The 57,671-nt window shown below is 45.0% G+C and carries 56 protein-coding genes; 20 read left to right on the forward strand and 36 right to left on the reverse strand.

What is annotated here, in order from left to right; translation table 11 throughout:
- Window positions 1-177: 177 nt before the first annotated feature.
- From H735_RS28415 to H735_RS28425, 3 genes are all read right to left on the reverse strand, one after another.
- Window positions 178-1,206 carry a methionine synthase gene (locus H735_RS28415; RefSeq protein ID WP_020197215.1) on the reverse strand — a complete coding sequence of 343 codons (1,029 nt, stop codon included), beginning with the start codon at window positions 1,204-1,206 and terminating at the stop codon, window positions 178-180.
- A 30-nt stretch (window positions 1,207-1,236) separates the two neighbouring features.
- Window positions 1,237-2,211: a DUF1852 domain-containing protein gene (locus H735_RS28420; RefSeq protein WP_020197214.1), complete on the reverse strand. Its 975-nt coding sequence runs from the start codon at window positions 2,209-2,211 to the stop codon at window positions 1,237-1,239.
- A 255-nt stretch (window positions 2,212-2,466) separates the two neighbouring features.
- Complete coding sequence (locus tag H735_RS28425; protein WP_020197213.1) at window positions 2,467-3,342, reverse strand: LysR family transcriptional regulator; 876 nt, start codon at window positions 3,340-3,342, stop codon at window positions 2,467-2,469.
- Between the two features lie 112 nt (window positions 3,343-3,454).
- On the opposite strand from H735_RS28425, the gene eamB reads away from it, so the two are divergent.
- Window positions 3,455-4,039: a cysteine/O-acetylserine transporter gene (gene eamB, locus H735_RS28430; protein WP_020197212.1), complete on the forward strand. Its 585-nt coding sequence runs from the start codon at window positions 3,455-3,457 to the stop codon at window positions 4,037-4,039.
- Between the two features lie 208 nt (window positions 4,040-4,247).
- On the opposite strand, the gene H735_RS28435 is transcribed toward eamB, so the two are convergent.
- The gene (locus H735_RS28435; RefSeq protein ID WP_020197211.1) at window positions 4,248-6,020 is read right to left on the reverse strand and encodes a hypothetical protein; all 1,773 of its coding nucleotides are present in this window, start codon (window positions 6,018-6,020) and stop codon (window positions 4,248-4,250) included.
- A 358-nt stretch (window positions 6,021-6,378) separates the two neighbouring features.
- On the opposite strand from H735_RS28435, the gene H735_RS28440 reads away from it, so the two are divergent.
- On the forward strand, window positions 6,379-6,993 hold the full coding sequence (locus H735_RS28440; protein ID WP_010447410.1) for a 3'-5' exonuclease: 615 nt from the start codon (window positions 6,379-6,381) through the stop codon (window positions 6,991-6,993).
- Between the two features lie 55 nt (window positions 6,994-7,048).
- On the opposite strand, the gene H735_RS28445 is transcribed toward H735_RS28440, so the two are convergent.
- The 11 genes from H735_RS28445 to H735_RS28495 form a co-directional block, all read right to left on the reverse strand.
- Window positions 7,049-7,741 carry an ABC transporter ATP-binding protein gene (locus H735_RS28445; RefSeq protein ID WP_020197210.1) on the reverse strand — a complete coding sequence of 231 codons (693 nt, stop codon included), beginning with the start codon at window positions 7,739-7,741 and terminating at the stop codon, window positions 7,049-7,051.
- 22 nt (window positions 7,742-7,763) lie between these two features.
- Complete coding sequence (locus tag H735_RS28450; protein WP_020197209.1) at window positions 7,764-9,047, reverse strand: ABC transporter permease; 1,284 nt, start codon at window positions 9,045-9,047, stop codon at window positions 7,764-7,766.
- A gap of 2 nt (window positions 9,048-9,049) precedes the next feature.
- On the reverse strand, window positions 9,050-10,264 hold the full coding sequence (locus tag H735_RS28455) for an ABC transporter permease (protein ID WP_020197208.1): 1,215 nt from the start codon (window positions 10,262-10,264) through the stop codon (window positions 9,050-9,052).
- Window positions 10,261-11,532 carry a TolC family protein gene (locus tag H735_RS28460; protein ID WP_020197207.1) on the reverse strand — a complete coding sequence of 424 codons (1,272 nt, stop codon included), beginning with the start codon at window positions 11,530-11,532 and terminating at the stop codon, window positions 10,261-10,263. The genes H735_RS28455 and H735_RS28460 overlap by 4 nt, the downstream gene beginning before the upstream one ends.
- Complete coding sequence (locus H735_RS28465; RefSeq protein WP_020197206.1) at window positions 11,525-12,661, reverse strand: efflux RND transporter periplasmic adaptor subunit; 1,137 nt, start codon at window positions 12,659-12,661, stop codon at window positions 11,525-11,527. The genes H735_RS28460 and H735_RS28465 overlap by 8 nt, the downstream gene beginning before the upstream one ends.
- Window positions 12,662-12,967: 306 nt before the next feature.
- Window positions 12,968-14,149 carry an alpha/beta hydrolase gene (locus tag H735_RS28470; protein WP_020197205.1) on the reverse strand — a complete coding sequence of 394 codons (1,182 nt, stop codon included), beginning with the start codon at window positions 14,147-14,149 and terminating at the stop codon, window positions 12,968-12,970.
- A gap of 148 nt (window positions 14,150-14,297) precedes the next feature.
- The gene (locus tag H735_RS28475; protein WP_020197204.1) at window positions 14,298-14,753 is read right to left on the reverse strand and encodes a GNAT family N-acetyltransferase; all 456 of its coding nucleotides are present in this window, start codon (window positions 14,751-14,753) and stop codon (window positions 14,298-14,300) included.
- A gap of 75 nt (window positions 14,754-14,828) precedes the next feature.
- Window positions 14,829-15,284 (reverse strand): GNAT family N-acetyltransferase, encoded by a 456-nt coding sequence (locus tag H735_RS28480; protein ID WP_020197203.1) that lies wholly within the window; start codon window positions 15,282-15,284, stop codon window positions 14,829-14,831.
- A 50-nt stretch (window positions 15,285-15,334) separates the two neighbouring features.
- Complete coding sequence (locus H735_RS28485; protein ID WP_020197202.1) at window positions 15,335-15,805, reverse strand: GNAT family N-acetyltransferase; 471 nt, start codon at window positions 15,803-15,805, stop codon at window positions 15,335-15,337.
- 39 nt (window positions 15,806-15,844) lie between these two features.
- Entirely contained in the window at window positions 15,845-16,309 is a 465-nt protein-coding gene (locus H735_RS28490; RefSeq protein WP_020197201.1) for an acyltransferase, read from the reverse strand.
- 30 nt (window positions 16,310-16,339) lie between these two features.
- Window positions 16,340-17,188, reverse strand: coding sequence for an MBL fold metallo-hydrolase (locus tag H735_RS28495; RefSeq protein WP_020197200.1), 849 nt, complete (start codon window positions 17,186-17,188; stop codon window positions 16,340-16,342).
- A gap of 257 nt (window positions 17,189-17,445) precedes the next feature.
- Here H735_RS28495 and H735_RS28500 point away from each other — a divergent pair, with 257 nt between their 5' ends.
- Both H735_RS28500 and H735_RS28505 read left to right on the forward strand, forming a co-directional pair.
- Entirely contained in the window at window positions 17,446-17,985 is a 540-nt protein-coding gene (locus H735_RS28500) for a TetR/AcrR family transcriptional regulator (protein WP_020197199.1), read from the forward strand.
- Between the two features lie 107 nt (window positions 17,986-18,092).
- On the forward strand, window positions 18,093-18,602 hold the full coding sequence (locus H735_RS28505; RefSeq protein WP_005438896.1) for a GNAT family N-acetyltransferase: 510 nt from the start codon (window positions 18,093-18,095) through the stop codon (window positions 18,600-18,602).
- Between the two features lie 54 nt (window positions 18,603-18,656).
- On the opposite strand, the gene H735_RS28510 is transcribed toward H735_RS28505, so the two are convergent.
- From H735_RS28510 to H735_RS28540, 7 genes are all read right to left on the reverse strand, one after another.
- Entirely contained in the window at window positions 18,657-19,091 is a 435-nt protein-coding gene (locus H735_RS28510) for a hypothetical protein (RefSeq protein WP_020197198.1), read from the reverse strand.
- A 2-nt stretch (window positions 19,092-19,093) separates the two neighbouring features.
- A complete protein-coding gene (locus H735_RS28515) occupies window positions 19,094-19,906 on the reverse strand; it encodes a TIGR02594 family protein (RefSeq protein ID WP_020197197.1) in 813 nt (270 codons plus the stop codon).
- A 296-nt stretch (window positions 19,907-20,202) separates the two neighbouring features.
- A complete protein-coding gene (locus tag H735_RS28520; RefSeq protein WP_020197196.1) occupies window positions 20,203-20,958 on the reverse strand; it encodes a class I SAM-dependent methyltransferase in 756 nt (251 codons plus the stop codon).
- A gap of 25 nt (window positions 20,959-20,983) precedes the next feature.
- Complete coding sequence (locus H735_RS28525; protein ID WP_020197195.1) at window positions 20,984-21,613, reverse strand: class I SAM-dependent DNA methyltransferase; 630 nt, start codon at window positions 21,611-21,613, stop codon at window positions 20,984-20,986.
- Window positions 21,614-21,719: 106 nt separating this feature from the next.
- Entirely contained in the window at window positions 21,720-22,232 is a 513-nt protein-coding gene (locus H735_RS28530; RefSeq protein ID WP_020197194.1) for a protein disulfide oxidoreductase, read from the reverse strand.
- Window positions 22,229-24,340 carry a protein-disulfide reductase DsbD family protein gene (locus H735_RS28535; RefSeq protein WP_020197193.1) on the reverse strand — a complete coding sequence of 704 codons (2,112 nt, stop codon included), beginning with the start codon at window positions 24,338-24,340 and terminating at the stop codon, window positions 22,229-22,231. Before H735_RS28535 ends, H735_RS28530 begins: the two co-directional genes overlap by 4 nt.
- A gap of 66 nt (window positions 24,341-24,406) precedes the next feature.
- Window positions 24,407-24,805, reverse strand: coding sequence for a hypothetical protein (locus tag H735_RS28540; protein ID WP_027726792.1), 399 nt, complete (start codon window positions 24,803-24,805; stop codon window positions 24,407-24,409).
- Between the two features lie 139 nt (window positions 24,806-24,944).
- Between H735_RS28540 and H735_RS28545 the strand changes: the two genes are divergently transcribed.
- Window positions 24,945-25,850: a LysR family transcriptional regulator gene (locus H735_RS28545; protein WP_020197191.1), complete on the forward strand. Its 906-nt coding sequence runs from the start codon at window positions 24,945-24,947 to the stop codon at window positions 25,848-25,850.
- Between the two features lie 66 nt (window positions 25,851-25,916).
- Here the strand turns inward: H735_RS28545 and H735_RS28550 are convergent, their stop codons facing one another.
- Window positions 25,917-29,051: an HD domain-containing phosphohydrolase gene (locus H735_RS28550; protein WP_020197190.1), complete on the reverse strand. Its 3,135-nt coding sequence runs from the start codon at window positions 29,049-29,051 to the stop codon at window positions 25,917-25,919.
- Window positions 29,052-29,398: 347 nt separating this feature from the next.
- Here H735_RS28550 and H735_RS28555 point away from each other — a divergent pair, with 347 nt between their 5' ends.
- The 4 genes from H735_RS28555 to H735_RS28570 all read left to right on the forward strand — a co-directional run bounded on the left by H735_RS28555 (window position 29,399) and on the right by H735_RS28570 (window position 33,606).
- On the forward strand, window positions 29,399-30,730 hold the full coding sequence (locus H735_RS28555; RefSeq protein ID WP_027726791.1) for a paraquat-inducible protein A: 1,332 nt from the start codon (window positions 29,399-29,401) through the stop codon (window positions 30,728-30,730).
- Window positions 30,723-32,369 (forward strand): intermembrane transport protein PqiB, encoded by a 1,647-nt coding sequence (gene pqiB, locus H735_RS28560; protein ID WP_020197188.1) that lies wholly within the window; start codon window positions 30,723-30,725, stop codon window positions 32,367-32,369. Before H735_RS28555 ends, pqiB begins: the two co-directional genes overlap by 8 nt.
- Entirely contained in the window at window positions 32,369-32,938 is a 570-nt protein-coding gene (locus H735_RS28565; RefSeq protein WP_009707000.1) for a PqiC family protein, read from the forward strand. Before pqiB ends, H735_RS28565 begins: the two co-directional genes overlap by 1 nt.
- 95 nt (window positions 32,939-33,033) lie before the next feature.
- A complete protein-coding gene (locus H735_RS28570) occupies window positions 33,034-33,606 on the forward strand; it encodes a TetR/AcrR family transcriptional regulator (protein ID WP_020197187.1) in 573 nt (190 codons plus the stop codon).
- Window positions 33,607-33,719: 113 nt separating this feature from the next.
- On the opposite strand, the gene H735_RS28575 is transcribed toward H735_RS28570, so the two are convergent.
- The gene (locus H735_RS28575; protein ID WP_020197186.1) at window positions 33,720-35,222 is read right to left on the reverse strand and encodes an arylsulfatase; all 1,503 of its coding nucleotides are present in this window, start codon (window positions 35,220-35,222) and stop codon (window positions 33,720-33,722) included.
- Between the two features lie 9 nt (window positions 35,223-35,231).
- Window positions 35,232-35,618, reverse strand: a complete 387-nt coding sequence (locus H735_RS28580; RefSeq protein WP_020197185.1) for a DUF4345 domain-containing protein — start codon at window positions 35,616-35,618, stop codon at window positions 35,232-35,234.
- A 440-nt stretch (window positions 35,619-36,058) separates the two neighbouring features.
- On the opposite strand from H735_RS28580, the gene H735_RS28585 reads away from it, so the two are divergent.
- The 4 genes from H735_RS28585 (at window position 36,059) to H735_RS28600 (ending at window position 38,360) form a co-directional block, all read left to right on the forward strand.
- The gene (locus H735_RS28585) at window positions 36,059-36,838 is read left to right on the forward strand and encodes a hypothetical protein (RefSeq protein ID WP_009707005.1); all 780 of its coding nucleotides are present in this window, start codon (window positions 36,059-36,061) and stop codon (window positions 36,836-36,838) included.
- A gap of 82 nt (window positions 36,839-36,920) precedes the next feature.
- Complete coding sequence (locus tag H735_RS28590) at window positions 36,921-37,403, forward strand: SRPBCC domain-containing protein (protein WP_005438955.1); 483 nt, start codon at window positions 36,921-36,923, stop codon at window positions 37,401-37,403.
- 157 nt (window positions 37,404-37,560) lie between these two features.
- Window positions 37,561-37,800, forward strand: coding sequence for a hypothetical protein (locus tag H735_RS28595; RefSeq protein ID WP_020197184.1), 240 nt, complete (start codon window positions 37,561-37,563; stop codon window positions 37,798-37,800).
- 107 nt (window positions 37,801-37,907) lie between these two features.
- Window positions 37,908-38,360 (forward strand): hypothetical protein, encoded by a 453-nt coding sequence (locus H735_RS28600; RefSeq protein WP_020197183.1) that lies wholly within the window; start codon window positions 37,908-37,910, stop codon window positions 38,358-38,360.
- 82 nt (window positions 38,361-38,442) lie between these two features.
- Here the strand turns inward: H735_RS28600 and H735_RS28605 are convergent, their stop codons facing one another.
- Window positions 38,443-38,805: an HMA2 domain-containing protein gene (locus H735_RS28605; protein WP_020197182.1), complete on the reverse strand. Its 363-nt coding sequence runs from the start codon at window positions 38,803-38,805 to the stop codon at window positions 38,443-38,445.
- Window positions 38,806-38,945: 140 nt separating this feature from the next.
- Here H735_RS28605 and H735_RS28610 point away from each other — a divergent pair, with 140 nt between their 5' ends.
- From H735_RS28610 to H735_RS28630, 5 genes are read left to right on the forward strand one after another with little or no spacing between them, the layout of a single operon-like run.
- The gene (locus tag H735_RS28610) at window positions 38,946-39,278 is read left to right on the forward strand and encodes an HMA2 domain-containing protein (protein WP_020197181.1); all 333 of its coding nucleotides are present in this window, start codon (window positions 38,946-38,948) and stop codon (window positions 39,276-39,278) included.
- On the forward strand, window positions 39,275-40,042 hold the full coding sequence (locus H735_RS28615; protein ID WP_020197180.1) for a YtxH domain-containing protein: 768 nt from the start codon (window positions 39,275-39,277) through the stop codon (window positions 40,040-40,042). The genes H735_RS28610 and H735_RS28615 overlap by 4 nt, the downstream gene beginning before the upstream one ends.
- Complete coding sequence (locus H735_RS28620; protein WP_020197179.1) at window positions 40,035-40,340, forward strand: magnetosome protein MamC family protein; 306 nt, start codon at window positions 40,035-40,037, stop codon at window positions 40,338-40,340. Before H735_RS28615 ends, H735_RS28620 begins: the two co-directional genes overlap by 8 nt.
- Window positions 40,330-40,644 carry a hypothetical protein gene (locus H735_RS28625; protein ID WP_020197178.1) on the forward strand — a complete coding sequence of 105 codons (315 nt, stop codon included), beginning with the start codon at window positions 40,330-40,332 and terminating at the stop codon, window positions 40,642-40,644. The genes H735_RS28620 and H735_RS28625 overlap by 11 nt, the downstream gene beginning before the upstream one ends.
- Entirely contained in the window at window positions 40,641-42,701 is a 2,061-nt protein-coding gene (locus tag H735_RS28630) for a heavy metal translocating P-type ATPase (protein ID WP_020197177.1), read from the forward strand. Before H735_RS28625 ends, H735_RS28630 begins: the two co-directional genes overlap by 4 nt.
- Before the next feature lie 84 nt (window positions 42,702-42,785).
- Here H735_RS28630 and H735_RS28635 read toward each other — a convergent pair whose 3' ends face one another.
- The 7 genes from H735_RS28635 to cmk form a co-directional block, all read right to left on the reverse strand.
- Window positions 42,786-44,633 carry an extracellular solute-binding protein gene (locus tag H735_RS28635; protein ID WP_020197176.1) on the reverse strand — a complete coding sequence of 616 codons (1,848 nt, stop codon included), beginning with the start codon at window positions 44,631-44,633 and terminating at the stop codon, window positions 42,786-42,788.
- Between the two features lie 423 nt (window positions 44,634-45,056).
- Complete coding sequence (gene pyrF, locus H735_RS28640; RefSeq protein ID WP_020197175.1) at window positions 45,057-45,758, reverse strand: orotidine-5'-phosphate decarboxylase; 702 nt, start codon at window positions 45,756-45,758, stop codon at window positions 45,057-45,059.
- A gap of 82 nt (window positions 45,759-45,840) precedes the next feature.
- Window positions 45,841-47,016, reverse strand: a complete 1,176-nt coding sequence (gene lapB, locus H735_RS28645) for a lipopolysaccharide assembly protein LapB (protein WP_005438965.1) — start codon at window positions 47,014-47,016, stop codon at window positions 45,841-45,843.
- Window positions 47,017-47,034: 18 nt separating this feature from the next.
- On the reverse strand, window positions 47,035-47,328 hold the full coding sequence (locus tag H735_RS28650; RefSeq protein WP_005431104.1) for a lipopolysaccharide assembly protein LapA domain-containing protein: 294 nt from the start codon (window positions 47,326-47,328) through the stop codon (window positions 47,035-47,037).
- Between the two features lie 140 nt (window positions 47,329-47,468).
- Window positions 47,469-47,753: an integration host factor subunit beta gene (ihfB, locus tag H735_RS28655; RefSeq protein WP_005438967.1), complete on the reverse strand. Its 285-nt coding sequence runs from the start codon at window positions 47,751-47,753 to the stop codon at window positions 47,469-47,471.
- 213 nt (window positions 47,754-47,966) lie between these two features.
- Entirely contained in the window at window positions 47,967-49,637 is a 1,671-nt protein-coding gene (rpsA, locus tag H735_RS28660; protein WP_020197174.1) for a 30S ribosomal protein S1, read from the reverse strand.
- 110 nt (window positions 49,638-49,747) lie between these two features.
- Window positions 49,748-50,428: a (d)CMP kinase gene (gene cmk / locus H735_RS28665; RefSeq protein ID WP_005438973.1), complete on the reverse strand. Its 681-nt coding sequence runs from the start codon at window positions 50,426-50,428 to the stop codon at window positions 49,748-49,750.
- Between the two features lie 293 nt (window positions 50,429-50,721).
- On the opposite strand from cmk, the gene H735_RS28670 reads away from it, so the two are divergent.
- The gene (locus tag H735_RS28670; RefSeq protein WP_020197173.1) at window positions 50,722-51,765 is read left to right on the forward strand and encodes a polysaccharide lyase family 7 protein; all 1,044 of its coding nucleotides are present in this window, start codon (window positions 50,722-50,724) and stop codon (window positions 51,763-51,765) included.
- 79 nt (window positions 51,766-51,844) lie between these two features.
- Here the strand turns inward: H735_RS28670 and sohB are convergent, their stop codons facing one another.
- Window positions 51,845-52,906: a protease SohB gene (sohB, locus tag H735_RS28675; RefSeq protein WP_020197172.1), complete on the reverse strand. Its 1,062-nt coding sequence runs from the start codon at window positions 52,904-52,906 to the stop codon at window positions 51,845-51,847.
- A 274-nt stretch (window positions 52,907-53,180) separates the two neighbouring features.
- On the opposite strand from sohB, the gene H735_RS28680 reads away from it, so the two are divergent.
- Window positions 53,181-53,927, forward strand: coding sequence for a YciK family oxidoreductase (locus tag H735_RS28680; protein ID WP_005439551.1), 747 nt, complete (start codon window positions 53,181-53,183; stop codon window positions 53,925-53,927).
- A gap of 456 nt (window positions 53,928-54,383) precedes the next feature.
- On the opposite strand, the gene H735_RS28685 is transcribed toward H735_RS28680, so the two are convergent.
- Both H735_RS28685 and H735_RS28690 read right to left on the reverse strand, forming a co-directional pair.
- On the reverse strand, window positions 54,384-56,141 hold the full coding sequence (locus H735_RS28685; RefSeq protein ID WP_020197171.1) for a UvrD-helicase domain-containing protein: 1,758 nt from the start codon (window positions 56,139-56,141) through the stop codon (window positions 54,384-54,386).
- Window positions 56,138-57,652, reverse strand: a complete 1,515-nt coding sequence (locus H735_RS28690; protein WP_227741554.1) for an ATP-dependent nuclease — start codon at window positions 57,650-57,652, stop codon at window positions 56,138-56,140. The genes H735_RS28685 and H735_RS28690 overlap by 4 nt, the downstream gene beginning before the upstream one ends.
- Window positions 57,653-57,671: the final 19 nt, after the last annotated feature.

Genomic DNA, 57,671 nt, shown 5'->3' on the forward strand with positions numbered 1-57,671 from the left:
GGAGTCCATACATCGAACAGCGAGGGACGAGCGTGATTCAGGATCTACCCACCGAGCGCTATGAAGTTCGAAGGTTATCGCCACTTCCCAGCGAGTTGATAGCAGATTCCTAGTCTCGCTTAGATTCGCTGGAATGACCCTGACTTTAGTTTATTGCGTCGAACCTAAGTTTTGATATTAGCCAGCCAACTCTTTTCGAATGATCTCTGCGCCTGCGCTGAGTGCATTAAGCTTTGCCGTTGAAACTTCACGAGATAGAGGCGCCATGCCGCAGTTTGTGCATGGGTAAAGTTTGTCGGCATCGACGTACTTAAGTGCTTCGCGCAGAGTTTTTGCAACCTCTTCTGGTGTTTCAATCTCGTTGGTTGCTACATCAATTGCGCCAACCATCACCTTCTTACCGCGGATAAGTTCAAGTAGTTCGATAGGTACACGCGAGTTATGACACTCAAGAGAGATAATATCGATGTTGGACTTTTGCAGCTTCGGGAATACTTCTTCGTATTGTCGCCACTCAGTGCCTAACGTCTTCTTCCAATCCGTGTTGGCTTTGATGCCGTAGCCATAGCAGATATGTACTGCAGTTTCGCATTTTAGCCCTTCGATAGCGCGCTCTAAACACGCAATGCCCCACTCGTTCACATCATCAAAGAACACGTTAAACGCGGGCTCATCAAATTGGATAATGTCGACGCCTGCCGCTTCAAGCTCTTTTGCTTCTTGGTTAAGGATCTTTGCAAACTCCCAAGCCAATTTTTCACGGCTACCATAATGATCATCATACAGTGTGTCGATCATCGTCATTGGCCCCGGAAGCGCCCACTTGATCGGTTGTTTGGTTTGCTGACGCAAGAACTTCGCATCTTCTACAAACACAGGTTTGGTTCGGCTCACTGGGCCAACAACCGTCGGTACACTCGCATCATAGCGGTTACGAATGGTCACGGTTTTGCGGTTCTCAAAGTCTACGCCGTTTAGGTGTTCAATAAAGGTAGTCACAAAGTGTTGGCGAGTTTGTTCACCGTCACTGACAATATCGACCCCTGCCAGTTCTTGCTCTTGTAAAGAGACACGCAGCGCATCACGTTTGCCATCAATCAATTCGTCACCTTGCAGTTTCCACGGTGACCAAAGCGTCTCTGGTTTAGCTAGCCAAGAAGGCTTAGGTAAGCTGCCCGCCGTTGACGTCGGTAATAGTGTTTTCATCGTCATTCCCTTTTAGATTATCGTTTTCGATTACACGTAATTTGCAGACCATTGCTCAAGGATCGCTTGGTAAGGCTTGATGAAGTGCTCCTCAGCAAACTTCCCTTGTTCTTTCGCAAGCTGGCTGCGCTCTTCGCGGTCATAAACGATTTGGGTTAACGAGTGATCGAGATTCTTCAAGTTCGGTTGGTAACACTGGCCTGCTACCGCGTTCGCGTTGTAAATCTCTGGGCGATAAATCTTTTGGAACGTCTCCATGGTGCTGATGGTACTGATCAGTTCTAGGTTCGAGTAGTCATTCAACAAGTCACCGAAGAAGTAGAACGCCAACGGAGCGACACTGTTTGGCGGCATAAAGTAGCGCACCTGTAAGCCCATCTTTTTGAAGTACTGCTCGGTCAATGACGATTCGTTTGGCTGGTATTCAAAACCCAACACTGGATGCTGGTTGTCAGTACGGCGGTAAACCTTGTTGTCCGACACACTCAAACAAATCACTGGCGGCTTTTGGAAATGTTGTTGGTACGATTCCGACTTCACGAACGCTTTAAACAGCTTGCCGTGCAACTCACCAAAATCAGCAGGAATGCTAAATTGTGGCTGGTCTTTGTTGTGGTCTAGCAGCAGAACGCTAAAGTCGTAATCGCGCACATAAGAAGAGAAGTTGTTACCGACAATGCCTTCGATACGTTCGTTGGTTTTGCGGTCAATAATATTGGTTTTAAGCACTTCGATAGAAGGGAATGCCTCACCACTGCCTTGGATATCCATATCCACAGAGATGATTTCCAACTCGACACTGTAACGATCGCCATTTGGGTTATCCCAATGTGCCAAGGCATTAAAACGATTGTCGATCATTCGCAGTGCATTGCGAAGGTTATTTTGGCGGCTGTCACCACGAGCTAGGTTGGCAAAATTGGTGGTGATGCGCGTGCTGTCTGATGGTTGGTAGTTCTCATCAAAGCGGATGCTTTTAATAGCAAAGTTGAAATCGTTATTCATGGTGAGTTGATATCCTATTTCCTTAGATAAACGCTGACTGATTCCTAACTCTGTTCTTGGGGATGGTTGTGTTTTTTGATTTTCCCAATCGTCAGTGTGTGCAGCGTTTACTTCGAAAATTCAGTTCAAAAACAGCTGTCACAGTGCCTAACACCAGAGCAGTCTGTTTTTTATACTTGCTTCGTTACTTGAATAACATTGGTAATACTTCACGTTGAACATGAAGGAATTTCATGGTTTGAGGAAAAAACCTATCTAGTGTGCGTTACGCATACAGTCGATAAAGACTTCCATTGCAGGCGTAACACACTTTCCGGCATGGTAACCACACAGCGGTTTGATCATTTGCGGTGCATCGGTAAACGCGAGCTCTTGCAGACTGCCCTCTTGCAGTTCTTTTTCAACAGTGAAACGAGGCAGATACGAGATACCGATATTACTCTCTACACAGTTTTGGATGGTGTTAATGCTGCTCAGCTCAATCATGTTATCGATGCTGATGTTGCGCTCTTGGATGATGCTCTCAAAAGTCTGACGGAAAAGGCACTTAGGACCATTGCTGATGAATCCCAATTCAATGTGTTGATCCCTTTTCTGTAAATCCAATCCTGTTAAAAGCGGGGAAGCAACAAGGACTAACGGCTCTTGTTCAAACTCATGTACCTTGAGTGCATCATCATTACCGACACGGTAAAACACACCCAAATCGGCTTTATCAGCAATCAATTCATCACGAATCTTATAGCAGTTTTGTGATTGCAGAGAGAGCCTTACCTTCGGCGCTCGTATTCTGAATTCCTTCAAAACATTGGCCATTTTATAAGCGAGCTGAGTTTCTGCGATTAAAACCTTCAACTCCCCTGTCGGCTCAGAACTCTCTTGTTGTGCCGTGCCTTCAATGTTTTCCATCACTCGTGCGAGCTCATAAACGTACGGAAGGATCTTTTCTCCTGCCTGAGTCAGCACCATTTTTCGGCCGATCTTTTCGAACAACTGTAATGAGAGATCTTGTTCTAACTGTTTGATCTGAAAGGTCACTGTCGACTGAGTGCAATAAAGCTTTTGCGATGCTTTAAGAAACGAGCCTTCCTCAACAATGGTTTTAAACGTAAGGAAACGCTTTAGATTCATGACCAAACTCCTAACTGAATAGTTCGAAAAGTTAAAACTCTTAGTTTAAAGATATTCAATTTTTTAATTAATTAACGCGAAGTATAGTGCACAAAAAACAGGAGAGATAGAGATGAGTGCCATCTACACCGCATTTTTCACCTACGTCATCATTACTTCGATCACGCCGGGTCCCAACAACATTTTGTCGCTCAGTGTTGCAACACAGCACGGGCTAAAGCGATCTACCAACGTCATTTCTGGGATGTTCTGCGGCTATATTGTTTTGATGCTGCTGTGTGGCGTTTTCACTTACCACATGGTCAGCCTGCTTCCTGTGATTACACCTTGGCTCACATGGGTGGGTGCGGCTTACATCATCTGGTTAGCTTGGGGAATTGCGACAAGTGATATCAAAACCGCATCACAAGATTCTGAGGGCATCACTTTCTTGACGGGCTTTGGTTTGCAGTTCGTAAACGTGAAAATCATTCTGTACGGCGTAACATCCATCTCGACGTTTGTGTTGCCTTACACACAAAACATCTACTGGATCTTGGCCACCAGCCTAGTGCTCGCATTTATTGCATTGGCGAGCAACTTAATCTGGGCTATTGCAGGCAAACTTCTTCAATCGCAATTCCAGAAGTATGGCAAAGCGATCAATATGACTTTAGCGGCGACACTGCTTTACTGCGCGGTACAGTCGTTTGTTTAAGGAAAAGGCTAGATATTCTGTTTAAGCCGAAGGGCTTAGTCCGTAAAATTCTAAGAAATGTTCGTAGCTGAATAAATGGAGAAGTGTCGCACTTCTGACTTAAATTCGTGCGCCCCCTTTAAACAATAGAAGTAATGAACAGGCTTCGAAACAGCCTGTTCATACACAATATCAGGCATTAAAATCTGTATTGAACTGTTAGATTGACCTATGGTTTACACAATATATGAGCCTGAACACCAAAATCTTTGCATGAACTGATGAACGTATTTATTAACCATATCAACTGGATATAGTGTGGCTTACACTTTTGTCCCAACGCCAATTTATTCAACTCTTTTTCTAGTTTCTTTTTACTCAAAAATGGCGTCGCAAGTATGATTTTTTTTATAGCATTTGGGTTTTGATTAACTGATTCAAGCGCATCGGAAATCTGTGTCCAGCTATTAGCGCCAATAACTCTGGGAATATTTGTACCTTCATAGTGTTTACTCCACTTACTGTCATACTTACTCTTATATAAGAGTGTTTCAGTTTGAGTTCGACCAATATTTTTCAATGCCTGGGCAACCACATCATGGAAAGCACTAGCACCATATGCCTCATGTTTAACAAACTTAGAGTGTATAAATGAAATAGACGGAATAACACTTTTTGTGTCTATGACAATATGGTCAGCCCATTCATCGTTCATGTCATCACAAATAATAACGCTCTGATTTTTACAATATTGATCTTCTACTTTTCTAAATAGCGAGGTTGGCGGGAACCTATCTAAGCTAGACGCATGAGGTTTCTCTTTTTCACTCTTGATACCATTAAAGTCATAACTATCATCAAATACTTTGAGTATTGACGGTATATTATTTATTAACTTCTTATCTTGGAAGCATGACTTAGAATAGTATGAATACTCTGGAGAATCGAATACTGCAGAGAATGGTTTCTCTCTATTTATGTACTTACCTAAGGTATAGTGACCAACACCATCCTCTATTATCGTTATGTTATCAAGAATGCTATTTCTAATCGTAATCAAGTTCTTAGAATAGGTTATTTTTCCGGTCAGGATCTGACCTTTAAATTTAATAAAACCTCCGCATACCAATATGGGAGACTTAATTTTATTGAAGAGGTTATTAATTTCTTTAGTTGTTAGACTCTTATTACCCGCTTTTAATAGCTTGACAGTTCCTTCAGAGAACTTATTTTCTATTTCACTTAAGTCTATTAGGATGGCAACTACTTGATGACCTAAATCCATGATATCCTTCAGGCATATAGGTGACGCGAAATTACTAAAAAACTCACTTTCCCTAGTAGTTGCCTTAATTTCATTTTTAATTTCAACAACCCAATCAATGAGACCTTCAAACTCTGATTTTTTATCTCGATGGCTGACTCTAGAAGTGCTTGGTGTTAACGTGTAAGAGTCCTCCCCTACTTTCATTCTGAAATTGCTAGGAATTGAACGACTAGACGAATTGGATGATATAATTCCATTTAAACTTTTAGCCTCCAATGAGCGAGCTCTTATCACGGCATTAGATATACTCATACTTTTCATAGTTACACGTTCATATTCAGGTTTTTTATTACCATGAAAATGACAAAATATTTCATAATCAAATTCTTCTATGAAAGAAGAAAAATATTTATCTAGTGAGTCAATATATTTTTTAAAAATAACTAACACATCATCACATTCGATTAGAAGTAAATATGCATACTTTTTTTCTTTGATATTAGTTCCTGATAAAAAAGAAGGTTCTGCTTCAATTTTATAGGCAATAGAAGAGTATAAAACTTCATTTCCTAAGATCGTTTTATAACTATCCTTTATTTTTCTACTATCTTTCAGATAGTTTCCTACACGTTCTTTAGACACATCTTTAAATGTATCTATAATAGACTCTTTAGTAAGCGGTTTCTTCAAAATATAAAACTGAGCATTCTTACTAAGACTTAAATAATTAATCATTTACTAAGATCCTATGTTAACGACTAGATTCTAAAAATTGTCTTAACATGAAGTGGAGAAGTTAGCCTTATTGAACCACACACTGACTTTCAAAGGCCAAATGTGCAAACATCATAACATCAACAATCAAACTTAGTTGCATATTAATTAAAGTTCTTTTGAGATTAATTTTGATTTAAATCAATTAGTTGAAAAATTTTTGGCTTTTGCACGCAGCTAAAAAACCAAGTTTAATGCTGTCACCGTAAGAATGGATAGCGCTCTACAGAACATAGTTCAGTACGGAGCTTCCCCCTCCTTCCCTTTTCCACCACTTTCAACGATACTCTTGCGCCCTATTGTTCAGTTGGAAAACTTCATGCCTCAAGCTAACTCCGTTGTCGTACTCGACTTTGAAACCACAGGTCTGTCTCCGAATATGGGTGATCGCGCGATTGAAATCGGTGCGGTTAAGATCGTTGATGGTGAAGTGGTCGATAGTTTTCAGCAACTTATGAATCCTGGCTTTCGTGTTAGCTCATTCATTGAGGGTTACACTGGCATTACCAATAACATGCTCCGCACAGCGCCGAGCTGCGATGAAGTGATGGCATCGTTCAGTGAATTTATTGCGGGAGAGAATCTTATCGCGCACAACGCATCGTTCGATAAGCGATTTCTGGATGCAGAACTAGAACGAATCGACTGCGGTTATTCTGGCGAGTTCGCGTGTTCTTTATTGGTGGCAAGACGCCTGATTCAAGACGCACCGTCACACAAGCTTGGTGAGTTGGTTCGTTATAAGAACATTGAAAACGACGGAGTATTCCACCGCGCCTTAGCCGATGCACAAGTAACAGCAAAACTGTGGCTACTTATGGTAGAAGAGCTTGAACAATCGGGCATTGCAGCGCCAAGCTTCAAGTTTATGCAGACGGTAAGTAAGACAGCAAAAGGTAAAGTGGATCAGCTACTGGCTAAAAGCCGCGCTTAATCCACTCGGATACTCACGCTTTATCGTTCGAGAGTTTATCTCCAATGCAGGGGCGCTATTGCGGCACTCTATCCGAAATCACCTTCCCATCTTTGATGGTAATGATGCGCTTGGTGCGCTCTGCTAGGGCGTTATCGTGCGTCACGATGATTAACGTTCTTCCCTCGGCGTGGAGTTGATTGAACAAGGCTTCAATCTCTGCGCCGGATTTCGAATCCAATGCCCCTGTAGGTTCATCCGCTAAGATGATTTGCGGATCGTTGACCAAGGCTCTTGCAATTGCGACCCTTTGTTTTTGACCGCCAGAAAGCTGGTTTGGTTTGTGGTCGAGACGCTCCCCTAACCCCACTTGTTCTAACAGCTTCGCGGCACGTTGACGGCGTTCTTTGGCTTTGATGCCAGAGTAAACTAACGGCAGCGCCACGTTATCCAACGCTGTCGCGTATTCCAACAAGTTAAAGCTTTGGAAGACAAACCCTATCTTTTGGTTGCGAATGCCCGCTAGGTCGTTCGCACTTAAACTTGCCACGTTTTGACCACCCAGTTGGTACTCGCCATCGGTTGGTTTATCTAAGCAGCCGAGCATATTCATTAGCGTTGATTTACCCGAGCCAGACGGGCCAAGAATCGAAAGAAACTCACCTTGATTGATGGTTAAGTCTACACCGTCTAGCGCACGTACTTCCGCCTCTCCGCTTGAGTAGTATTTGCAGATGTTGGTTAGCTCAACAAGTGGTTTGTTCGACATCTTCTCTCCAGAATTCTTATTATTATTCACTTTGCAGTGCCTCCAACGGGCTCACTTTGGCAGCTCGGTTTGCAGGCAACCAAGCGGATGCAACACCGATGATCACCAAGGTGGTAATCACAATCGCAACAACAATCCATGATAGCTCTGGGACAGGTTTGCCAAGGTGTTCATAGAATACGTTGCCTTCTAGGTTGATGGCGCTGATTGCCGATACCAAGGCGTAAGTCACGCCTAATCCCAACACGCCACCTAACATCATGGTCATCAGTGATTGCACCAAGTAGTGCAAGCGAATCGCCGTTGGCGTAGCACCAACCGCCATTCGCACGCCGATGTCTCGGGTTGAACGTTTCACAGTCGCGTACATAACGTTGGCGATCCCCACACCCGCTACGGCAAGGGTGACAAAACCGATGATGCCAAGGAAGCTTTGCAGGCCAATCAAAAACTGCTGCATGCTTTTCTGTTTGAGGAACATGTCTTCCACTTGCACCACTTGATCATCGCTGACACTAGCACCATGCTTGCGAGCAATGACTTGGCGAATGGTCTCTGCGAGCTTTTTGCGGTCAGTGTTGGCTTGTGGCTCGACGTTGATGCCACCAATATCGCCATTAGTATGAAAGCGCTGCCACGTTGCTAACGGCACAAAGCTGGAGTAGTTGATTTGGTCACCCTGCTCAATCTCGGCACTGCTCTTCTTCAATACACCAATCACGGTGAACTCTTCACTGCCAATCTTGACCTTTTCCCCCACGGGGTCGGTTTGCAGTGTCACTGGCGCGAACCAGCTGAAGTCATCGACAGGGTTAAACAAGTCAGCCGCGAGCGAATAACCCAATACGACTACTTTGCGCATTTGCTTTTGATCAAGTGGGTTTAACCAACGTCCGCCATCCATTGGCGTTAGGTTGGTCATTGATGCAAAGTCTGTAGTAACGGCTAATGGTTCTTGCCATGAGCCTCGGTCACCAACGGTAATACGCTCATTCCAAATTGCGGTCGGTGCAACGCTCTTCACTTCTGGAAGGGCTTTAACCACATCGGTATCGTCGACTTTTAAGGTTAAGAATTTGCCTTGGTGAAAAGCGCCATAATCGACCGTCGCCATACCACCCGTTAAGTAAATCAGATTCCCATTACCATTTTGCGCAGTTCTTAATACGCCCTGACGAATGCCCTCGCCCACGGCCAGCATCGCGGCGATACACAAGGTCGCCCATGCCACAGCAAGAATGGTTAAACCTAAGCGAAGCTTTTCTGCCGCCATTTCCTGAAAGATTTGTCTCATTGGTAGCAACATGATTATGCCCTCGCACTCAAAGCGATTACTGGAGTGAGTCGCGATGCTCGTCTCGCCGGGAAGTAAGACGCCAACAACGCCAGAACCAGTGTGACTAACAGTGACCAAGCAATGGAATCCGGTGTGATTACTGGGAAACCTAGCCACTCCGGCAAGGTAATGGAGCCTAACAGCGCCACCACCATATACGCGACTAATAAGCCAAGTGCCGTGCCGACAGCTACCAAGAACAAGCCCTCAAGAATGAACTGGCTAAGGATGGACTTTTGTGTCGCGCCTATTGCCAAGCGCACGCCGATTTCTCGCGTTCGCTCTGTCACTGAGAGGAACATGATGTTCGCGACACCAAGCGCTCCAACAGCCATGGTCATTGCGCCACTTGCCCCAAGGAAGATTTGAATGCCTCGGAAAATACCCGTGATTAACGCAGCACCTTCACTAAAATCCGGTAGGTTGATCGCTTCTTTATCGGTTGGGTCAAAGTGCAATTGCTTGGCGTAGAAGTTCACGATAGCTTGTCGGAAAGCGGGACCGTTCATGCCTTCAGTTGGCTTAAGCAATAACATCCACGGTTTGGCATCCCACAAATCGAGATACGTGGTTTGTGGAATGAAGACTTTGCGGCTATCGCCGAATGAAATGCCAGCGTCTTCATCTTTGATTATCCCAATCACCAAGAAAGGAATGCCGTTCACTTTGACCATTTGCCCAATGCCGATTTCACCCATCTTGGCAATTTGATCACCAAGCACGGCAACACGCGTGTGGTTAGCGATATCAGTTGGTGACAGGTTGCGCGAGCCAGACTCCAACTTACGTTGAATAAGGGAGAAGTAAGACGGATCAATACCGCTGACGTTACTGGTCAGGTTCTGCCCTTTGTCATTGGTGACGCTCGCATCCCATTTAGCATAAACGCTCGATGCCGCTTCGACAAAACCAGACTGCTTAATCATATCGACTTTGTCTTGCGGGATCTGAATTTGACGCCTTGACGGTAAGCCGTGCCATGGTTTGCTGGTGCTCGACGGAAACGCGATTTGCACGTTGTTGACCATAAACGACAACTGCTGAGTTTGATGGCGATAAAAGCCCTCACCCAGTGCAATCAGCACCACCACGGATATCACGCCCCAAGCAATGGCAATGATGGCGAGCATGCTTTTCATGCGATGCGCCATCAGCGTTTGCCATGTTTGTTGCAATAAACTGGTCATGAATTAAAAGCTCGGGAGATCAGTGCCATGGTGTCGTCGTCTAACTTGCCTGCGGTTTGCAGCAGACCGATGCGCTGACGCCAGTAGTTGTACAAGTTGCTTTGCAGGCTATTTTTGGCCTCGAACAAGTTGTTGTGCGCACTAATGACTTCCGATACTTCTAACATACCCGCATCGTAAAGTTTCTCTTTGCTGCGCAGTACTTTCTCACGAGAGATAACGAGTTCGTTTGCCATCAAGACTTGGTTCCAGTTGATGTCGACTTGAGTAAACTGCTGGATAACGCGCTTTTGAATGTCGATTTCGACTCTGCGTAAGTCTTGTTTGGCACTGAGGATATTCAAGGATGCTTCGTCGACTCTGGCGCGCGTTGCACCATTCAAATCGATCGGCACGCTTAGGGTAATACCCGCGTTGAATTCACCGTCTTTGCGTCGGTCATCATCGTTGTAGCCGACGTTCCCTTTTACGGTTGGGTAGTAACCACCTTGAGCTGAGTCTTTAGCAAACTCACTGGCTTTGACGTTTTGCGCAGCCACTAACAGCTCTGGGCTGCTGTCTTTGGCAAGCTTTAGCCATTGCTCTTGAGAGTCCACCATCATTGGCGGTTGAATAAGAGAATCGGTGCGAATTTGGTCAACGCTTTGTGGGATCTGATTGATCAACGCAGCAAGCTCGGCACGTTTGACTTCCAAATCAGACCTTGCACTCAAGATCCCCGCTCGATCAGCGACTTGAGTCGCACGGATCTCTTCGACATCAACGGATTTAACCTTACCAGCGCGGTAACGCTTCTCGATGATCTTCAGCAGTTTGTTACCTTCTTCCAATTTGGATTGCGCCAATTGCAAATCGCCTTGTGCGCTCGCAACATCCAAATACGATGACAGCAGTCTTTGTGCTAATTCATTATGCGATTGAGCCTGTTCTAATTGAGCCTTGATGTAGTTGGCATTGGCTTGGTCTAGATCGGACCACAAGCTGCTATCCCAAATGGTTTGAGAAAGCGATGCACCGTAGCTGTTGGTATTATCGGCAGATTCACTCCAATCCGCCGATGCCGTCGCACTCAAACCTGGCAGCAATGAACTGCGGCTCGCATCCACACCGACTTCACCAAGTTGCACTCCAATCTTGGCTTTCTCGTAATTTGGGTCACTCAGTTTCGCTTGTTGCCAAGCTTGCTCAATTGAAATCGCATAGCTTGGTAAGCTGAGTGTTGCGGTTAATATCGCGCAACCAATTTTAGACAAATGCAGCTTAGCCATGCGCGGCTCCCATCATCATACTGTTATCGATGATCTCTTCGTTCAGCTCAACACCATCCAGTACTTCTACATTGATGCCGTCTGACAAACCAAGCTTCACTTTCTGTTTGTGGAAACCTTGTTCTGAACTATCTGGAATCAACACGTTGGGTGTATCGCCATCAAATTGCAGCGCACGCTCAGGCAGAGTTAATACGTTCTCTGATTTCTTCAGTGTGATTTGCGCATTGGATGAGAAACCCGAGCGAAGCAATACTTCTTGTGGGATCTTCAGCTCGCCGACTTCCACTTCAAAGCCGTTATCAAAACTTTTTGCCGATGCGTTGCCTTCTGGCGAGTTTAGGTTCTCTGACTGAATCGCAACTTTGGTCAGCACGCCAGAGATTTCCACATCAGGATACGGCGCAACGGTCAGCAATACCGGCATTCCCGGAGAAAGCTGCGCTGCGTCATGCTCGCTTACGCTGCCTTTGAAGATCAGGCTATTCATGTCGGCTAGAGACATCATTTCTGTCGCGGCTTGGCTGGATTCGGTTGAGATGATTGGTTCACCGACTTCCACTTTGCGGTTCAATACTGTGCCGTCAATCGGTGCGTAGATGGTAGAGGTCAAACGCGCGTTACCGATCGATGCTTCACCGCTGCGGATCAATTCGAGGTTCTGGCGTTTTTGCAACACGTTCGCTTGAGCCGATTTCACCGTTGAGCGCGCACTAACGTATTCATCGTAGTTGCTTGGAATGATGTCTTGCTTCACCAAGCTCTCTAAGTTGGCGAGCTTTTGCTTAGCGGATTCGAGATCTGCTTCACTGCGCATCAAATCCGTGGACGCATCCGTAAGTGCCTGTGGGGTCGGGTTCGGACGAACCTTAATCAATGGCTGGCCTTGTTTCACTTTCTCGCCAACTTGGACGTAAATCTCGCCGACGATACCGTCAATTTGCGACTTAATCGAAACTGAGTGTGCAGGGACAATGTTGCCGACTGCGACCGCTTGTTTCTCAATGGTTCCCTTTTCCACTGCCAGAGTCGGAAATGCCTCTGGTTGAGCCGAAGATTGCAGATAGAAATACGCACCGCCGCCAAGCAATGCAACGCTCACAGCAGCGACAAGCCAAGTTTTTGCCATCATTGATTCCAATTATTGTTTTGTAGTCTTGTGACCATCTCATGAACATTAAGTTCTAAGGATATCGTGGTTTGAAGCCGCTAAGATTGTCATATTTAGTAAGGTTTTGTCAGAGCGCTTTGACAATAAGCAGGATGAATGGCTGAAATCGGCGTTAAACGGTTAGATTTTGTACTTGTTTGAACAGGATGGAACTCACAGAGGTGACGCTAGCCTAGAACCCAGAAATAAAGAGACAGAATAAAGAAAACCTCAAGCTCACACTTAAATGAACTTGAGGTCTGGTTTTAGGTTTGGGAAATAGACTTAATGAATTGCCGCCGTCGATTGAGTTTGGTTTCCGGTGACTTCTGCCAAGCTTTGCGTGAGTTGTTGGTAATACGGGTTCCAAGTCAGCCTTGCGTAGACCTTGCCCTCTTCTTCATGTCCCCAAGCAGACCACCACACTTCTCCGCCGTTTTCGCAGTACGCGGTTGCCTTCTCGTCCATGCTATTCATACACATTCTGTGCTCACCATGTTGGCCATAGTATGTGTTTTCAGGTGCGAATAATGGGCTCATGTGTGAACCTGTGCTGATGCGCATCGAGTCAAGTTTCATGGTCAGCGACGTTGCAGAAGGCAGCGCGATGTCCGATTCCCCATACCAAAGCAGTTGATTGGCTGAGTTAACAAAGCGTTCTTCGTAAAGGGTTTTGACGGCTTTTGGATCAACCACGCTGTCAGCTTCGCTCAACACGATTAATGTTGGTATCTTAACAGTGTTTTCTTTGAGCAAGCTTCTTAGTTTGGTCGCGCTTTCTGAATACGCGATAGCCCCATTCAGCGGCGCAGAACTGTAGCGCGCTAAGTTATCTTCTTTGGTTGTGTAGCCATCGACAAACAGTGAAGCGAATGGCGCAAACTTCTCTAGTATTGGCGCTTTAGATTGAAAGCCAGGAGAGAACAGCAACAGACCATCAACATTGCCTTGTTCAATGGCGTTGATGGTCACCAAGTTTCCACCAGTAGAAAAGCCGCCTAACCAAACTTCATTGTAATCTTGCTTTAGTAGCGCCGCATAGTGATCGACCATAGTTTGCCAATCGTTATAGGTTGGCAGCATAAGATCCGATGGCTTACTGCCGTGACCCGGTAGCAAAACGCTTTGCACATAGAAACCCTGCGCTTGGAGTGTTTTACCAATGTCTGAGAAGCTATAAGGCGAATCACCCAGTCCGTGCACAAGTAGAATCGCTTTGTTGGACTTGTGCTCTGGTTTCAACTCAAAAGGCATGTTCATCGCGATTTCTTTGTCATGATCATCACTGATGTAACCGCGATGTTCGACTAACCAATCCTTAGTCACCGACAAGTAGTCTTCAAATGTCGGTTGAATGTAGTTGTAGTACTGCTCTGATTGATTCAGCGCGACAGGCGGTTTTGACGCACACCCCACCACAGAAACAACCAGCCCGAAAAGCAGTGCCATAAGTACGATTGGTTTCATCTCTATACCCATATCAAAAGAAGATAAGAGCATAGTAAAGCGAGTTAAGCATTAGGTCAGTACACAAAACTACAGAAGTTGTATACAAAACTACAGGATTTCAGTTTTTGAGGTTTTGTATAACCATGCTCCACATTTGGCGCACGGATTAACGTGTGAAGGACTTGACCATATCGTACTGATGCAACCCTTCACCAAAGCCGTTTTCAGCAATGCTCACCGTGATGAATCCGTATCGATTGAAGAGTTTTTCCATCAATTGTGTGGTGCTGATGTGAATATCATAGAGATGGCCTTCTGCTCTGATGCGCGATTCCATCTCTTGATAAAAACGGTCTGCCGTTAAAAGCAGATGGCGATGCCCTATCGAACCGTGACGAAACATCACCCACGCAATACCATGAGTTTGACCTTTGGTGTAGTGTCCACCACAACCGATCACTTGTCCGTTTTCTTCGGCCACGAGGTAGTTTTCATCGGCGTAGTTATCTAAAAAATCGACCAAATCCGCCTCATCACTTTCGATGAAATATTTCGGACAGTTGGACAGCAGAATGTCGATAACCGCTTGCTTGTCTTGTGGGGTGTAAGTTCTGAATCTCATTGCTTTGTTCTTTATCGCCGTTGATTGTGCTTGGTTGCACTACCGTCGAGGCTTAACTCTCTGGTTAGTAAGTATTTACAACACCAGCTTGAAGCCTTCGTGCGTGGCTTTAAAACCGAGTTTCTCATAGAAGCGCAGCGCATCAGGGCGTTGCTTATCACTGGTCAGTTGTACAAGTTGACAACCTTTGTCTTTCGCCTGCTTTATCGCGTATTCAAACATCTGCTCACCAAAGCCACGTCCGCGATAATCTTGATGAATTCGGACGCCTTCAATCAAGCAACGCCAACTGCCAATGTGGGTCAGATAAGGGATAAAAGTCAGCTGTAACATGCCAACCAAAGCACCTTCAAGTTCTACCACCAGCAATTGGTTGTTCGGGTCTTTATCGATCGCTTCAAACGCAGCAACATAAGCCTGATTCAGTGGCGAGCTTGCGTCTTCTCTCTTGCTTCCTAGCGGGTCATTAGCCAGCAATGCAACTAAGCTGGTTAAATCTTCAAATGTCGCGCTGCGGTATGTCAGTGGCATCGATTCTTCCTTGTGTTTTTGCTTTTCGTGTTGTGTTAAGCGAGAGTGTCTTACTTCGTTCTTACCATTTGAGGAAAACCACTTTGCGCGATTTCATAGGTGACGAATCCAAACTTCTCATACAGCTTTTGTGCGGCTTCATTTTTAGGATGAACGCCAAGACGAATACCATCACAAGAGCCTTTGACTCTCTGTAATAGTGCTTTCATGAGTTCTGAAGCGACGCCTTTGCCGCGATGACTGGCATGAACCGCCATTGCCAATTCAGGATACTCAGCATATTGGACAGTTTGGCTCGATTTATAGCGAATCTGAACGATGCCAATTGGCTCATCGAATTGGTTTAATGCGAATAATCCGAGGTCGCCCGCTCTACCCCATTCTTCAAAATAGGCTTTGATGTGCGCCAGTTCGAGCACTTTTGGATCGTGGTCGGGTTCATCATCCGGCGTCCAAAGCGCCACCAACAATAGTTCTTTTTGCAGCGCTAAATCAGACGCTGTCACTTCTCTAAATTTCATTTTTTTTCGTGGTTCTTCCGTGGATGGCTGTGTTCTTCGTCAGGGTAAATCTCTCAACTTCTTCGCTGGATTCCCTGCATAAATGCCTTTCTTAGTGATGTCTTTCGTCACCACGCTTCCTGCGCCAATAACCACACCGTCACAAATTTTCACGGCTAGTATCGTGGCATTCGAGCCTATAGTTACGTTATTGGCAATAACGGTGCGCCCCCAGCTGTCTGGATTCGCGTCTGGTTTTCCGTCTTTGAACAGGTCATTGGCAAACATTACCCCATGACCAACAAAACAATCACTGCCGATGGTCACGTATTCGCAAATAAAGGTATGAGATTGGATTTTAGTTCGCTCACCAATCACTGTGTTCTTCTGGATTTCAACAAAAGGGCCAACGAATACGCCTTCTTTTAGCTCGCAGCCATAGACGTTTGCAGGTTCGATGATGGTGACGTTTTCACCACAAGTCACATCTTTGATTTGTGCGTGTAAGACTTTTGGACTGTACATCTATTCTCCAAAATAAAAATGAGTGATTGATTAGATTTCAACACGACGCCCAGTTGGTAAATGCTCTAAACGCTCATCAAGTACTTCTTTCAGCAAATGATACGCTTTCATGCCCGTGCAGTGACCCGTGTAAAACTTCTCAACAGGGTATTCCAACAGGGCTTTACCTAATGCTTTTATGTCGTCTTTAGTACCGCCGATGCCATTAAATACAGGTAAGCCCACAAGATGAAAGCCACCTACTACCGCTTTGATTCTGCAGTTTGGAAATAATTCAATGGCGGTTTCAATCATGTTCAATACTCCGCTGTGCGCACATCCTGTGAACACAACCAAGCCATCTTCTTCCTTGATCACCAAAAGTAACTCATGCTCAAAAGCGTCTTGCTCATAACCGCCATCTTTCGATTGGGTATAGAGGTACTGATTTCCTTTGGGTTGTGGGTACTTGCCGCTGATCTTGGTAATCACATGAACATTCGGAGCAACTTGCGTCGTTTCGCTTACCTGCACTATGCGGTCATTGGTTGTGTCTAACAAAGCTTTGTCGATACCAACATCACTCTTGAAACCAAAAGCTCGAAAGTAATAGTCCTGATCTCCACACGATTTTAAATAGACTTTGGCTACATCGTTTTGCTCTAGAAAGTGAGAAGTACCGTTGCAATGGTCATGATGCCGATGAGAAATAACCGCGAGCTCAACTTCTTGGATATCGATGTTTAGTAACGGCGCGTTGTCGCAAAACGTTCGCCCACTGCCCATATCGAACAACAGTTTGGTTCCTTCTGTATCGATATGCAGCGATAAACCGCGCTCAACACAGAGATCGGCTCGGTCCTCAACGCGAGAATTATCAACGAGAGTGGTAACGATCATGGTGTCTCCTAATGACGTTGAACCGCTTTAGTGGATGAGACAATAACGAGGTTTGATGTTTGTAGAAAAAAGTAATGGTAATTGTGTGATTAGACAGAGGTTTACGGTACCCGTTTTCAATCATGCTTGATTTTCACTTCACTCCTAAAACATCAATCAAGCGGTTTTGATCCTATTAAGACTTGACGGAAGATCAATAAACGCACTATCATTCGCGAAACTGACCAATTGGTCAGTCGGTATGTAGAGTGAACACAATGGACAAAAGACAACAGATCATTGAAGTTGCAACGCAGTTATTTGCAGAACACGGTTTTGAGAAAACGCCCGTCTCCACCATTTGTGAGAAGGCTGAGATTTCAAAGGGTTTGGTGTTTCATCACTTCAAAAATAAAAACGAACTGTTGAGAGAAGTTTTTGTTCATATCACTCAGATTATCGAAGAAACCGATAAAAATGATGAACACGTAACCGAGAGTAACGATCGCCTAGAAGCCATGATCCACTCCATCTTCGATGGCATGACGGTTCCTGAACATCGCAAGATTTACCAGTTCAACTTTAGTGTGATGGTTCACCCGACAACCAGAGCGATTGTTGTCGACCTAATAGATGAACGTTACATAGGTTTACAGACATCTACTGAAGAAGTCTTCCGCTCGCTAGGACACGCAAACCCGGCAGTGGTGACAAAAATGTTCATCGCAGAGATAGACGGCATTGCCATGAACTACTTACTGAATGAAGACTTCCCTATCGAAGAAATCAGACAAGAGTTCATCAAAAAGTACTGTTAGAAATACAAAAAATCATGCACATATCGATGCATGATTTTTTTGGCCAAACCTACTGACTGCACGGTCAGTCAGTAGGTTCATTAAATTTAAAAACGAAGGAGAAACCAATGAATACACCTTATCAAATTCAATACGAAGCGTTCGCAAAAGCAGGTGGACTATACGATGAGAGACACGCCAAACTCTATGCAGAATTTGCCGACAATCTTATTGCAGATGGGAGCTTTTCAATCGTCTACGAAGGCGTGGCACATGCATGCTATACCCCTATCGTGATTGATGCAGCACCACACCTAAAATGCTATGTACTTGCGCCACTAGCCGTACTACCTGAATACCAAGGCAAAGGCTACGCGACAAGATTGATGGAAGAAGCAGAAAAGCAGTTAGATGCTGACGTTATCTTTGTGATGGGCGAGCCGTTCCACTACGGAAACCGCTACAACACGCCGCACAATGTGTTGCCACCAGTAAGAACTCAAGCTCCTTTAGAGTGTTGGTTTGCACGTGAGCTTACACCTGGCGCATTAGATGGTATCGGCGAATCAACCTCATCCATCAAAGGCCCTTACGCAGAACCATTGATGTGGGGTCATCCAGACGAGCAGGTTCAATAACACCTAAATAACAAAAGCCCAAAACACTTGTTTTGGGCTTAGGTAAATAAGATTCTACTGGTCACAATGTGCAAAGACTCTTTGCTTGTCAGATAGGTTTTTAGCGGCTTCTTTCGCTAACAAAATTTGTTCTTGGGTAGCTTTGAATTCAGAGCCGGTTCCCGACCAGTAGTACCCTTGCTCATCATGACAAAGAGTGATGATGATTGGATCATTTCCAATTTTAGGGGAGTCTCCAATCTCTGTGTACATATCGAAAGTGATGTTGGTAGTAATGTGGCCTCGAACTCCATCCAGCACCTTAGCTTGAACCTTATAGTAGTTATCTCCACCGTCTTTCTCTGGCCCCTCAAAACCAGTTAGTATCACAACAGCCGAGTATGGAGTCTCACCTATTGCTTCAATCAGGGCCTCACTTGTAGGCGCGTTATCTTGAGAGGCACAAGCAAACAAACTGACTAGACCTAATAAACTGATTAATTTATACATACTTAACTTTCTGCACCTGCTTTAACCGCCCCTTTTGTATAGATAGGTAGCGTGCCTTTTGTATCATCATAACTATTAGGAACAACAAACTTATCCCATGCTGTAAGAGGATACTTAGCAATGTTTACTTGATTGTTTTGGTTTCCACCCAACATGTATAGGTACTTTCCATCGGGACTCTTACCTACGACAAACGCCACATGACCACCACCCCTTCTCGTTTTAATTCCTAATGCACCATGAATTGGGCTAGTGACACTTTTACCAAAAGCTTCCCATTCCTTTGCTCTGTATGCCTCTTTCACTGGTTTTATGCCATGTTGTTTGAAGACCCACGCAACAAATGAACCGCACCAAGCATTTTGACCTCCAGAATCATCGGTTCCCCAAAATTTTGATGCAGAAAAATACTCCAAAATCCTTGGGTTTGCTTTTGTCCCAGAAACTTCCGTTTGCCCTAATTCACCAAAAGCGGTTTTCATCCAAGTAACTTTAGTTGTTAAGCTTTCCACCTGAGGTTTAGAGTTCTTTCTAGGCGAAGTTGACACGACACTATTGAGCTTTCTATGTGTTTTTCCATTCACGTCAATACGCCCATCTGGCCTCACCATAAATATCAATCTACGTTGGCAAGCCTTAATCGCAGCTACAGTTTTGGACGACATTGGATTGCGTCCGAGTGAGCCATCAACAACCAGCTTTGGTCTAAACCCAATCGCGTTTTGATGATGGTTCAAAACTTGTTGAACAGCTATGATATCGCTCTTTGCATTAATACCACCGACCCCTACAGAACTACGAATTTTCAGTTGCAACTTTTTCTCTCCCTCAAGCTTGGATTGAGAGAGTAGTTAAGTTTATGGACGAATTGAACAAATACAACACTGGTACACGATGGACTACTAAAACGAAATAAGCTGTTGGAACTATTAGTTACACGCACTTACGACGGACATCACTAAAGACTAGCCATGCAGTTTTTTGGATTGGCGCTGAGCGCTTGAAATACCGCATACTCTTTCAATACTCTACGTTGCTTAAATCCACATGTTGCGGGCAAGTGAATACAGACTTGATGGCAGCTCTCCTTGCATGGTGTTCTCACAATAAATCAAAGCTTCTCTGCGACGCAAATTAGGTTGTTTGAGTTTTCAGAAAACTTATCTTCTGCCCACGAGCTGTATTTTTCGGTAATACATAAACCCGCCTGAGCAAGAAACGCTTCAATTTCAGATAACTTTCGATACTTCAAGTCAATGCTTGAGTAGACCATTGTCCCATCTTGATAATGACGTTCTTTCTTCAAATAAAGTACTGTATTTTCAGCGTCATAACGTTCGCTCATTCCCATGTACTTTACTTCGCCTTTGTCGGGCAATTCATAGGTTTGCCACAGCGACATTTCAGCATCAATTTCCAAGTTATCCGGCATTGGTAAACGGGTATCAAAGATGAAACGCCCACCTCTATTGAGGTGATTAGAAATCGAATTAAGGACACCAACTAGCATCTCATCGGAGAGGAAAGCTTGGAAAGCGTTGCCCGTCATAATCGCGATGTCGAAGCGTTTATCTAGAGAGAATCGAGTGGCATCCTGTTGCAAGAAAGAAAGGTTATCTAATCCCTGCGCTTTTCGTTTAGCATGTTTTAACATCCCCTCGGCAATATCAATACCGACAGCATTATCGAGCTTCTTCGCGACAGGTATGGTGACAATACCCGTACCACAGCACACATCCAGCAAACTTCGAGCACCCATCGCGGTAATGTGCTTTTGGATCAGAGCGATATCATCTTCATAATGTTTATCATATTGAGCATCGTATTCCATGCCTGATGCAAACTCACTGAGATCTTGTGTCTTCAAAAACAGTCCTTGTTTATTTAACTAATTAACTTGGCTTTCTTAGCTCTAAGAGCAGGTAACGACATACATAGCCTGCACCTGATGTGTAGCCGACGAGGTTTTCTAACGACACCACTTCTAGCCCTGCATTTTGGCTGAATTCGCGGACTTCACTCTCGGTGTAGGCAGTATGTACAACCGTGCCGCTGTAGGTATTTCTTGGTAGGTCTTTTCCATCTGGGTCGTGACATTGGAAACTGATAAAACAGCGTCCATCAGCATTGAGCTTGTTTGCAACGCACTGAAGTAGCGATTGGGGATTGATAAGGAATTCCGTGAATCCGAGAGCGGTAATGATGTCGAAGGTTTGATTGAAAATTGGAGAGAAAGGTTGGTCAAGATTATGAACGTTGACACTTTGATAGAGGTTTGTCTCGCGTGCTTTATCGACCATTTTGGATGAAATATCCAAGCCGTGTAGAGTAACGTCTGGGTAATGCGTTTTGATGACTTCCCCAATACTGCCTGTGGCACAAGCCAAATCAAGAGCAGAAGCTTGTTGGAGATTGAGCGTTTTTAACTTCCCATCTATCCAGCGCGGACCAACGTATTGGCTGTCTTCGATTAATTTCTGATAGCGCTCAGATACTTCATCATACATTTTAGCAACGTCCATGATTCCTCCTTGATCTTTGAACGTTTGCCAATGTAGCACGCCATACTCACCTGCACACTTATGTCATTGTAAAAGCGTGAAAAAAGTCGACGTGCTACGCATTGATTTAGGCCATCCAGATCCTTGCCAGAATGCCTATTGGCGTTGTAACGCCTGTGGTAATTGAGCTCACCTCTCCATCTTTTAACACATAGATGGTCGGAGTCACGCTAATGCTCCATTCTTGCATGATGGCGTTTTTCGGATCGTTGATGTTATCGAACTGGTAGTCTTTAGACTGCATGAACTTTTGCACCCGTTCTTGCGGGCCAGACGCGCCAGATACCGCAACCACCTCATAGTAATCACTCAACCAACTCACGCTTGGGCTCACGAACTTACACGCTGGACACCAAGTCGCCCAAAAGTACACCACAACGGGTTCTTCATGGCTTTTGGCAATCACATCGACAAATTCGCCATCGGCCATGATCGCACTCAGAGGCGGAGCTTGCTCTTTAGGGATGTCTTTGGTGCGATACCAATCCATGGCGACCGAAATCACGGTCACCATAAGGACGAGTTGTAGCGCTTGACTGAGCCAGTATTTGAGCGACTTGCGCTTTTTTACTGTGTTCACTTAATCGCGCCTCCACTTGCTTGTTCGATTGCTTTCACCACCACATCGTCAGTCAGGATCACTGGCAGAGGAATCCCCTCTGGTGCTGCTGGGCCATATACGATGTTAAATGGCACACCAAAGCGACCATGCGCACGTAAGAAGTCGGTCACTGAGCCATTCGGATGTGTCCAATCGCCTTTCAGTGTTGCCACGTTCGGGCTTTGCAACAGTGAATAAACCGGATCTTGCCAGATCACGCCGATCTTGTTGGCTTTACAAGTCACACACCAATCAGCAGTCACATCGACGAACACCACACGGCCATTCTTCACGTGGTCCGCAATCGCTTCGTTTGACAGTTTTTCCCAAGCCAAATCTTCTGGCAATGGCGTCGCCCAATGATTTGCAGTCACACTGCCTAGTACCAGACCACCAGCAATCAGAATCAACGAAACCGTGCCAGAGATCGCCAACGCTTTATTGCCATAAATACGCTTAACACGCGCCATGATGACGATGAACGCAACTAGACCAATCAGAATGACCCAAAATACCGGTAAGTGATTCGCCATCAATGACAACAACCACGCACTGGTTGCCAACATCATGATGCCGAATACGATTTTCACGACATTCATCCATTGGCCTGGCTTTGGTAGCTTGAGTGCAATGCCCGGGAAGATAGCCACTAAGATCCAAGGCAGTGCCATGCCCAGAGCTAACGCAGTGAAGATAGCAAACAGAGTCACCACATCTGCACCCAGTGCAAACGCCACCGCAGTGCCTAAGAAAGGTGCTGAACAAGGCGTTGCTAACAAAGTCGCGAACATACCTTGCACATAATGCCCAAGCAGTGAGTTATCCCCTTTTGAAGCCAACCAAGTGTTCGTACCCGAAGACAAGCGAATTTCAAACAAGCCAAGCATGTTGGCACCAAACAGTCCGGTCACCAACAGCATTAGACCTAAGAACCAAGGGCTTTGGAATTGAACGCCCCAGCCGATGGCATTACCGGTGAGCTTCAACACTAAGATAAAGCCAGCCAGCAACCAGAACGAAGTAAGAATACCTAGCGAAGAAGCCACGAACTGAGTGCGAATCTGACGACGCTCAACCCCTTGCGCCGCTACGATGCTGCTTAACTTCATGCCGAGAACTGGCAATACACAAGGCATGATGTTGAGAATCAAACCACCCAGTAACGCGAACAAGAAAATGTTCACCAGTGATGTACTTGGTAAGGCTTCAGTAATCACACCCGCTTTGGCTTGCGCGGTTTCTTGCGCCAATAAGTTGTTGTCTTTGATTGAGACATAAACCGATTGGTTATCCAGCTCTACGTCACCCAACCAAGTATTGACTAGGTAGTTGGCAGTAAGCGTATTGCCCTCTTGATGCAGCCCTTCTAATTTGAAGCTGTAATCGCTGGTTGCTTCGTCAACGCCATCAACCAACACTTCTGGTTTTTGCCAACCTTGTGAGTTAGTCAGTTTGATTTGCAGCTTAGATTGGTTTGCATCCCAGTTCGCCTCAGTCACTTCAACAAATGGTGAAGCTTGAGGCACACTGCTTACCGCTTGCGCGTAAGTGAACATCACATCTTCATCGACTTGAAGATCGGAAGGTAGGAAAGACAGTTGAATGTGGTAATCCGTCAGGACACAAATCGTTGTACATGAAGACAGCGTCAGCGTTGCATCAATCGTCACTGGCTTGTTCATGTCTTCGACGTGCAACGTCATTGGAAAGACAGTGTCACCTTTGTAGCCTAGCGTCTCGATGCCAAGCAGTTCGTATTTCTGCGGGTACGGCCATTGCCAATCCACTTTGGTCAGATTTTGTGATTTTTCCCAGTCAATGGAAGGTGCAACACCGCCTTCACCTGGCGAACGCCAATAGGTTTTCCAGTCACCGGTCAGTTTGACATCAAGGTAACCTGTAATGGTGTTGGTATTCGGGTCTTGCTGTCCGGTTAAGACAAAGCGTGTCTGCACAGGTGGGTGCTGAGGATTGGTCAGCCAACCTGTGTCCGTCGTTTGTGCTTGGGCAAACAGCGAGAATAAGCTCAGTGCCAACGTCATGATGAGCATCAACGCAGCTTGAGTCGTTTTTTTCATGTGGTTCATAGTTATTCCTAGTTAAAACAAGTGTAGAAAAAGACTGACGATTCGAAACTCGTCAGAAATCACTTGTCATTCATGGAATACACACAGGGTGAGATGGACTCGATACTTTCGGGCTATCGGTTCGGTCCATTGCCTTTTGCTGGCGAACGCACAACAGCGCCACACGACAAGCGCGAGAATGCCAACAAACAAAACAACGACCAAGGTTTCCAGTTGTTGCTGAGCAAATTGAATCAGCTTTTCAGACAACTCACATTTGCCAGATTTGTGCCCGCTCTCTGCTTTTACGATTTTGACTTCATCGCCAACGACCGCAGAAGTAGAGCTCGCGTCATATTGCATTGCACAACTGAACATCAAGCCAGAATTTTTCATCAGACACACCACAATCACCCAGCCAATTAACGCTAGGAGCCATTTGCCCTGTTGTCGTGACGCAGCAGATTGTGAGGTGGATGAATGCATTCTAACTTCGATAAATGTGGAAACGCCGGAAATCATACGCAAGTTAGCATAAACCTCAAGTGGTATGATTTTTTGCGTCGCTCTCATTGGTAACTAATTATGATAGTCTTATGACTACCGTTTCCGTAAATAATTCAACATGCTCAATAAAGTTAATCTTGCTGATATTCGCTCGTTCGTTTTGATCGCTCAACTGGGCAACTTCACTAAAGCGGCAGAAGCCCTTTCGGTGTCGCGTTCTCATGTGTCTCGCCAAATCAGTGGGCTCGAAGCGCAAATGGGCGTGACCTTGTTGACCCGCACAACAAGGACGCTGCGCCTGACTCATGCCGGAGAGCGTTTCTATCAAGAATGTGAAAAGGCACTGCACGATATCGACCAAGCGTTGATCGCGGCGGTCGACGACACTCAAGAAGTGCGCGGTTTGATTCGCGTAAACTGCGTGGGTGGTTATATCGGTGAAGACATCATTGCTAAATACGTCAATGAGTTCATGTTGGAATACCCGAACATTACGGTCGATCTCGACTTCTCTTCACCGCGGATTGATTTGATTGAAGATCAGTTCGACGTTGCGATTCGCATGGGCGAGTTGGAAGACGCAGGTTTTGTCGCGCGTAAGCTGATGATGATTGATATGGTGACGCTTGCAAGCCCGAAATACTTGAAGACCTATGGCGAACCCGTAACCCCAAAAGAGTTAGCCAAACATCGCACGCTAACGGGCTCAGTCACTCGCTGGAGTTATCGTAACGTTGCTAATCCGAAAGAGCACAGTGATGTGATAGTGAAAGGCAATCTGCGTTGCAAGAACGGCCGCGCACTTGTGATGGGCGCACTACACGGTAACGGAATTATTCGTGTGCCATTGAGTTACTGTGACGAGGAAGTCGAGCAAGGCCAACTGGTCAAAGTGATGCCGGAATGGGAAATCCCGTCTGTGCCACTATCTGCCATTTTCCATCGTGATCGCTACCAACCTAAACGTCTTCGTACCTTCATCGATTTCGTCAAAACCAAATTTGAACAAGACTTTGATGTTTAAGTTTGGCGCATAAAAAAGTGCGTAAGAACCGAAGCGCTTACGCACATTTTTCAAACTTGATGAAGGTTAAGATAGCTTCTCTAAGTAGCCCTCAATATCGACATCATCAATAAGCTCATCTGGCAGATAGCGCTTGGCGTAACTTAGGTAAGTACCACTGGTTAACAGCAGCTTAAATACGTCTTTATCAATGTGTCCACCGAGTGCCATTTTCGACATAATGCTGATTGCCTCACTCAAGGACTTGGCTTTCTTGTAAGGTCGATCAGCCGCGGTTAACGCTTCGAAAATATCCGCTACTGCCAGAATACGTTCAGGGATTGATAGTTCCTCTCCCATCAAACCTCTCGGATAACCAAAGCCTTCCATCGCCTCGTGATGCGTAGTAGCGTAACGAGGAACGCGCTCAAGTTCGGGTGGGAACGGTATGCTTTCGAGCATCTTGATTCCGCTGATCATGTGCTCATTAATCTTAAAGCGCTCTTCTGCTGACAACGTGCCGCGCTGCACGGCCAAGTTATACAGCTCGCCATGGTTGTAGAGCTTCTCTGGCACCGTCATATTGATGCCAAACTCAGGGTCGAGATCAAACGGCTGTTCACGCTCAATTACATGCTCAGGACGATCAGAAAGCAGCTTCTCTGTTGCTGGCGTTGGTTGCGGTTGATAACGCGTTTCTTCTAATGGCGATAAACCAAGTCCACAATCGAAGTAACGCGTCCACTCTTTCTCGGCCAACTTGTGCAAACGTTCGATGTCTTGCTCCGACATAAACTCCGCCCCCACGTTCGCATTGGCGACAAATTCGAACTCTTCTTTCAGCGCCGCAAATTCTTGTTCCAGTGCTTGCTCGGGTTGCTCATCCACACCCATAGTTTTTAGCTTTTTGAATAGATATTGAATCTGCGCATCTCGCCACAGCACCTCGAACCGCATGCGAACTTCGTGAATGCGGTTGTAGTTGGTTTCTAGCTTACTGCCTTTATCGACCACATACTCAGGCGTTGCGATCTTGCCACAGTCATGAAGCCAAGCTGCGATGCGGAACTCACGACGCTCTTCATCGCTTTCAAAAGCGAACGACTCAAACGCCCCTTGATCTGATTTCTCAGCTTCTTCCGCCAGCACCAAAGCAATCTCCGGTACACGGTTACAGTGCCCCGCCGTGTACGGAGACTTTTCATCGATTGCGCGTGCGATAAGCTGAATGACAGATTCAAAGAACTCATTTTGCCTTTGCTCAAACTGCTTAAGCGAGTTGCTGCCTCGCATCACTGAAAGACCAAGTTGGTGAATTTCTTCAATGCGAGAGTGAACACGCTGCACTTTGTCGTATTCGCGGTCGCGAACAAATCTGACTTGCTTTCTCAACATATTGATTGGCTGAGAGATTGGTTTCGCCATCTCCCATGCTACGGGAATCAACAACGCAAGAACAAACAAGGATGCGCCCACAGCATATAGCGTCACTTCATTTACACCGGACATGACATAAGCTTGTGGAATCACGACAGCAAAGTAACGCTCTTCCTTGTGGGTAAGTTTGGAGACGAAAACATATTTGTCTTTCCCATTGATCTCCACCAATTGAACCGAGTTGATGAACTCAGGATCTTTGGCAAATTTGACCAATTCTTCGTATGGCGTAAAGGTATAAGTCGACAGTGCTGCCTTACCCTCAAACCATTTTTCGCGCAGCTCTTTTCTTTGCTCTGGCGTAATCGCATCAATGGCGCGGTTAATGATCTCAACGAGAGGTCTTTGTTCCTCATTCGCCAAGTAGTAAAACGCGTTGGAGAGGTTGGAATCCTTAACTAAAGTGATGGCTAAGTTCTGACGGAATGTTTCGCGTATTTTGTTGACCAATATTTGGCGAATGTCGAGCACAGCGACGATGTCACCGTTCAATACCCCGTCGATCGCATCGTGCAAAGAAGCGTAATTGACGATGGTCATTTGCGGGTACGCTTCTAACAAGTCATCTTGAATGCTCCACCCTTTCAACAAACCAATTCTTTCACTCTTCACTTGCTCTAAGGTATTGATGTGCTTGTTCTCTTCTGTGGTGAGTAACGCAAACTTTGCGTGATAAAGAGGCTCACCCACTACACCGATGCTCGAAAGGTCATCTTGGTCGGCAATCGATTGAAGAATATCGATATTGCCATTTTTAAAGTCGTTGACGAGCTCATTCCAACTTCGACCGTTCACAAACTTAAACTTTAAGCCGGTCATTTCCGAAATCATCTTAAACAGATCAATCGAGAAGCCATTTGGGCGACCGCCAACGGTGTAATCAACCGGCGCCCAGTTATTTTGGTTCGACACTTTCAACTCTGGTGTTTGGGCGACCAGTGCTCGCTGCTCATCCGTTAAGTTCACAGGTGAAACCAAGGGCAAGCGCTCTTCGATATCGATCATCTTGTTGGTCGCAATCAATCGACCGTTCGCTTGGTAGATAAACGCTTCCGCTTCTGACGCTTGCTTATTTTCGATAAAACGATTGGTGAGTTGAGCCTCAAGCGAGGAGAGAAGAATGTCCACCCCCACCACTGTATCGGATTCAGGCACCTTAATGGAGAAGGTTTCCCCTGAGACTTTTAGCGTGTTAAACAGATACGGAGAAGTGTTGTAAGTATCATCGTAATCGGCATTTTCAAACCAGCTACGCTGAGTCGGAATAAAGTTACTGAACTCATCTGAAGCATGGCGTGATACGAAGTTTTCATCGTAGTAAATACTCACCTTACGACGATCTCGCTTCACACCACTATGAGCGACCAACAACCATTTATCGCCGGGTTGCGCTTCCACACGGGAACGTATTTCATCTGAAGAAAGGTTGATCAGCTGGAAGAAGTCATTGTTCGCTTTGGCAACAAAAATACTGTGAATGCTAGGTTCTCTTACCAGCAATTTAGACAGAGGGATGATGATGCTCTCTTCGGGTGTATCTACCCCAATGAGCGACACCAGCTGCGCGCCACTTCGTGTCACGTTCTCTGCTAAGTTTTGTAAATTGGAGAGATGACTCGATACCCCTGTCGCGATGGCTTGATATCGAGTGAGGGTGTGTTGCAGCTCAGTTTTTCTTGCAAAGTGGTATTGCAAAACTATCGCTACACCTACTGTCACTAGGGTACAGAAGACAAACATCAACCCTAGCACTGTCCTTAACGAAATGCGTTTACGTTTTTTCATCGTTTTATCTTGGAGTAATCCAAGCGCCTTAATCCTTTAACCAACTGAAATTATTGTATAAAAAATGAATTTCAGCCAATCACAATTTAGTATCATCGGTCACAATTTTTCGATACTAAAGCGATATAATAAAACATGCTACCGTCACGATTCAGAACATCCATCATCTATGCCAATTCTGGTCAGACGCTCTTCCGTTGGCAGCATCAAATAAAGCTCAAGCCGGCCTGTGTGGCCGGTTTTTTCTTTTAAACAGGTAAGAAGCTTGTAAAACATTCCCGCAAAAACAAGCGCATATCGATAAAAAGGGTTATTCTTAGTTATTAAAAGTACGAAATAATAACTGAATGAGCACTCAACCTAATTCACGTCAATTGATCTCCTGTGAGGAGTGTGGCTTGGTCGTTCGTGTCCCGGACATCGAACAAGGTCAAAAAGCCCAGTGTCCTCGCTGTGAGCATGCGCTAACCAAAGTCAATGCGAAACCGTATCAAAGCGTTATTGCTGTGTCGGTGGCTTGCCTGATCACCTTGGTTTTAAGTGTCTCCTTCCCATTCATGTCATTCAGTGTTCAAGGCCTTTCTCAAGAGATCACCTTAATGCACGCGGCGAAGATGTTGGCGGAATTTCATAACGCGCTACTCGGTGCGCTGCTGCTCGCGACTGTGGTCGTGTTACCCGCTATCTATGTTAGTTTGATCCTCTTTCTTCACCTTGAAGCCTTAAAATCAATCAAACATCCGTTGGGTAAAAAACAAATCCGCATGGCGAAAACGCTGTGTCGACTCTTATTCCGAGTCGAGCCTTGGCTGATGGTTGATGTATTTTTGATTGGCGTTTTGGTGAGCTTGATTAAGATCGCCTCACTGGCTGAGATTGGCATGGGCAGTTCATTCTGGGCATTCTGTGTTTACACCATCTTGGTTGTTAAGTGCATTTCGATGGTCGATAAGAGTTGGCTGTGGGGACACTTCATTCCTGCGATTGAGCTGCCGAATGTGAAAGAAGGTGACACGCACCACAATGAAAACCACATTGGTTGCCACACCTGCCATCAGCTCAACCCTATTGAAGACAAAAAGCATCAGAAATGTATCCGATGTGGCAGCCCGGTTCATAAGTACAACCCGCGAGATAATATCCAGAAAGCGTGGGCGCTGTTGTTTGCCTCGATCATTTTCTACATTCCAGCCAACCTTTATCCAATGATGTACACCGTGAGCCTTGGTCACTCAGAGGGCTCGACCATTATGGAAGGCGTAATTCTGCTGTGGAAGTTGGGCTCCTACCCGATTGCTGCGGTCATCTTCTTTGCGAGTGTATTTATTCCGATGGCCAAAATGCTCGCCCTTGCATGGCTGTATTACAACGCCCAAAAAGCACAGTACTTGCCGCCGGAAGAAAGTATTTCGCGTTTAAAAATCTACCGAATCACTGAGTTCATCGGCCGTTGGTCAATGATTGATATTTTTGTGGTCGCAATTTTGGTTGCACTGGTGCAATTGCAAAACTTAATGGCGATCTATCCTGGCCCTGCAGCACTCTCCTTTGCTGCGGTGGTAATTTTCACCATGCTCTCTGCAATGATTTTTGACTCGCGTTTGTTGTGGCAAAAGCCGCAAAACGAAGCGCAGGAGCCAATGACTAATAACTTAACTGAGAAAGCCAAATATGAGTGATGAGAACAAGACAACCGCTCAAATAAAACCGCAAAAGCAGGTCTCTGCGATTTGGATCATCCCGATCCTTGCGTTAGCGATGGGAGCGTGGATGTTGTTCCAATACATCAACAGTACCGGTCCAGAGATCACGCTGAAGCTACCAACTGCAGAAGGCATTGAAGTCGGCAAAACCGAAATTAAAGCACTGAACGTGAAAGTTGGGGTGATCACCGACGTCAAGCTTAGCGAAGACTACGATCACATCATCGCAACGGCGCAAATGAACAAAGATGCCAAACGCATGCTGCGTGAAGACTCTATGTTCTGGGTGGTAAAACCGCGCATCGGCCGTGAAGGTGTGTCTGGTCTAGAAACCTTGTTGTCCGGTGCATACATCCAACTTCAACCAGGTAACTCTCAGGTTGAGAAAGAACGCTTTGATGTGCTTGATGTGCCACCAGTGGCCTCTCCAGATGCAGAAGGTTTGCGCATTGTTCTGACTCATAAAGAAGCGGGCAAACTTGGGGTTGGCGATCCCGTGATCTACAAAGGTTTTACGGTAGGTCGAGTTGAAACGACGAGCTTCGATGTCGACACTCGCCGCGCTTTATACCAATTGTTTATCTTCAAGCCATACGACAGCCTAGTACGTACCAAAACCCATTTCTGGTTAAGCTCTGGTGTCGATTTACAGCTCAATGCAGAAGGCTTTGAAGTGAAATTTGGCTCACTAGAAAGCATGATTACTGGCGGGGTCACCTTCGACACCATTTCTGGTATTGGCGATGGTGATGAAATCAAAGAGGACATGACACACTTCCGTCTGTTCGATGATGTGAAACAAGTGCGCGAAGGCATGTACGACGACTACATTCAATTCGTCATGATGTTTGAAGAATCGGTGCGTGGTCTAAAACGCAAAGCACCCGTGGAATACCGCGGCCTTCGTATCGGTACGGTAATGAAAGTGCCAATGCGTATGCCAACGCCAGAAGAGGATTTCTCTGCGAAGAAGATTCCTGTCTTAGTGCGTATCGAATTGGGTCGCGTGTACAACAACCTACCTGCAGACAAATTGCCTCTGTTCAAGGAAAAGCTGACAGAAGAGTTTGCCAAAGGGCTTCGCGGTACACTAAAAACCGGTAACTTACTAACGGGCGCTCTGTACATCGACACCGACTTCTACCCAGATGAAGACCCATACGTGCCGAGCAAATTCGAAGACTTTGACGTGTTCCCGACCAAACAAGGTGGCTTTGCTCAGGTTCAGCGCCAAGTGAATGACTTCCTAACCAAGCTAAACAGCTTACCAATGGAAGACACGTTGAACTCACTTAACAGAACACTGAAGAACTCAGAAAAGACGCTGGCTTCGGCAGAGCGTGTTGCAAGCAGTGTGGATCGTCTCCTCAACCAAGACGACACCAAAGCGATTCCTGCGGACATTCGCAAGAGCCTAGAGCAACTTCAAAGAACGTTGGATGGCTACGGTCCAAACTCCACCATGTACAGCGAAATGGAATCAACACTGAAAGAGCTTGAAAAAGTAATGACTGAGTTCAAACCGGTGCTAAAACAATTGAATGAAAAACCAAACTCATTGGTGTTTGGTGAAGATGAAGTAAGCGATCCAATTCCAGCGAGAGGGCAAAAATAATGAAACGCGGACTTTTATTGATTTCTGCCCTACTGGCAGGTTGTAGTAGTGCTCCTGAAGACACAGGCGCTTTGTATGTCTTACCGGAAGCAAGCTCAGCCAAAGTAAGCGATACAATGATTGCACAACGCCCACAACTTGTGGTTCGCCCAGTTGAATTGGCAAGCTACCTTGCCGACAGTGGCATTGTGTATCGCGCTTCAGAGACTCAGATCATCCAAGCGAAGCATAATCAGTGGGCGCACAGTATCTCTGAGCAAATCACGACACGTGTAATCGACGAACTGCGTAGCAAGCAAAGCCAATACTGGCCGGTAGAAGTAAATAACCTGCTCGACCAGAGTGATGAGAGCAAGCTTCAATTGTCGTTAAGTAAGTTCAACGGCAGTTATGAAGGCAACGCTGAAATCGAAGGTGAATGGCTCCTTGTTGATGCTAACGGCAAAGTGAAGACCAGCGCACCAGTCAAAATCAGCATGCCTTTACAAGATGAAGGCTACGATGCGCTTGTCGATGCACTATCAGTGGGTTTGAACAACCTGACAGACCAAATCGCAGCGCAGCTATAACACTCCTCGCCCATTCAGTTCTCTGAGTGGGCGACTTTTTCTCCCCTTGTTTTCCCGATACACTGTAACCCTGCCCTTTTAGTGAGTGATAAAGAATGAAAGACATGCGACAAGCGTTGCTCGATGCCGGATTGCATTTGGTCAATGAACACGGCTTTGCTGGTGTGGGTTTAATGAAGATCATTAACGAAGCACAAGGTACTAAAGGGTCGTTTTATCACTACTTCAAATCAAAAGAACACTTTGGTGCGATTTTGCTGCACGACTACTTTGAAACGCACCTTGAGCGTCTCGAACGTTTTTTGAGTGACGAATCCAAAGCGCCAAGCGAGCGCGTACAAGCCTATTTTGATGATTGGTGCGTCGTTAAGTTAACCGACGATTTTCGTATTCAATGCTTGGTCGTCAAGCTCGCTGGTGAAGTTTCTGGTCACGACACTGAAATGCAAAGTGAAATGGCTGCGGGCACTAAGAAAATGATTGAGAAAATGACGACTTTCTTTGAGCGCAGCAATCAAGAAGGCACGCTTTGTTTGTCTGCACCGGAACAAACAGCAAGAACACTGTTTAGCTTGTGGTTGGGTTATACCTTGCTTGCGGCAATGCAAAAAGATCGCGCAATTTTAGATGATGCGATGCAAACCACCGTCAAGCTGTTAAACGAGTAAGCAGAACCTCTCACATACTCGGCAAAACACAGCACATATATCGAGATAAACCATCAAGATAAAGACAACAAAGCCAGCATTTCGCTGGCTTTATGTTTATTAGATGGGTAATGCTAATTTCCGACTCCACCGACGGTTTCTGCAGGTGTTTCTGGCGTCACTGGAGGCCACTTTTTGAAAGTTTCCAAATGCTGCTGAACAGCGGCTTGGGCAGGACCAAAGGCCCACATTTTCTGCCCCATCCATTTTAAGTACATCCCGGATTCTTCTTCCGCTCGTTCATAAGGATCTTGGCGTAGGTTGAATAACAGTGGCGCATTCAACTCTTCTTTCGGGCCACTCCAACCGTGGTTTTGTACCACAAAATGTGCTTTCCAATCACCCACACGAACGGCTTGCAGTTTATCGCGCTCGTAGTAAAAGATTTCGTTGCGATTAGATTTGCCGTTGTTGGTTAGCATTTCCATTTGGTTGTAGCCATCAAGGTGTGCTTTGTGGCCTTTGTAACCTTTCAGCATTTGCTGTTTTAAATCAGCAGGACCACCAGCTGCTTCAACCAACGTCGGCAGTAGATCCATACCATCAAACATACCGTTGCTGACTTTATTTGCTGGGATTTTTTCAGGCCAACTGATCAAGAAAGGTGCTCTAACCCCACCCTCCCATGTTGTTCCTTTCTCACCATGGAAAGGCGTCATGCCTCCGTCTGGCCATGTCATGATCTCAGGCCCATTATCGGCGGTGAAGATCACTATGGTGTTGTCAGCAACGCCGAGCTCTTCAAGCTTCGCAAGCATTTCTCCAACGTGGTCATCGAGGTCTTTCATTACGACCTCTTGCAATCCCCAACCGTTGGTACCAAGCATCGCTTCATATTTCGGAGAGAGGTGCGTCCATACATGGCCCCGTGATGGGCAGTACCAAGTAAAGAAAGGTTTTTCGGCCTTCACCGCACGCTCAATAAAATCGATCGCATGCTTGTTGACCTCATCATCAAGAGTACGCATTCGCTCAATGGTGAGAGCGCCATCATCTTTAATCGACTGACCACCTTTTCCATCGGCTTTCGCATGAATGACATTACGTGGCGCAAACTTTTGGAAAGCTTCATCCTTCGGCCAATCAGGATCTTCGGTGTATTCCATTGCGTTTAGGTGGTAAAGCCAACCCCAATACTCGTCAAAGCCGTGCATAGTTGGAAGAAACTCATCGCGGTCACCTAAATGGTTTTTACCAAACTGCCCTGTGACGTAACCAAGCTCTTTAAGTAACTCAGGCAGAGTTGGCGTATTTTGGTTAAGCCCAACAGGACCACCTGGTAGACCGACAGTGTGCATGCCTGTTCTTACCGGTAATTGCCCAGTCAAAAAAGCAGAACGCCCTGCAGTACAAGATGGCTGGGCGTAATAATCGGTAAGTAACATGCCTTTTTCAGCGATGCTATCAATGTTTGGCGTCTGGCTACTCATCAACCCACGGTGATAAGCGCTGACGTTAGAGACACCAATATCATCAGTAAATATCACGAAGATATTGGGTTGGTCCTGCGCTGCGGTTGCAGCGAAGGACGCCAATGAAGCCAATCCTAGCGCTATACGACGAAGTATCCCTTTCATAGATTTTCCTTATGCTGTTTGCTCTTCTTTTCTGATCATCTTCAGCCCCACCAAGCCAAAGCCGAACTCCAAAAATAGATACACGACTAACAACCAATGCGGCATTCCGTCTACTAGCAAACTCAAGAGCCTTCCCATCGCTAAGCCCCACATAAAAATGACCAAGCTATACAGTGCAGGTAGACGATATTTGGTGCTCATCGCCCCCATTACCCAAAACATAGCGAGCGCTAAATATAATCCCATGACCGCTCGGAAAATGTGGCTAACGTTCACCGAGGATGCATCAATCCCAAATAAAAATGAGAGCGAGTCAACCGGTGAAAAACCATAAGAAAGTGCAATTGGGGTAAGACCTGCCGCAGCTAAGAGAAGAAAAATACTTTGAATTTTCATGACGTCTCCTGATTCGCTGTTTCACATACAGCGTAGTTAAATTAACAAATTAAACAAGTTGCATATCTAATGCGTTTTTGAAAGAGGCTTGATGAAGCCTGTGTGTCTTTAAGCAAACATCAATAAAGGCGCCAAAATGCACAAACCGGATAGCAGGACGTTTTCGATTTTCATCTGGGATTCTCCGTCAAATGTCATTCCATCGACGTTGAATATTGAACGCGTTACTACGCTCTTCGATGGTCAAAGAATACACAATACAAACCGGTCGGTCTAGAGTTATTTACAAAAAAGATCTTAGCTCGATCATAGGGAATCGCTATCACGCTGAATTGAAAAGAAAGTTATCCATAAACCTGAGATTTTGAATTACTGCAATCCATGCTCTACGCTAATTTTGTGCAATTCATTTAATAACGATTACAAACACGGACGTTGATATGGCTAAGATGACCTTCCCTTCTATCGCCCTTATTTCCTCGCTTGCAGTGGCACCAAACGCAATAGCAGAAGATACGCAATCCCCACCAAGCAACTGGCAACACAGTGTCGAGATCTACATGCTCGCCTTAAATATCAATGGTGATACCACCATGGGTAACTTCTCTTCCAGTCTCGATGTCGATCCAAAGTTCATCATGGATCATCTCGACATTGGCGCTATGGCAAGGCTTGAAGGGGTATATCAAAACAAATGGGGTTACTACATCGATTACAGTTTTATGGACCTCAGTGGTGACGTAAATAACCTGTCAGGTATTCTCCCAAATGTCAGTTATCGTGCTGATTTGGAAATCCGCCAAGGCGTTCTAGAAGCAAAAGCATTTCAGCGTGAAACCTACTCCTTCGGCATGATCGATTACATGTTTGGCTTACGTTGGTGGGATAACGACATCAAGGGCAAGGTTTACCGCAATGATAACCGCATTCTGGTGGATAGGCTCAACATCAAAGAAGACTGGGTTGATTTTCTGATGGGTGTTAGATGGATCAATGACCTAACCAAAGATTGGCGCTTTCATGCCAGCTTGGATGCCGGTTTAGGTAAAGACACCAACTTTACCTATGCGACCCAATTTGGTTTGCGTTACCACATTAATGATTGGTCAGACGTTAACCTCGCTTATAAATCCACTTGGGTTGATTACGTAAACGAAGGAACCTTTGAATACGATACAGCCTCACACGGCTTCTTAATCGGTCTTGGTTTGTACTTTTAATCACTTTAGGGCGAAGTGTTTCGGCACTTCGTACCGGATTCTCCTAAGCTAATAAGAACGAGTGTCACAAGGTGTTGCTTAGATGAACAAATCGGAAGTTATCTGGCCGGATTATTATCATCCCAAACATTCCCACATTCATGTGCGTAGCCAAATCGAAATCCCCGAGCCTCCCGAGGTTGTTTGGCAGCACTTAGTTCGTGCTCATGAATGGCCTGCGTGGCGAGACGGAAAAACCATGGTGCAGATCCTAAGTGGTGACAGCACATTGTGCAAAAACACCATGTTTCGTTGGAAAGCCTCTTGGCTAGACTTCCATTGTACGGTTGTCGAATACACACAGCATCAGCGCTTGGCTTGGAAAGGGAAAAAAGGCGGCGTTGATATGTATCACGCGTGGGTGTTGGAACCAACCAAAACCGGTTGCAGTATTGTCACCGAAAGCACGCAACGTGGTGGCATGACTTGGCTTACCAAATACTTCGCACCAAAAAGGTTGAGAAAATACCATCTCAAATGGCTAGAAGAGTTATGTCGTCAGTCTCATGGTCACTGCGGCAAATAAGCACCAATGCTCACCGCCTACCGACGGATATGTACAATAAATGCTCCCTCCCTGATCTCAATCATATTTGAGACACATTGCATGAGATACCCTTAGCGAAAACTATAAAACCCAGTCATATGACCACATGGTCAATAGATAAGGCGCTTGAGCAGCAATGTCGATTAACATTTCAGATCTAACCACCGCATTAAGCAAGGTGGAGCACATCCACAAAGTTCAATTGGAAAACGTGCATCAGTTTTTTAAGTCTAACGAAACTTTCTCGGTAAAAGCCTTTAGCCAAATTGTGGCGACGGACTCTATTGATGAACGTTTTAAAGCTATCGACAAAGAATTTGCTTTGTTGGGCGATGCTAAAACTTACCTGCTAGAGGCTTCTTACTTGGTTGCTTAGGAACAAAGCCAACTAAAGTAAAAAATTGCGCTTTCAAACCTTAAATGAGATTTATTTTTAATCGCATTACTGCTAAATTATCAGCAGTTATCGTATGAGGTTTTGCAATGAACGCGAAGAAAGCGCTAAAAAAATTGAAGAAGAAAGCGGTTAAGAAAGTCGCCTCTTCTTCAAACAAACAACTTAGTGCATTAAAGAACAATGCATTAAGTAGCGTTGTCACATCTCAATCCCGCACTTCTTCATTACAAAGTGAACTCGTTAATGAGCTAAAAGGCGTAGCAAACCAAGCTGCAATGAGCGCAGCTTATGAACTTGCCGCCCCACTCAATCCGCTGTTGTCTTGGTTTAACGATGCGGGAGGTGTGGTCGATTTCACTACTTCAGCTAAAAAAGCGTCAACGCCACTACCTAAGCAATCTGCCAATGATGCAGCACCTGCATTTTCGGTAAAATCAGTGGGACATTTACCCTTAAAGTCACCACCTTGCAAACGATGCCCTGCTCTTTCTAACGGCATTTGTAAATGTGCAGCTAAAAAGTTTAGGTTGAGCGCATAAATTAACGCGCTAGCACCCACAGATTGGATCAAAAAAGCCCGACATCACGTCGGGCTTTTTGCTATTCATTTTTCGCGGTCATTTAGGCCAAGTTCATGATCACTCGGCTGACAGATGGGCCAACAATTCGGGTTAAAGCGACCCCTGTTAATCCTTTAACGAGACTCTTCGTTCCACTGACCATCGCTTTCTCAACAAAAGATGGTTTTTCGCTACTTTGCGTCCAATGGTGACTTTCTAGAATTTCCATCAGGCTATCACAATCAAGCTCTTCACTATCAAAACTGATAGCAACCGAACCTGCGTATCGCTTGTGCTTAATTTCGTGTACGGCATCAATCTCTTCCAACTGACAAATCAGTTCCGCAACCTCATTAGGGTGATCTTTAATGTAGTCAGAACGAACTCTAAGTCGCTGATTTGTCTTGTGAATGTAAGTATTCATGCTAGCACCAATCCAAATGATAACTATTACTGTTTGCAACAGTACCATTGAAATTGATTAAGCGCAAAACATTTGTAATTAGTTTGTCACATGATCGTTTTTCCCAATGAATCGCACTTTGCTTACCGTATAATTTTTTTATGAAACAGTACGTCGACCAGGCCTTAAAACTAAGAAAGTGGGTATCGATTGGCCACCATATCCCGGGAAGAGTAAGACTCAAATACAAGCTGGGCATCGTAACGCACCTTGCCAAATTCCGTAGTGACGACATCGAGAAAGCCATTTCTTCTATTCCTGCGTTCAAAAACTACAAGTTGAACAGTGCGACGGGAAGCATCGTCATCGAATACGACCCAATGACAGTCAACCCTAAGGCGATTGACGCGTTGTTTTCGGATTCAGAACAAGCTGCGGAGCAAGCATGCTATTCGATCGCTGAGCAATTGGACTTAAATGGAGAACGTTCATGAGTGACTCATTGAACAATGCAAATCCATACGAAGCCTACTTCAAGGCTATGATGGAAATGCAAAAGGAAATGGCGAATGCTTACATGGCAAGCATGCAAAACGGTGAAATGCCGCCAATGATGATGCCTAATCAAATGGGTATGATGCCGCATTTCCCACATCCAGCATTTTGTCATCCCCACCAAATGCCACCGGGCATGGGGGCACAATTCCACCCAGGAATGATGCCACCGCCTCCACACTGGCCACATCCGGGGATGATGCAACACCCACCTCAACCTCAACAACCACCACAGACTCCTGAAACACCGGAGAGCGACCCATTATTCGAGCAGGCTCAGGCAATGCTAGAAGGCGCTCTAGGTGAAGAAGCAGGCATGTTTAAAGAGATATTAGGAACTTTCGGTATGAACGATAAAGAGTTTTGGAAAGGCGCTATGGTAGGCGCTGCAGCAGCACTTCTACTTAGCAATGAAAATGTGCGCGGCAAACTAATGGGCTTGGTATCAGGTGCTGGCGATATGCTGAAATCTGGTGGTTCGAGCGTAAAAGAAGGCGCTGTGAATACCGCAAGCGCAGTCAAAGAGAACGTTTCAACAGGTAGCGAGATCTTCAAAGATACTTACGCTGCCGGCAAGCAAGGCTTTCAAGAGTCTGTAGAGCGCCACAAAGAAGAACCTGCAATCAAAGAAGTAGCAGAAAAAGCGCCTCGCGAAGAAAGCGAAGGTGAAGATGGCCAACCCGTTATTAAAGAACATGAGTAATTCAGCCAATAAACTCAGTTCTGCCAATCGCGCTATGCTCGTTGGTGCTATAGCCGGCGGTAGTGCAACGATTGCCAGTCAATGGAAAGAGCACAAAGCTGGCAATATCGACACCAATGAAATGGCGACTAACGCAGCGAAATCCGCGCTAAAAACCGCAGCTATCGCTGGTGCGACAACTTATGTGGCAGAAAAAATGGCGGGCCGCCCTGCACTCTCCATGCTGACGATTCTCAGCGTCGGTGCAGCAGGCCTTTACCTTATGGATCAAGCTTCGGACTCTAAAAATGAACAATAACAACCCATACTACGGCTACCCTTATTACGGATATCCGCAACAACAAAACCAAGCGGCTGAACAACAACCTGCAGAACAACCTTACAAAAAGCAAAACTCCAAAACCCATTTCGCTATGGGTGTGGCTGCAGGCGCTGCAGTTGCTTACCTCCTAACCAATAAAAAGTTCCAACAAGGCGTTGCTACGACTGGCGAAAAAGCGTGGTCTGCGGTTCGTGGCGAAGTTGAAGAACTAAAAGAGCGTTTGGAAGACACCCAAGCAGAGCTGGAATACTACCGTAACCTTTACAAAGGCGAAGAATGATCTCGATTCAGGTAAAGCACCACTTTCCCGGTCGAATCCGCTTTAAAGCATCAGCACTGAGACATCACAAAGATGTGGGTACTTGGATTGAAACCAGTTTAATGGCGATCCAAGGCATTAGTGCGGTGCGAGTGAACGAGTCTGCCCATTCTGTTGTGGTGGAATACGACACGCAATTGCTGCAAACAAAAACTGTCGAAGAGCGTTTAAACCAGCTTGATTTAAACGACGCAACGCAAGAAGAAACGGAACATAAGTTCACTCGCGGCGATATTGCAATGAACGTGATTGGCACTATCGCTGCAGCTTTGCTGCCAAACAAATGGGGCGCACTTTCAACGGCTACTTTAATCGCCCCAACGTTGTTTGAAGGTGTGAGCGACCTAAAAGACAAAAACATCTCGGTTGAAGTTTTGGATGCGATTGCGGTTGGTCTCTCAGCTTGGCGCGGTGATTATCGTACCGCAATGATGACACAAAGCTTGATCAGCCTTGGGGAATACATGGAGCAGAAAACCAGCCGTAATAGTGACCAACTATTGGCTGATTTAATGCGCCCTCAAGAGTCGATCGTTTGGCGCGTCGATGGGTCAGACCGCACTCAAGTCAACTCGACGGAACTGAATGTTGATGACATCATCGAACTGGCTCCTGGCGTTTCAATTCCTGTTGACGGCACCATTGTAAAAGGCGCGGCGTTAATCAACCAATCATCTCTTACTGGTGAGAACGTGCCTGTTCGTCGTGAAGAGAGCGCGGTTGTTTACTCTGGTACGAGTGTCCATGAAGGCACTATTCAAGTTCGTGTTGATAAAGTCGGAAGTGAAGCAACAACCGCAAAAATTGCTAAGTTGATTTACGACTCGTTGAGTGAAAAAAGTGAAATTCAACAAGTCACACAAGACATGGCAAATCGCCGTGTAAAAATCACTTTAGGGATTGGTGCAGCTGTCTTCGCACTCACTCAAGACATCAACCGTGTTGCATCGGTGTTTCTTGTCGATTATTCCTGTGCCTTGAAACTGAGTACCCCAGTAACGTTCAAGTCCATCATGTACCGTGCTGCGCAACAAGGCATCTTGTTTAAAGGCGGCAGTGCAATTGAGAAGCTAGTGAAAATCGACACTTGTGTGTTCGATAAAACAGGGACACTCACGCATGGTGATATGCAGGTAACGGATGTCATTCCCCTCTGCGACTCGAACTCTGCACGTGACTTGCTAGCGATTGCTGCCTCGGTAGAAGAGCACAGTAACCACCCGCTATCTCAGGCTGTGGTAAATGCTGCCAAGCACAACCAACTGCCGCACATTGAGCATGGTGAAGTGGAGTACGTGATTGCACACGGCCTCAAGAGCACAATGAACGAACATGAGTTGGTTATGGGTAGCCGTCACTTCCTAGAAGTGCATGAGGATGTCGACTTCACGCCATTTGAAGATGTGATTAAGAAATACGAGGCGCAAGGTCGCCACCTTATCTTTATCTCTCATCAAAATGTCTTAATTGGCATGATTGGCTTGCGTGATCACTTACGTGAAGATGCACTAGAAACCCTGAATGCCCTTCGCCAGTTTGGTGTAAAAGAGCTGATCATGATTACGGGTGATAGCCAATTCAAAGCCAGTATCCTTGGCAATGAGTTGAAGCTAGATCGTATCTTTGCCGAAGCGGTACCTTCTGAGAAATCGACCATTGTCGAAGCACTTCAAGCAGAAGGTCGCACTGTTATGTTTGTCGGTGATGGTGTTAACGATGCTCCAGCACTCACCGCGGCAGATGTTGGTGTTGCGATGGGCCGAGGAACCGAACTCGCCCGTCAAGTCGCCGACGTAGTTCTACTTCGTGACCAATTGTATGGATTAGCAGAAGCGCGCGAACTTGCTAACATCGCCATGCATGTGATCAACTCCAACATTAAAATTGCTGAGTACGTGAATAGCGGGATCATGCTTGCAGCTGCACTAGGGTGGTTAAACCCAGCCATGAGTGCTCTGCTCCATAATGGTACGACATTGTCTATTCTCGGTCGCTCTGCGGCGCTAAGACATGGGTAATCCCTGTATTCATCGTCCACTTAGATAGAAAAAGCCCCGACGCAATCAAGCATCGGGGCTTTTTACTGTCTACCTACTAAATAACTAATTCGCTGAAAGCTTATAACGGTCGTCGATAACCGTCACTTCAGGGAAAGATTTGCCCGCCTTCATTGCTTTCTCAGTTTCTTCTTTCACTGATTTATCAATCCAGAAGTTCGCAATGTCCATTGGGTGAAGAATTCGTTCAGTATTTTTTGTCATACCGTTTTTCGGGATCTTAACCCAACGCCAGTGCGCATCACGCGTGTAAGGTACCATGTAGCCAGGAACGATCACGTTCGCATCACCCACGTATTTTTGAATCTGACGCGACAAATCGTAACGTTTTTGCTGTTCAAACTCATTGTCATACGCTTCAATCAGTTTATCTAACTCTGGGCTACTGTAGTTGGTGTGTGCGTTTGTCTGCGGCTTGTTCGCGTTATCTGAGTGGAAGTACTCCCAGTACGCAGGGATCTCACCAGAACCCATGTTCAAGAACGCCAATTGATGCTTCTTCTCGAGAATGTATTTGAACGCCGAAGAGCCATCAACCAGATTCAGAGTAAACTCCAAGCCTGCAAGTTTTGCTTGCTCTTTTAGGTAAGCAATACGCGGCGTGTGTGAGTTGTAACCGTAGGTAATTGCAAAGCTTAGACGCTCGCCTTTGTCGTTTACACGGATACCATCAGAGCCCACCTTGGCAAAGCCTGCTTTTTCGAAATGCTTAATCGCTTCTGCAGGATCAAACTTCGGTGGCTTGTTGTTTGGATCATCGTAATCACCATGACCGAAACCAAGGCCATGTGGTTTACGAGAGTAGTCACCACGCATAATGTTTTCGATCATGCCATCGTAATCTGTCGCGGCCATGATACCTTTACGCACTTCTAGACTATCCAACATCGGCATCGCGGTATTCATCCAGAGGCCACCCGCACCTTGAGGTGCTTGGTTAAAGCCCCAGTATTTTTGCACATAGCCTTTCTTGTACACTTCACTGTCTGTTTTATCGTGCCAGAAGTTTGGTAGTACCATCTCGAAGTAATCTAAATTACCCTTCTCAAAGTGCTTCATTGCGATGTCTTCATCACGAATGACTGTGATGCGTACTTTGTCTACGTTGTAACGGTTTTTGTAATAACGGTTGTTGTAGCCCCACCAATCTTCACCAACGTGTTTGAATGTCACGCTCTTACCTTTCTTCACTTTATCAATGTAGTAAGGCGCAGCGGTAGGCTCAGATTTAAAGTTGAACTTACGTACGAAGTTGTCTGGCATACCATCGTTGTTCGCGTCTTTTTCACCCTCGAAGAAGTGCTCTGGACGAGGTTGGAAGCCATTACTTGGCATATTGATCAGAACCATCAACGCATCTTGGCTCTGTTCCACAGCAAGATTTACTTTGATGGTGTAATCATCAATTTTCTCGACACCTAAGATGCTCGTTTTAAAGAAGTCGTTGTACCATGGATCAATGATGTCTTCTGAGGTGTAGTACTTCATCATGAACACGTAGTCGTCCGCCGTGATCTTTTCACCATCCGACCATTTCGCTGTTTCATCTAATTGGAAGTAAACGGTTTTGTTGTCTTCACCGAATGCCCATGCTTTCGCAAGCTGTGGAATCCATTTACCAGTGTCTGGATGGCGTTGCGCCAGTTTCGGTGTGCCATCCATTAGGTACTGACGAAGACCTGAGTTCGCATCAGGGCCAACACTACGAAGCGTTTGAGGGAAACTACGGATAGAGGTGCGGTAAGTACCACCACGGACCGCTTCTTCTGAAGCAAAAAGCGGTTCGTTGTTGTTCGAAGTCCATTCGATATCTGCAGGTAACTCAGCTGCGTTTAGCTGAAAACTTCCTGCAACCAACATTGCCAGTGCCGAAAATGGCAGGGTCTTTATCATTGTTTTCTTCCTTGTTGTGTTTGCGCAGTACGGCAGGAAGAGCGACAACAAGTGAACCTCAGAATGACTGCGCGCGATACACAGCAAAGAAAATAAAGGGAGCGAATACAAAGTGAAGTCCTGTCCACTTCCGTATTAATATCAGAGAGTTTCACTAGGTCATCCTGACCTTACAACGCAGTGAATGCATCCACTCCATAGTATTCGTTACACATTTGTAACGCAACCCATCCATAACACATGGTTGCACATTCCGACTATCACAGCGATTTATGTTAGAGAAGTGTGATCATAACAGTACCATCCGCTAAGCCATTACTGCCCAGCGATATAGTGTCTTTATGTTGAGCATGTTTGTGTTAAAGGAAATAAAAAAGGCGAAGTGTTTACCACTTCACCTTTCGTTTTAGCCCCAAACTAGTCTTACATGTTCGCTAAGCTGTCGTTGATAGATTTAAGCACAACCGCTGGATCTGTCGCTTGAGTAATTGGACGGCCAATCACTAAGTAATCAGAGCCTGCTTGAATTGCATCGACTGGCGTCATGATACGGCGTTGATCACCTTGCTCAGAACCTGCTGGGCGAATACCAGGTGTCACTAACTTGAACTCTTTACCTAATTCACTCTTAAGCAAAGAAGACTCTTGCGCTGAACATACCACACCATCAAGGCCAGAGTTTTTAGTCAGCGTAGCTAGACGAATCACTTGCTCTTGAGGCGCAACGTCCAAGCCAATACCAGCAAGGTCGCTTTGCTCCATGCTTGTAAGCACAGTCACACCAATCAGCAGCGGGCGGTCTTTACCGTAAGGTTCAAGAATTTCACGTGATGCCGCCATCATGCGTTCACCACCACTCGCGTGCACGTTCACCATCCATACACCCAGTTCAGCCGCAGCGCGAACTGCTTTTGAACACGTATTCGGGATATCGTGAAACTTCAGGTCTAGAAATACAGAGAAACCACGTTGATGAAGCTCACGTACGAAATCAGGACCAAATAGCGTAAACATTTCCTTGCCTACTTTTAGGCGACATGACGCAGGATCAATTCTATCTACAAACGCAAGCGCATCTGCTTGGTTATCATAATCCAGTGCGACAATAACTTTTTGGTCGATCATTTCATCTCCTAACTGTTTTGGTTCTTATTAAATAAAGGTCAAAAAAATGCAGCGGACAGAAACTCTGCCAGCTGCATTAAAATTACTCACCGTCCAATCCTCGGATTGGCTTGATCGTCCCCCATCCTTTACATGATGGACAATGCCAGTAAAGAGAATGGGTGGAGAAACCACATTTCCTGCATCGGTAATGCGGTTTAACTTTTAACTGTTCACCAACCATCGCTTGTAGCGTCGACAAACTGTCTTTCGCACGACCATCTTCTGCTTCAGCAATATGGTAGTCGATAAGGCGGTAGAAGCCTTTCATGGTTGGGTTTTTCAATAATTGCTTGGTCAACAGCTCTTGTGCTGCACCAACGCTCTCATGATGCGCGACAAGCTGCGCTAGCATCAATTCAGACGATACGCCCGCTTTCTTATCAATACACGCACGCAAGAATTCCACCAGCTCGTCTTCTTGGCCTAAGTGGTGATAACACTCTGCAATGGTCGGTAGAACATCACTAATGAAATCTTTATCTTGCTCAAGCACACCCGTCAGATATTTGATGGTGTGTTTGTAGTCTTCTGACTCTAGATAGATACGACCAAGCGCAATGCTTGCACGCACACATTTTGGATCTTCTGATAGTGCTTTTTTAAAGTGCTGAATCGCTTTACTGGTATTGCCATCGGCTTGGTCAAGCATGGCCAACTCACACCAAAAATGCGCAATATTGGCGCGAATACGAGTGCGCTTCTTACCCATCTTAGCCAGTTGATTGGCGTAATGAATGGCTTTTTCCCACTCACGCGTTTGCTGGTAGATGGTGACAAGTTGCTGAAGTGCACTTTCACGGTGATCGGGTTCTTCCACCAATTGCTCAAAGATTTTCTCAGCACGATCTAAAAAACCGGACGCCATGTAGTCCTTCGCGAGCTGTTGAAGCGCTAAGTTTTTCTGATCTAGAGTGAGCCCAGAACGGGAGATGAGGTTTTGGTGGATACGAATTGCACGGTCAACTTCACCACGAGAACGGAAAAGATTACCCAACGCTAGGTGTGTATCTATCGTTTCGTTGTCAACTTGGAGCAATTCAATAAAGTGGTCAACCGCCTTATCTGACTGATCAGATAAGAGCAGGTTAAGACCCGTCACATACTGACGGGATATTTGATGAGATTGCTTCTGCTTGTCTTGCTGAGCGCTGCGATGGCCCATGTACCAGCCATAAGCGGCGGCTATCGGCAATAACAAGAAGAGTAGTTCAAGCATTAAAGTTAAGCCTTATCCTTATGCCTGTTTTTCTACTGCTGGTTTTGCAGGTTTCTCTGCTTCAGCGGGCTCATACTTTTTAAGTTTCTTTTTCAGACGACGAACTTGAAGTTGAGTCTTAAATTGGATGCTAGCAAAGATAACCCACGCTAGACCAAAGCCAACCACGAATACCACACCCAATAGCGTTGATAGGTGGAACTCGCCTTTCGCCAGAAGATAATTAAAGGTTACGATCTCTTGGTTTTGAGAACCTAAAGCCAGTGCAATTAAAAAGAGAGCTAAAACAGCAATGATTTTTATAATTTTCATGTTACATCACCCTTCGAGGAGTAAGTAGGTAAGATTATGCAGTAAAATGTTTCTTCAGACCATGTATATTACCAATAATCTAGTTATAAAAAAGCGGCATACACGAGAGTATGCCGCTTTTTCAAACTAATAAGAGAGCCTTAGCTATCGATATTTACGCGCTCACGAAGCTCTTTACCTGGTTTGAAGTGAGGAACGTATTTACCTTCCAACTCCACTTTATCACCCGTTTTAGGGTTACGACCTACGCGAGGTTCGCGGTAATGAAGAGAAAAACTACCAAAGCCACGGATCTCGATACGATCACCGCTCTCTAGTGTAGAGGCCATGTGCTCTAAAATATCTTTTACAGCATCTTCTACCTCTTTCGCTGATAAATGTGTTTGCTCAGCGCAGAGTCTTTCAATCAGTTCAGACTTAGTCATAGTTGCCCTCTTTGAGTATCTTTATCACTCATTATAGTAAGTAATACTAATTCCAACAAACACTTGCTATCAATTCTAGACAAATTTTACACAAAATGCGCAATCAAAAAATGTCTTTTTTTAGCATAGTTTATCAACATTAGTATTACTACTCGGAAAGTAGCAAGCATAAAAAAGGAGCCTTGCGGCTCCTTTTTAGCTTAAGCGAGTAAATTATTCGCCTTTAGCAGCTTTGAAAGCGTCAGCCATTGCATTACCAAAAGCAGCTTCGTCTTGCTTGTTGATAGATGCCATTGCTTCTTGCTCTTCAGCTTCATCTTTAGCTTTGATAGATAGGTTGATTACGCGGTTCTTACGGTCTACACCTGTGAACTTAGCTTCAACAACATCACCAGCGCTTAGGATTAGAGAAGTATCTTCTACGCGATCGCGTGATACTTCAGAAGCACGGATGTAACCTTCAACGCCTTCTGCGATTTCAACTGTAGCGCCTTTAGCGTCAACAGCAGTTACAGTAGCGTTAACTAGAACACCTTTCTTGTTGTCAGCAACGTAAGCATTGAATGGGTCGTTTTCCATTTGCTTAACGCCTAGAGAAATGCGCTCACGCTCAGCGTCTACTGCTAGAACAACTGCAGAGATCTCGTCGCCTTTCTTGTACTCACGTACAGCTTCTTCGCCAGCAACATTCCAAGAAATGTCAGATAGGTGAACTAGACCGTCGATGCCGCCTTCTAGACCGATGAAGATACCGAAGTCAGTGATAGACTTGATCTTACCAGTAACTTTGTCGCCTTTAGCTTGTGCTTCAGCGAATGACTGCCATGGGTTAGCTTTACACTGTTTCAGACCTAGAGAAATACGACGACGCTCTTCGTCGATCTCAAGAACCATAACCTCAACTTCGTCGCCAACATTAACAACTTTAGATGGGTGGATGTTCTTGTTAGTCCAATCCATTTCTGAAACGTGTACTAGACCTTCAACGCCTTCTTCGATTTCAACGAAGCAGCCGTAGTCAGTTAGGTTAGTTACGCGACCAGTTAGTTTGTGACCTTCTGGGTAACGCTTAGCGATTGCTACCCATGGATCTTCGCCTAGTTGCTTAAGACCTAGTGATACGCGAGTACGCTCACGGTCGAACTTAAGAACTTTAACTTGGATCTCATCACCAACGTTAACGATTTCAGATGGGTGCTTAACGCGCTTCCAAGCCATATCAGTGATATGTAGAAGACCGTCAACGCCACCTAGGTCAACGAACGCACCGTAGTCAGTAAGGTTCTTAACGATACCTTTAACTTCAGAACCTTCTTGTAGAGTTTCTAGAAGCTCGTCACGCTCAACGCTGTTCTCAGATTCGATAACTGCGCGACGTGAAACAACTACGTTGTTACGTTTTTGGTCAAGTTTGATAACTTTGAACTCTAGCTCTTTGTTTTCTAGGTGAGCAGTGTCGCGGATTGGACGTACGTCTACTAGAGAGCCAGGAAGGAAAGCACGGATACCGTTTAGTTCAACAGTGAAACCGCCTTTAACTTTACCGTTGATGATACCAACAACAGTTTCAGCTTCTTCGTAAGCTTTCTCAAGAACGATCCAAGCTTCGTGACGCTTAGCTTTCTCACGAGAAAGTTGAGTTTCACCGAAACCATCTTCAACAGCGTCTAGAGCTACGTCTACTTCAGCGCCAACTTCAACTTCAAGTTCGCCAGCAGCGTTCTTGAACTGTTCAGCAGGGATAGCAGATTCAGACTTAAGACCAGCGTCAACAAGAACGAAACCGTTCTCGATAGCTACTACAGTACCTTTAACGATGCTGCCTTGTTGGAATTCTGTTTCGTTTAGAAACTCTTCAAAGAGTTGAGCAAAAGATTCAGTCATTTATTTAATCTTCAATAAATTAAACGTCCACGGGTATCCTACCGCATGGGGTTATTAAATTCGCCAGTCATCATCCTTGCGACCAACGCTCTTAGCCTAGCCGAGCGTAATTACTCAGCTAGCTTCGATTCGATATATTGTAGTGCCTTTTCTACTACTTCGTCGATAGTCATCGACGTAGAATCTAGCACAAGCGCATCCTCTGCAGGGCGTAGTGGCGCCACTGGGCGGTTACGATCTCGGTCGTCACGCTCTTGGATCTCGCTCAAAAGGTCAGCAAATCTAACATCTAACCCTTTATCTTGCAACTGTTTAAGGCGTCGATTTGCACGCTCTTCTGCGCTCGCATCAAGGAAAATTTTCGCTTGTGCATTTTGGAATACAACCGTACCCATGTCACGACCATCAGCAACCAGACCCGGAGCGGTCTCAAATGCGCGCTGACGACGCAACAATGCTTCACGAACGCGTGGCAGTGCAGCCACTTTAGACGCTGCCATCCCCGTCTCTTCTTTACGAAGTTCACCAGAGACATCTTCGCCTTCTAGAATCACTTTTACTAGGTCACCTTCAGCAACAAACTGAACATCTAGGTGAGTAGCCAGTGGAACAAGCGCATCTTCTGACTCAGTGTCTACGCCGTGGTGAATCGCTGCGAGTGCAAGAACACGGTAAATGGCGCCAGAATCAAGAAGCTGAAAGCCTAACTTCTTCGCTAGCAACATACATAAAGTGCCTTTACCTGCACCACTAGGTCCATCTACGGTAACAACCGGAGTTTGAGAGGACATGTTTTTCTCCACGTTGATGTGCGAATTTCGGTGCTTCCACCCAAATTCATTTCATTCTTAATTTTACGGTGCGGGAGTATATACCTAATAGTCTCAGGATACCATTTCTTTGCCCTCTCCCCAGTTCAGAATTTGTCGTTTTCTCTGTTCTGATTCTTTCTCTTTAAAGCGCAATACCAAATGGCCAATTTTCTCTAAGTTTCATTTTTCCGACCCGATCACATATTAGTAATACAATATTATTGTATATTAAATCATCTTATCGACGACCCTATAAAAATTGAGAACACAATATGAAGAAATTAGCGCTTACTTTTCTTGCTGCCAGCATTGCCTCTGCGTCTGCTATGGCTGGAACTTCGTCTAATGAATTAGCGAACAAATATGAGCTAGATCCGACAAAGGCTCCAGCTCAAAACTTTGATATGACGAATTGGAAAATTACCTTGCCTGAACTGACTAAAGAAGGTGAACGCAAAGGTAAAGCATTAGAAATAGCCAAAGATGAGTTAGGCAATACAGAAACCCCTTATGTTCACCCTGAGTGGTTCTATACCAACAAAGAAACAGGCGCCGTGGTTTTTGTTGCACCAAATGAAGCACCGACCACTCCTAATAGTAAGAACACTCGTAGTGAACTTCGTGCCATGCTGGCAACACACTACGGTGAGCCAAAAAACAACTTTGTCGTCGCTTCTCATCCGAATTCCGCTGAGTACGGTGCAATTGGTGGCGAGCTAAACGCGACATTGTCTGTTGACCAAGTCAGTACAAGTGGTAACTACAAAAAGAATGGTGCATTCGCTGTTGTTATTGGACAAATTCATGGTTCTGACAATGAGCCTTTAAAGATTTCTTACCGCAAACTGCCTGAGCATGAATACGGCTCTCTTTCATGGAACTACGAGTTAAACCCAACCAAAGAACTTCAAGACGCGAAAGATGAAAATGGTAAGAAGCTTCGCCAAGACATCCGCCACAACGTATTCGGACAATACAACTTACGTAAAGGCGACGCAGACCCACAAGACGGCATCAAACTGGGTGAAATCTTCTCATACAGCGTGAATGTGGAAGGTGACATCATGCACCTGACTTTCACTAAGAACCCAGGTGAGAAAAATGCAGTTACTAAGACATTTGATGTGAATCTAGCAGAAGGCAAATACCAAGGTCATGAAGTAGACCAAGGCTATGGTAACGATTGGATGTATTACAAAGCCGGTGCTTACAACCAATGTAATACGAAGAAAAGCAGTTCAGACTGTGAATGGCGCGGCATGGAAGCGGGTGATTATGCTCAAGCAAGCTTCTATCAGTTAGAACTGAATCAATAACGGTTAGAGCTGAACTAATAACCCACCGCTGAAATAAAAAAACCAACTAAACAGTTGGTTTTTTGTTATTTATTAAACATTACACAATTGGCTTTTGACTACGTTCAGCTAGCTTAAGTACGACACTATCAGCCACTTTACTTGCAACACCGGCAAGCTTATCTGCCAGTTTTTTCTTTTGCACGTAATGCACTGCTAGTACGGTTTTCTCTTTGCATGCTGCAACAACTAGATCGTCAGAAGTGCTGATTTCATCCACCAGTCCTAGCTCTTTCGCTTGCGTACCAAACCAGTGTTCACCGGTTGCGACTTTTTCAAGTTCTAGCGCTGGGCGACGTTCACTGATGAAGTCTTTGAACAGTACGTGTGTTTCTTCAAGTTCTTGTTTGAACTTATCACGCGCTTTGTCGGTGTTCTCACCAAACATGGTTAGTGTGCGCTTGTACTCACCTGCTGTTAGCTGCTCATATTCGATATCGTGCTTTTTCAACAGTTTGTTGAAGTTAGGGATCTGCGCGATAACGCCGATAGAACCGACAATTGCAAACGGAGCTGAAACAATCTTGTCTGCCACACATGCCATCATGTAGCCACCACTTGCAGCCACTTTGTCGACAGAAATCGTCAGAGGCAAACCGGCTGCTTTGATTCGATCAAGTTGAGAAGATGCCAAGCCGTAGCCATGAACCATGCCGCCACCAGACTCTAGACGAAGTAGCACTTCATCGCCTTCACGAGCTACTGCTAATACCGCAGTGATCTCTTCACGCAGTGAACCCACTTCTTTTGCATCAATGCTGCCGTTGAAGTCCAACACGAACAGATGCGGTTCGCGCTTGCTATCAAGAGAACCTTCTTTGCTCGCTTGTTTGATTTCTTTCTCACGAGATTTGTTCTTTTCTTTCTCTTCCTTCTTAGCCGCTTTATCACGAGCTTTGATGAAAGCGTCATCGTGTAGGTGATGCTCTAATTGTTCGATTGCATCTTTGTGACGTTCAGAAAGATTAGTGACTTCCAATTCGCCCTTTGCAGCACCCGATTTACCACCCGCCGATTTTGCAATAATCAGCAGCACAACCACTGCCGCAACAACGGTGACAATCTTGGCTAAAAACAGACCGTAATCTAATAAAAATTCCAATGAGAGTTCCTCTATCTCATACCAGTAATAGTCATCAATATGCTACGTAGAAAAATCAGAGAGAAGGCAAGAAAATCGGTAACCTCTTGTTCTGATTGATGGCGTTCAAATAACATACCGGACAACCGTTCTGGAATTGGTATAACACATGAATTGGTGTATTGTAACCAACTTGTCACGATTACCAAGATTTTCCATTGAGAAACAGGCGCATTTCTACACTAAGATGGCGTCTGTTCGTCGGAATTAGATACAATAATAAGGATTAACTACCGTGAACTACTCCGTTTCAGCAGATGCCCTAAAAGGTAAAGTCATTCTTGTCACTGGTGCAGGCAATGGTATCGGTCGCCAAGCGGCACTTTCTTACGCTCAGCACGGTGCGACTGTGATTCTACTTGGTCGAAACGTTCAAAACCTTGAATCCATTTACGATGAAATCGAATCTGCAGGTTACCCTCAACCCGCGATCATTCCACTTGATCTGAAAGGCGCAACTAAGCAGCACTACATCGATATGGCAGAAACCATCGAAGGTCAGTTTGGTCGTTTGGATGGCCTGCTACACAACGCCGGCGTTTTAAGCACGCTGTGCCCGTTTGAGCAAATCAATGAAGAAGACTTCGACGACATCATGCAGATTAACGTGAAAGCAGAAGTCTTAATGACTCAAGCGCTACTGCCTATTATGCGTAACTCAGACGCAGGTCGTATTATCTTTACGTCTTCAACTGTGGGCCATTCTGGCCGTGCTTTCTGGGGTTCGTACGCCATCTCCAAATTTGCCGTAGAAGGTATGATGCAAGTATTGGCAGATGAACTTAGCGATACACCAATGCGTGTTAACGCGATTAACCCAGGTGCAACTCGTACTCGAATGCGTGAAAAAGCTTATCCAGGTGAAGATGCAAACACACTAAAAACACCACTGGATATCATGCCGCTCTACCTTCACTTGATGGACCCAGCGGTTACAGATGTAAACGGCCAGTGCATCGACGCTCAACCAAAGCGTAAGTAACCTCTTCAGGTCACCTCACATAATCGATTGAAAAGGCAGCAAATTGGAGTATACAGTAAAAAATATGTCTATTTGCGTGTGAGTGACAGCCTTTTACTGGCAATGCTTCTTTTAGGTCTATAAAGCGTACATACTATGTATAATGGTGTGTACGCTTTTTTATCCCTGAAGGCTTAGCAAGGCGATGGTCTCACTGCGTGAAGACCATCACCCTGCCAAAAGGGTATTTAAGGGAATGATGGTAAAGTAAAATAATAAAGCCACTCCTGACGCTCGCACAGCTCACTACTCGCTAGGCATTTATGATTTTTCTTGACCATCCGCTGAAACACGTTTTTGGACAAAAACGTGTTATGTACTTTGCCAAGTTTTCCTATGACGGATAAGCTGAGATTTGGCAAAGTAGTTTAGATAGTTTTCTAACTCTGGCTGTACATTACAATAGAATGTATGAAGTTAAACTATGGTAAACCCAACAGCTTCCAGTTGCTTCTTTTCTGGTTGCTTAAGAGTTTTGACGGCCCAAATCAAAAATTCTTTTGGGCGTGATGACGCAACATAAGCAAATCTAGCTGCCTCACTATCAGGGTTTTTAATCCAATTTTTCCAGTGAGATTCATTTCCTGCACGAGCAGATGATATGACTATGGTAACATCATGACTTTCCCCTTTTGCTCCATGGATAGTTGACTTCCTATACGGGATTAATGATGTAGTAGTTGAGCCCAATGATGAAGCTACTTCAAGTTTGGCTGAGCCAGATGGAGAGGTTAAATTTAACTCGAGTAAGGGAGCTAATATGTTAGCAATAGCTTCTGAACAGAAGTCCTGTCTTGGAAGATCTCGAATTAATGTTTTTGCATTCTTTGTCCAAGTCGACCAGTTAACTTCAATGCTATTTAAGTTATTGTTTATCAAGTAGTTTAATGAATCAAACAAGAACTTTCGCCAAGATAGGTTTGAGTCGATAGATTGAGGACAATTGAGGCTGTTTGGTTTGCAGCTTTCGCTGAGGTGGTATCGGAGAAACTCTGAAAAATATTTCAATGAGTGGCTTAGCGCTTCCATATCTTTAGGATTGTAAAGTTTCATAGAAAGAGCCAATTTTTGGATGTTATTAGGCTGGATAACGGAGGCCTGAAATTTTCCAATCTGCGAGTGGCCTCTCGAGACTAGTACACTGTCGTTAAAGCCGTTACACTTTTCTTTAAAGGTATCTATCAGCTCAGTGGGGCAGTTGTCGTATTGAACAACCAAACATCTTGGCTCTAGCCATGATACATTTCCAACAATGTCGTTTCGCCCTGTCAATTTGGCACAAAGTTCGACGATGTTCTGGCAACTCCTAAAGTTTCTAGTCAGCGGTAAGTTAGTGAAGTGGTTTTCTTTTACGAACTGCTGTACTTTGGCTGGGTCAACGTCACGAAAGCCATAGATAGCTTGATGGAGATCCCCAACGAAATGTAACTTGGTTCCTTTATTTGCAAGTACTTGAAGAATAGTTAACTGTTCATCAGAGAGATCTTGGCATTCATCAATAATGACGAGTGGGAAGCGCTTTACAAATAACTCAACAAAGTGCTGATACTTATCGTCAAAAAGGGCATCTATAGCCAAGCATTCAATATCTCGGTAAGTGGCAAAACCACCTTTTAGCATCCTTTTTTTGGTCTCCAAAAGGTGCTTAAATTCCCAATCTTTTAGAGTCACAGAATTAAGTACTTTATCTAGTTCAGGCTTTCCTGTTTCAAAAGCTACAGTTTCATTGATTAGATCGAAAGAATAATGATGAGCATTTATCTTCCCTCGGCTTGCAATACCATATTTTGTTCTAAAGCCTAAATTTGCGCTAGGTTCAATGATGCGTATTGACGCGTCACCACCTTCCCCTAAATATCCAGTAAGCTCTGTGGCTAGAGGAGATACAATATTCTTGTAGATAAAACTATCAAAAGTACCTAAGAAATGGGGGTACATACCCTGACCATGAGGAAGGTACTTTGATACCCTGATTGTTAACTCATCAGTTGCACTGTTGGCAAAAGAGAGCACGGCCAGTCCTCCGGTTTTTATCTTCCAAGAATCGATTTCCTTAGCTACTTTCGCTGCAACGACCTCGGTTTTGCCACTTCCGGGGCAGGCTTCCAAGAAAGTGTGCTCTTCAATGCTGGAGTTCACATACTCAAGTTGTTCATGGGTGAACTCAACTTTCATAACTCTTCCTTTGCAACATCTATCGATGAAGCCCAGAAAATTGCATTTTTGATATATTCAGGAACAGTAAAATTAGAACCATCACATTGGATTTCATCGGTTAAAACTTGAGCAAACATCCCTTTTCCAATATTGTCATCATCAATTCTTTTAAGAATTTCATGGGCTGCCTCGGCAATTTCCTGTGGTGTTTTTTTAGTCCAATCTACTTTGGACATTGCTGTAAAATCTTTGATTATAGAGCTTTCTCCTTTTTTGGGCTTAGGCCACAGAGATGCAATTATTTTGGACATTAATGCTGCATTGTTTCCCTCCATGGCTAAGTCATACTCTAATGTCTTGTACTTGCTCACATATAGCCGTGCATTAGTTGACTTATTGATGGAATCAACCAGTTTGATAGCATGGTTAGTCCCAGCTTTCATATTGCCTTCATATGGGATGAAGTTTTCTTCTATTTCTTTAGTTTCCCCCTTATTTTCAGGGTCTGGAACGTGTTTTTTTGTTACTTTTGGTGGGTCTAAGTCGGTGAGCCCCGCACACCTTATTGGAATGCTATTACTTGCGAGTCCTCCTTTAGCATCATCTACATTGTCAATGTTGCAATACAATTGCATGAAATGCTTAAAGTAGATCCCGTTTAAGTTAATTGTCGAGATCCCAAGATCTTCAAGGCTTTTTCGCCCTTCCTTTTGCCCTTTTAGAGCTATTCTTGCCAAAGTCGGAATTATCATTTGTTCTGCAATCCCTTCAACAAGGATTACACCGCTTGCAAATAATAGGTTTGACTTTGTTACATCTAGCCATCGATTGATGAATTGGCTGCTAGCTGTAGGCAACCCGCAGGTGCGTAGAGGTGTCGCTATTGGCTCTGGTGACTTCGATAAATGAATGATTGACTCAAGTTCAACTGAAGAGGCTAAAACCGTCGAGTGTGTTGTCACAATGACCTGAACACTTTTGTTTTCATTAGCTACGGATTTGAGATGATTTAGCAGTCTAATTTGCAATTGTGGATGCAAATGAGCTTCTGGTTCTTCTATAAGCAGCAATTTGAAAAGGGGTTGCTCTTCATCTTCATCATCTAGTGTGAGTTCCGCCAAAATTGAAGCAATATAAAGTAGATTGTTATAGCCCAAGCTATTTTGGCTCAGCTCACGGAATAGTTCCTGATCTTCTACAGATAAGTCAGGAAAGAAAAGCAAGGTCAGGCTTTCAGTGATTTTAGTAAAATCACTTTCTGCAAATTGGATGCTGGTGTTTTGCCCGAAGTAGTGTCCGATTGCATTAGTCAGGTTTTCTGTAATGAGTTTATTGGCATCCTTGATACCTAATTTTTCGTTACCAGCCAAGGATTCGTTGAATTCTTTCAGCTTGGATTCAAGAGGGTGTAGTTCATTGTCTTTTTTACACTGTTTTAGCTGTTTACGATTTAGGGCTTTAAGAAGTTTGGATAGTCTGGAGTGACGCCCATTCGACAATTTTGATTCAGCATCCCTTAGTGGTGGCAAATAAATACACTGGATTAGA

It is taken from the genome of Vibrio owensii CAIM 1854 = LMG 25443 (assembly GCF_000817815.1).
In the GTDB taxonomy this organism is placed as follows: Bacteria; Pseudomonadota; Gammaproteobacteria; order Enterobacterales; family Vibrionaceae; genus Vibrio; species Vibrio owensii.

Excerpts from the sequence above, each read along its gene's own strand:
- H735_RS28615 (WP_020197180.1), top strand. The coding sequence starts at position 39,275 with ATGAGTGACTCATTGAACAATGCAAATCCATACGAAGCCTACTTCAAG.
- H735_RS28545 (WP_020197191.1), top strand. The coding sequence starts at position 24,945 with ATGCTCAATAAAGTTAATCTTGCTGATATTCGCTCGTTCGTTTTGATC.
- H735_RS28460 (WP_020197207.1), bottom strand. The coding sequence starts at position 11,532 with ATGGCTAAGCTGCATTTGTCTAAAATTGGTTGCGCGATATTAACCGCA.
- H735_RS28595 (WP_020197184.1), top strand. The coding sequence starts at position 37,561 with ATGTCGATTAACATTTCAGATCTAACCACCGCATTAAGCAAGGTGGAG.
- H735_RS28415 (WP_020197215.1), bottom strand. The coding sequence starts at position 1,206 with ATGAAAACACTATTACCGACGTCAACGGCGGGCAGCTTACCTAAGCCT.
- H735_RS28490 (WP_020197201.1), bottom strand. The coding sequence starts at position 16,309 with ATGTACAGTCCAAAAGTCTTACACGCACAAATCAAAGATGTGACTTGT.
- H735_RS28625 (WP_020197178.1), top strand. The coding sequence starts at position 40,330 with ATGAACAATAACAACCCATACTACGGCTACCCTTATTACGGATATCCG.
- H735_RS28585 (WP_009707005.1), top strand. The coding sequence starts at position 36,059 with ATGGCTAAGATGACCTTCCCTTCTATCGCCCTTATTTCCTCGCTTGCA.
- H735_RS28465 (WP_020197206.1), bottom strand. The coding sequence starts at position 12,661 with ATGGCAAAAACTTGGCTTGTCGCTGCTGTGAGCGTTGCATTGCTTGGC.
- H735_RS28590 (WP_005438955.1), top strand. The coding sequence starts at position 36,921 with ATGAACAAATCGGAAGTTATCTGGCCGGATTATTATCATCCCAAACAT.
- H735_RS28505 (WP_005438896.1), top strand. The coding sequence starts at position 18,093 with ATGAATACACCTTATCAAATTCAATACGAAGCGTTCGCAAAAGCAGGT.
- H735_RS28450 (WP_020197209.1), bottom strand. The coding sequence starts at position 9,047 with ATGTTGCTACCAATGAGACAAATCTTTCAGGAAATGGCGGCAGAAAAG.
- H735_RS28620 (WP_020197179.1), top strand. The coding sequence starts at position 40,035 with ATGAGTAATTCAGCCAATAAACTCAGTTCTGCCAATCGCGCTATGCTC.
- pqiB (WP_020197188.1), top strand. The coding sequence starts at position 30,723 with ATGAGTGATGAGAACAAGACAACCGCTCAAATAAAACCGCAAAAGCAG.
- H735_RS28435 (WP_020197211.1), bottom strand. The coding sequence starts at position 6,020 with ATGATTAATTATTTAAGTCTTAGTAAGAATGCTCAGTTTTATATTTTG.
- pyrF (WP_020197175.1), bottom strand. The coding sequence starts at position 45,758 with ATGATCGACCAAAAAGTTATTGTCGCACTGGATTATGATAACCAAGCA.
- eamB (WP_020197212.1), top strand. The coding sequence starts at position 3,455 with ATGAGTGCCATCTACACCGCATTTTTCACCTACGTCATCATTACTTCG.
- H735_RS28610 (WP_020197181.1), top strand. The coding sequence starts at position 38,946 with ATGAAACAGTACGTCGACCAGGCCTTAAAACTAAGAAAGTGGGTATCG.
- H735_RS28445 (WP_020197210.1), bottom strand. The coding sequence starts at position 7,741 with ATGTCGAACAAACCACTTGTTGAGCTAACCAACATCTGCAAATACTAC.
- H735_RS28500 (WP_020197199.1), top strand. The coding sequence starts at position 17,446 with ATGGACAAAAGACAACAGATCATTGAAGTTGCAACGCAGTTATTTGCA.
- H735_RS28600 (WP_020197183.1), top strand. The coding sequence starts at position 37,908 with ATGAACGCGAAGAAAGCGCTAAAAAAATTGAAGAAGAAAGCGGTTAAG.
- H735_RS28495 (WP_020197200.1), bottom strand. The coding sequence starts at position 17,188 with ATGATCGTTACCACTCTCGTTGATAATTCTCGCGTTGAGGACCGAGCC.
- lapB (WP_005438965.1), bottom strand. The coding sequence starts at position 47,016 with ATGCTTGAACTACTCTTCTTGTTATTGCCGATAGCCGCCGCTTATGGC.
- H735_RS28470 (WP_020197205.1), bottom strand. The coding sequence starts at position 14,149 with ATGAAACCAATCGTACTTATGGCACTGCTTTTCGGGCTGGTTGTTTCT.
- H735_RS28575 (WP_020197186.1), bottom strand. The coding sequence starts at position 35,222 with ATGAAAGGGATACTTCGTCGTATAGCGCTAGGATTGGCTTCATTGGCG.
- H735_RS28550 (WP_020197190.1), bottom strand. The coding sequence starts at position 29,051 with ATGAAAAAACGTAAACGCATTTCGTTAAGGACAGTGCTAGGGTTGATG.
- H735_RS28535 (WP_020197193.1), bottom strand. The coding sequence starts at position 24,340 with ATGAACCACATGAAAAAAACGACTCAAGCTGCGTTGATGCTCATCATG.
- H735_RS28510 (WP_020197198.1), bottom strand. The coding sequence starts at position 19,091 with ATGTATAAATTAATCAGTTTATTAGGTCTAGTCAGTTTGTTTGCTTGT.
- H735_RS28425 (WP_020197213.1), bottom strand. The coding sequence starts at position 3,342 with ATGAATCTAAAGCGTTTCCTTACGTTTAAAACCATTGTTGAGGAAGGC.
- H735_RS28485 (WP_020197202.1), bottom strand. The coding sequence starts at position 15,805 with ATGAAATTTAGAGAAGTGACAGCGTCTGATTTAGCGCTGCAAAAAGAA.
- H735_RS28685 (WP_020197171.1), bottom strand. The coding sequence starts at position 56,141 with ATGAAAGTTGAGTTCACCCATGAACAACTTGAGTATGTGAACTCCAGC.
- H735_RS28635 (WP_020197176.1), bottom strand. The coding sequence starts at position 44,633 with ATGATAAAGACCCTGCCATTTTCGGCACTGGCAATGTTGGTTGCAGGA.
- H735_RS28570 (WP_020197187.1), top strand. The coding sequence starts at position 33,034 with ATGAAAGACATGCGACAAGCGTTGCTCGATGCCGGATTGCATTTGGTC.
- H735_RS28540 (WP_027726792.1), bottom strand. The coding sequence starts at position 24,805 with ATGCATTCATCCACCTCACAATCTGCTGCGTCACGACAACAGGGCAAA.
- H735_RS28565 (WP_009707000.1), top strand. The coding sequence starts at position 32,369 with ATGAAACGCGGACTTTTATTGATTTCTGCCCTACTGGCAGGTTGTAGT.
- H735_RS28455 (WP_020197208.1), bottom strand. The coding sequence starts at position 10,264 with ATGACCAGTTTATTGCAACAAACATGGCAAACGCTGATGGCGCATCGC.
- ihfB (WP_005438967.1), bottom strand. The coding sequence starts at position 47,753 with ATGACTAAGTCTGAACTGATTGAAAGACTCTGCGCTGAGCAAACACAT.
- H735_RS28440 (WP_010447410.1), top strand. The coding sequence starts at position 6,379 with ATGCCTCAAGCTAACTCCGTTGTCGTACTCGACTTTGAAACCACAGGT.
- rpsA (WP_020197174.1), bottom strand. The coding sequence starts at position 49,637 with ATGACTGAATCTTTTGCTCAACTCTTTGAAGAGTTTCTAAACGAAACA.
- H735_RS28650 (WP_005431104.1), bottom strand. The coding sequence starts at position 47,328 with ATGAAAATTATAAAAATCATTGCTGTTTTAGCTCTCTTTTTAATTGCA.
- H735_RS28670 (WP_020197173.1), top strand. The coding sequence starts at position 50,722 with ATGAAGAAATTAGCGCTTACTTTTCTTGCTGCCAGCATTGCCTCTGCG.
- H735_RS28480 (WP_020197203.1), bottom strand. The coding sequence starts at position 15,284 with ATGCCACTGACATACCGCAGCGCGACATTTGAAGATTTAACCAGCTTA.
- H735_RS28605 (WP_020197182.1), bottom strand. The coding sequence starts at position 38,805 with ATGAATACTTACATTCACAAGACAAATCAGCGACTTAGAGTTCGTTCT.
- H735_RS28630 (WP_020197177.1), top strand. The coding sequence starts at position 40,641 with ATGATCTCGATTCAGGTAAAGCACCACTTTCCCGGTCGAATCCGCTTT.
- H735_RS28580 (WP_020197185.1), bottom strand. The coding sequence starts at position 35,618 with ATGAAAATTCAAAGTATTTTTCTTCTCTTAGCTGCGGCAGGTCTTACC.
- H735_RS28555 (WP_027726791.1), top strand. The coding sequence starts at position 29,399 with ATGAGCACTCAACCTAATTCACGTCAATTGATCTCCTGTGAGGAGTGT.
- H735_RS28525 (WP_020197195.1), bottom strand. The coding sequence starts at position 21,613 with ATGGACGTTGCTAAAATGTATGATGAAGTATCTGAGCGCTATCAGAAA.
- cmk (WP_005438973.1), bottom strand. The coding sequence starts at position 50,428 with ATGTCCTCTCAAACTCCGGTTGTTACCGTAGATGGACCTAGTGGTGCA.
- H735_RS28475 (WP_020197204.1), bottom strand. The coding sequence starts at position 14,753 with ATGAGATTCAGAACTTACACCCCACAAGACAAGCAAGCGGTTATCGAC.
- H735_RS28420 (WP_020197214.1), bottom strand. The coding sequence starts at position 2,211 with ATGAATAACGATTTCAACTTTGCTATTAAAAGCATCCGCTTTGATGAG.